The sequence below is a fragment of the Kitasatospora sp. NPDC004723 genome (genome assembly GCF_040609255.1).
GTDB lineage: Bacteria > Actinomycetota > Actinomycetes > Streptomycetales > Streptomycetaceae > Kitasatospora.
Genome location: NZ_JBEXJT010000006.1, coordinates 56,531 through 111,259, shown reverse-complemented (window position 1 = coordinate 111,259; position 54,729 = coordinate 56,531). Strand labels below are relative to the sequence as shown.

Below are 54,729 nucleotides of genomic sequence, written 5' to 3'. Positions count from 1 at the left end.
AGCCGGTCTGGATTCCGGACTTCAAGGGCGGCGGGACCTACGGGTCCGAGGGAACCGTCACTGTCTCGCAGACCGAGAACCTGCAGGACCAGGTGGTCGACGTCTCTTGGACCGGGTTCACTCCGACCGTGAACAGGTACGACCCCAGCACCCCGGCGACCTTCGCGATGCCGGGTGGCGACGAGGCGCTCTTCCCCGTGCGGGTCTACCAGTGTCGGGGTACGGACCCGAAGGTCACGGACTGCTACGGAAGCAGCCTGTTCGAGGCGGATCCGGCCAAGGGTTTCGAGAATCCCCAGCCGGAGCCGGGCACGACCGTGCCGGACTTCCCGTCGAACATGCGGCTCGGCGTGACCGGGGCGAACGGCTCGGGCAGCGTCAGCCTGGAGGTCTGGTCGAGCCGTCTGAGCCCGCACCTGGGCTGCAGCGCGACCAGCCCCTGCTCCATCGTGGTCGAGCCGAACTACGGCGGCGACACGGATGACCCGTTCAACAAGTACGGGGGGAAGCCCGACTGCTCGAGGCACCTGTACGACTCCGACGCCAACCGTCTTCAGTTCGCGGCGACGGACGCGTGGCCGAACAGTCACGTCAACCGGCGGACGCAGGCCCGGTCCGGCGAGATGTGCGCCTGGGAGAACCGGACCGTCGTCCCGATCAGCTTCGCCGCCACGCCCAAGGAGTGCGGGGACGCGACCCCGAATGTGATCACCACGGGCCTGGAGATGCTCAACCGGGCGATGCAGCAGTGGATCATCGGACTCTGCGGGGACAAGGCGCCGCTGACGGTGCAGTACACCTCGGCCGGCGGCGAGCCGGCGGCCCGCAAGTCGTTCCTTGGGGGATCCCGCATCGATCTCGGGCTCACGGCCGTGCCGGACCGGGGGACCCCCACCCGGCCGTACGTGTACGCGCCGCTCACCACGACCGGGATCTCGATCGCCTTCTGGGTGGACGACCCGGTGACCGGTCAGCAGATCCGGAACATGCGGCTGAACCCGCGGCTCGTCGCCAAGATGTTGACCCAGACCTACCAGGCCTGGGGCGCGAGGACGCCGACGGTCGACGGGAACCCCGCCTGCATCTTCGAGGACAGGGAGTTCCTGCAGCTCAACCAGCTGCCGGAGAGCAGCGGGATGACCTGGCCGGGCTGTGACACCGGGCCGGACGGGCCCAGCCCGGTGGTGCTGGGAACCTCGACCGACCTCACCTACCAGCTGACCTCGTGGATCGCCGGCGACCCCGACGCGGCACGCTTCCTGGAGGGCGAGCGCGACCCGTGGGGCACCCGGATCAGCCTCAGCTACCTGCGGCCGGGCCTCTACCCGACCGACCAGCTGATCCGGGAGGACGAGAGCGGCCTGATCCCGGCGGCGGACGACCCGAACCCGCAGTCCGAGGAGGCCAAGCACTGGAAGCGGTTCGAATGGAACCCGCTGCAGACCGGCCTCAACGAGGTGCTCCGGTACATCCAGCAGGGCCAGTCGACCGCGCGGAGCAGGGCCGACGTGAACGGCAACTACCCGAAGATGGAGGCGCGGCCGCCCGGTACCCGTTTCAGCTTCGCGATCCTCGACAGCGGCCAGGCCAAGGCCTACCGGCTGCCCGAGGCCTCGCTGCAGAACGCGGCCGGAGCCTTCGTCCAGCCCTTGCTCAGCTCCTTCCAGGCCGCGGTGGGGGACATGCCGGTCGACCCGGTGACCGGTACCCAGCTGCTGCCCTACGGAGAGCCCAACACCCTCTACTCCCTCGACCAGCGGCCGTACCCGCTCACCGTCGTGCAGTACGCGATGGTGCCGACCGCCAACCTGTCGGAGACGAAGACCGCCGACGTGAGCCGCTTCCTGAGCACGGTCACCGGCCCCGGCCAGTTGTACGGCATCGAGGCCGGTCGGCTCCCCGAGGGCTTCCTCGCGCTCACCAAGGAGCAGAAGGCCCAGGCCCAGGAGGCGCTGACCCACCTGCAGGCGCAGGACGGCAAGCTGCCCGGTAACCAGAAGCCGGCCACCGAGCCCACCGGGCCGGCCGAGCCCGGGACGCCGACCGAGGGCGGGAACGGCTCCGGCACCAGCGGCGGCGGCGTCGACCCGGGTACGACCGGAGGCGGCGCCGGGACGACCGGCGGTACGTCGGGCTCCGGCGGCACCGGCTCCACCGGGGGCGACTCCGGCTCCGGGACCAGCGGCGGCTCCGGTTCGTCCGACGGCTCCGGTTCGTCCGGTGGCTCCGGTTCCTCGGGCGGGCTCGGCTCCTCCGGTGGGCTCGGCTCCTCCGGCCTCGGCTCGGACACCACGGGTGGCGCCGGCGGGACCACCCCGGTGGCCACCGGGGCGACGCAGCCCGGTGCCAAGCCGGCCACGACGCCCGGTCAGGGCTCCGGTCAGGGCTCCGGCCCGCTCGCGGCGGCCCCGGTGGCCGCGGGCTCGCCGCTGCCGGACCGCTCCGGCGGTGCGCGGCTGCTGCTGCCGGTCGCACTGATCGCCGGCCTGGTGCTGCTGGTCGGCGGCCCGGCGGCGCTCGTCCTGGGCGGGACCCCGGCCGGTGCGCGGATGACCGCGGGCGCCCGGTCCCTGTGGGCGCGGATCCGCCGCCGCCCCTGACCCCGCCCGACCGCCCGTGACTCGGCGGGGCCGCCGTTCCGGCCCCGCCGAGTCCCCTTCCCGGGGGCGGGTACCCCTGTTCCGGCGCCTCGCGCCGGGGCGGCGGTGTTCGTCCACCGATCCCTGTACCGAGCACTTTCCACCGAGCGCGCCGGAGAGCAGACCATGACAGCCGCCGCCGAGCCCGCGGCACCCCACGCCGAGGCTCCACGCCAGCCCGATCCCGATGTACCCCGCACCATCACCGCCCCCGCCACCAACGGCGACCGGGTGTTCCGTGGCCTGCTGCGCGCGGCCGGCCTCTCGGTCTTCGCGATCATGGGGCTGATCGCGTTCTTCCTGATCCTGCGCGGCGCCCAGGCGCTGCGCGCGGTCGGCTTCGACTTCTTCACCGAGAAGAAGTGGCAGACCCAGGCGCACAACTTCGGCATCGCCTCCGTGCTGCCGAACGGCATCCTGATCGCGGTGATCGCGCTGATCATCGCCGTCCCGGTGGCGATCGCGGCGGCGATCTTCATCTCCGAGTACGCGCCGGTGAGGCTGCGCGCGACGCTGATCTCCCTCGTCGACCTGATGGCCGCGATCCCCAGCATCGTCTACGGCCTCTGGGGCCTGTTCTTCCTCCAGCCCCGGATCATCGGCACCGTCCGCTGGATGTCGAACCACCTGGGCGACGCGATCCCCTTCCTGAAGGTGCGCACCGGCGACATCGGCACCTCGTACACCTCGTCGACCTTCATCGCCGGCGTGGTCGTCTCGCTGATGATCATCCCGATCATCATCTCGCTGAGCCGCGAGGTCTTCTCCCAGGCCCCGCAGGGCGAGCGCGAGGGCGCGTACGCGCTGGGCTCGACCCGGTGGGGCATGGTGCGCACGGTCGTCCTGCCCTTCGGCAAGGGCGGCGTGATCGGCGCGGTCATGCTCGGCTTCGGTCGCGCGATGGGCGAGACCATCGCGGTCGCGCTGATCATCTCGCCGAGCTTCGACGTGATGAGCCATGTGCTGGAGAACGGCGCCAACTCGATCTCGGCGCTGATCGCGCTGCGGTTCGGCGAGTCGGACGCGCTGTCGCTGTCCGCGCTGATGGCGGCCGGCCTGGTGCTCTTCGGGATCACGCTGCTGGTCAACGTGGCCGCGAGCTTCGTGATCAGCCGTTCCCGTTCCGGCGCGTCGACGGCGGACTGAGCCGTGGCCGCTCCGAGAAACCGCCGCCGGGACGCCCGGGCCACCGCCCGCCCGGTCCGCCGACCGCTTCCGCTCCGCTGTGAAGGGACGCCCCGATGACCACCCTCGACAAGCCGCCGGCCGAGGCGCTCGTGCCGGGGTCGGCCCCGGCGCCCGGGCCGACCCCGGCGTCCGCGACCGCGCCGCCGCCGGAACACCAGCGGCCGGAGCAGAAGTTGAAGCTCGGCGGGGTGACGCGCGAGGACTTCTTCACCATCCTCGGCGCGGGTGCCGGCTCGCTCGGCCTGATCTGGGTCCTGTTCGAGCGCGTGCTGCCGTTCAGCGGCGTGCTGGGCTTCCTGATCTGCTGGTACGTGCTCTTCCTGACCGGCTACTACATGCTCGGCCGGCTCCAGTGGGGCGGGCCGATGGTCCGCGAGCGCCTGGTCTCGGTGGTCGCCTGGACCTCCGGCCTGCTGGTGGTCGGCCTGATCGCCGACCAGATCGGCTACGTCACCTCGCGCGGCTGGGAAGCGGCCCAGCACGTCAACTTCTTCACCGAGTCGATGGAGAAGACCGCCTCGCTGTCGCCGATCACCTCCGGCGGCGCGTTCCACGCCATCGTCGGCTCGCTCGAACAGCTGGGCCTGGCCACGTTGTTCGCCGTTCCGCTGGGCATCGCGGCCGCCGTCTTCATGTCCGAGATCGGCGGCCGGATGGCCCGCCCGGTGCGCACGCTCGTCGAGGCGATGACGGCGCTGCCGTCGATCGTCGCCGGTTTGTTCATCTTCGGCGTCATCATCCTCACCCTCGGCTTCGACCGGAGCGGTTTCGCCGCCTCGCTGGCGCTGACCGTGATGATGATGCCGATCGTCACCCGCGCCGCCGAGGTGGTCATCCGCCTCGTCCCGGGCACCCTGCGGGAGGCCTCGTACGCGCTGGGCGGCAGCCAGTGGCGGACGGTGTGGAACGTCGTCCTGCCGACCGCCCGCCGTGGTCTGATGACGGCGGTCGTGCTCGGCATGGCGCGTGCCGTGGGCGAGACCTCGCCCGTCCTGCTGACCGCCGGCTTCACCTCCCGGTTCAACGCCAACCCCCTTGAGGGCCCGCAGACCTCGCTGCCGCTGTACATCTGGAGCTACGTCAAGCTCCCGTACGACGCGATGATCGCCCGAGGCTTCGCCGCCGCCCTGACCCTGATGGCGGTGGTGCTCATCCTGTTCGTCACCGCCCGCATCCTCGGCGGCCGGGCCGCCGGGGAGATGAGCCGCCGTCAGAAGCGCAAGCTGGCCCGCGCCGCGCGGGCCGCCGCCCGCGCGGCGGCGGCACCCGAGGCACCGACCGGCCACCTGGCCGTCGCCACCGGAGAGCACTGATGTTCCGATCCACCACCCTCCGCACCAGAGGAGTTCCCATGTCGCGGGAGGCCGAACGCCGCCCCCTGGCACGTCCGTTGGGCGTGCTGATGTCCACTCTGCTCGCGGCCGGTTCGCTGCTCCTGGGGCAGGCCGTCCCGGCGCACGCCGCCGTCGCGCTCACCGCGAGCGGCTCCAGCTGGGCCTTCCCGGCGATCGACCAGTGGCGCCAGGACGTCGGTCCGCAGGGCATCCAGATCGACTTCAACGCGGTGGGCTCGGCCCGCGGTCGCACCGAGTGGAACATCGGCCGCAACGACTTCAGCGCCTCCGACGTGCCGTTCCGCACCAAGGAGGACGCCGGTGCCAGCGCCGATGTTCGGCAGAAGGGCGACGGCGGCATCGAGAACGTGGTCTACGGCTACTCCTACGTGCCGATCACCGCCGGCGGCACCGCGCTGATGTACCACCTGACCGTCGGCGGCAAGCAGGTCCGTGACCTGCGGCTGTCGGCCCAGACCATCATGGACATCTTCACCAAGAAGATCACCAACTGGAACGACCCGAAGATCACCGCCGACTACGGCAGGACGCTGCCGAACCTGCCGATCACCCCGGTGGTCCGCTCCGACGGCTCCGGCGCGACCGCCCAGTTCACCCGCTGGATGGGCCGCTCCTTCCCCACCCAGTGGGACGAGTACTGCAAGTCCGTGAACGGCGTCCCCTGCGGCGAGTACACCGAGTTCTACCCGAAGTCCGGTCAGATGACCGCGCAGAGCGGCTCCGACGTCGTCGCCGGCTACATCAAGGCCGCCGCCGGCGAGGGCACCATCGGCTACGACGAGTACGCCTTCGCCAAGCGCAGCGACATCCCGGTCGTGAAGGTCCTCAACCCGGCCGGCTACTACACCCTGCCGACCGCGTCCAACGTGGCCGTCGCGCTCACCGCCGCCCAGATCCGCGGCGTCGACGACGACACCCCGCAGGACGACCCGAACTACCTCCAGCAGAAGCTGGACGGCGTCTACACCAACACGGACCCGCGCTCGTACCCGCTCTCCAGCTACAGCTACCTGATCGTGCCGCGCACCAACTCGCTCAAGGCGCTCCCCCGGTTCAACAACGACAAGGGTGCCGCGCTGAGCAAGTTCCTCTCCTACGTGCTCTGCCAGGGGCAGGGCGAGGCGGACGAGCTGGGCTACTCGCCGATCCCGCGCAACCTCGTCCGCGGCGGGCTGCTCCAGACCCAGCACATCCCCGGCAATGCCAGCCCGGTGGACCCCAACACCCTGTCCAACTGCGGCAACCCGACCTTCAACTCGGCCGGTGAGCTGACCCTTCTCAAGAACGCCCCGCAGCCCAACCCCTGCGACGCCAAGGGTCAGCCGCTGGACTGCAAGCTCGACCCGAACGGCAAGCCCGTGAGCGCCGGCGGCACCTCCGGCGGCTCGGGCGGTACGGGCGGCACCGGTGGTGCGGCTTCCGGCGGCGGTACCGGCGGCACCGGCACTACCGGTGGCGCGGCCTCCGGCGGTGCGGGCAGCACCGGTGGCGCGACCTCCGGCGGCACGGGCAGCACCGGCGCCAAGGCCGGCACCGGCAAGAACGGCCAGACGCCGGGTGCCGGCGGCTCGGGTGGAACGGGCGGCACCGGTGGTGCGGCCTCCGGCGGCGGTACCGGCGGCACGGGTGGAACGGGCGGTGCGGCCGGCACCGGCGGTGCCGCGGCCGGCGACCCGAACGCGCCCGTCGCCGACCCGAACGCGCCCGTCGGCGACGGCACCGGCACGGACGGCGCGGCCGAGGAGGTCGTCGACCCGCAGACCGGCCAGGTGGTCGCCCGGGGCCGCGGCTCCGGCGGCACCACCGAGGTCGCCGCCGACGTGGTGAACGTCGGCGGCCGGCCCGAGGACTGGACGCTGAGCGTCCTCACCGCCGTCGAACTGCTCGCCGTCGTCATCGTCCCGCCGCTGCTCGGCCGCCGTCTGCTGCGCCGCCGCTCGCAGACGGGCGGCCGGTCATGACGGCCCCCGCCCTGGAGAAGCCGGTCGGCGCGGCGCAGCCCGCGCCGGCCCCGGCGGCCCCCGCACCCGCGACCGAGCCCGCCGCGGCCGGGCCCGGCCGGGACGGCTCCGGCCGGACGGCGAAGCGGGTCCGGTTCCTGCAGGCGGCCTGGGCGGTGAGCCTGCTGGCAGCGCTCACCATGGGCTTCGTCGGCTACCTGTTCACGCTCTCGCACGTGCAGGAGAAGCACTTCCAGTCCACCTCCTACAAGTCCTTCCGGGACCAGCTCGGCAAGGCGACCGCCCCGACCGGCAAGGCCGCGGACGGCGCCCCCGTCGCGCTGCTGGACATCCCGGCGATCGGGCTGCACCAGGCGGTCGTGGTGGAGGGCACCACCGGCCGGGACCTCATGCGCGGTCCCGGCCACCGCCGGGACACCGCGCTGCCCGGGCAGACCGGGGTGTCGGTGGTGTTCGGCCGCGGGGCGACCTTCGGGGCGCCGTTCGGCGAGCTGACCAAGCTGCGGGTGGGCGACAAGATCCAGGCCACCACCGGGCAGGGCACCTTCACCTACACCGTCAACGTGTACGGCGACGAGGACCACCCGATCGTGGACCCGGTGCGCAACCGCCTGGTGCTGGTGACCAGCGACTCCAACTGGATCGCGAGCTCGACGGTGCTGATCGGCGCCCGGCTAGACGGCGACCCGGCGGCCAACCCCGGCGGGCGCCCCGCCACCGTGCCGTTCGACAAGGCGCTGGCCGCCGACAAGGGCGCGCTGGCCGCACTGCAGCTGTGGACGCTGGGCCTGCTCGGCGCGGTCGTCGCCGCCGTCGTGCTCGCCCGGTACTGGCACCGCTCGGCCGCCTACCTCAGCCTCGCGCCGGTGATCGGCGCGCTGCTCTGGGCGGTCTACGAGAACGCCGCCGCCCTGCTGCCCAACCTCTACTGAAGCGCGCCCGGAGGACCGTACCGATGACGGATGCACCGATGACCGACCTACCGCACGACCAGGCCCCGGGGCCCGACGAGACCACCATGACGCTGCCGGCCGCTGACTACGCGGACCACGCGGGCTACGACGGGCAGCACCTGCTCTACCCGCAGGACGCGCACTACGAGGGCTACGACCAGGAGCCCGCCCTGGCAGGACTGGAGACCCGGGACGTCTCCGCCTGGTTCGGCTCCCGCAAGGTGCTGGAGCGGGTCTCGCTCGCCATGCCCGCCGGCGAGGTGACCGCGCTGATCGGCCCGTCCGGCTGCGGCAAGTCCACCTACCTGCGGATCCTCAACCGGATGCACGAGATGGTCCGCGGCGCCGCGCTCTCCGGCGAGGTGCTGCTGGACGGCGACGACGTCTACCGGCCCGGCCGGCGGCCCGCCGACGTGCGCCGCCGGATCGGCATGGTGTTCCAGCGGCCCAACCCGTTCCCGGCGATGTCCATCAAGGACAACGTCTCCAGCGGGCTCAAGCTCGCCGGCATCAAGGTCGCCAGGGACGAGCGCGACCACCTGGTGGAGACCAGCCTGCGCCAGGCCGGCCTCTGGGACGAGGTGGCCAGCCGCCTCGACGCCCCCGGCGGCTCGCTCTCCGGCGGCCAGCAGCAGCGCCTGTGCATCGCGCGGTCGCTGGCCGTCTCGCCGGACATCCTGCTGATGGACGAGCCCTGCTCGGCGCTCGACCCGACCTCGACCCGCCGGGTCGAGGAGACCATCGCCGAGCTGCGCGGCCGGCTCACCATCGTGATCGTGACCCACAACATGCAGCAGGCCCAGCGCGTGTCGCAGAGCTGCGCGTTCTTCCTGGCCACCCACGACACCCCCGGCCGGATCGTCGAGGCCGGGCCGACCGAGCAGGTGTTCCACCAGCCGCACGACCAGCGGACCTCGGACTACGTCAACGGCCGCTTCGGCTGACCCGACCCGCTCGTGCCCTCAGTCGCCGCGGTGCCGGAGGATCTCCTCCAGCACCGCGGCGACGCCGTTCTGCTCATTGCTCATCGTGTGCAGCGGCACCGCCGCCAGCACCTGCGGATGGGCGTTCGCGACGGCGTACGCGGTGCCGGCCCAGGCCAGCATCTCCAGGTCGTTCGGCATGTCGCCGAAGGCCACCACCTCGCTCCGGTCGATCCCCCGCCCGGCGCACCAACGGGCCAGCGTGCTGGCCTTGGTGACGCCGGGCGCGCTGATCTCCAGCAGCGGTATCGGCGCCGAGCGGGTGATCTCGGCGAGCTCCCCGGCGGCCTCCCGGGCCTCGCTCAGCAGCTTGTCCGGGTCCAGGTCCGGGTGCTTGGCGAGCAGCTTGTACAGTCCGCGCACCGGGCCGCCCGGGCCGAGCAGCTCCTCGGCCGGGCCGACCGGGTGGTTCTCGTCCTGCCCCCACATCCGCACCTCGTAGCCGGGCTCGCGGGCGAACCCGGCCGGGTACTCGAAGGCGAACGCGGTGCCCGGCAGCTTCGCCCGCAGCCGGGCCACCACCGCGAGCGCGTCCTCCCCGGCCAGCGGGAACGACTCCAGCAGCTCGCCGCGCCGCACGTCCACCACCGCGCCGCCGTTGGAGCAGATCGCCACCCCGTGGCCGCCGATGTGCGCGCTCACCTGCTGCATCCAGCGCGGCGGGCGGCCGGTCACGAACACCACCTGGATCCCGGCCGCCTCGGCGGCGGCCAGGGCGGCGGCGGTTCGCTCGGTGACGGTGCCGCCGGAGCAGAGCAGCGTGCCGTCCAGATCGGTGGCGATCAGCCGGGTCGGGGGAGCGGTGCGCGGTGTGGTCACCGCTCCATCTTCGCCCACCGCCGCCGCTCTCCCCCACTCCCCGTCCGGCGCACGTTTCGGCCCCCGCTGCGCCAGTTCCGGCCGATCCGCCCGCTTCCGGGGTGTCCCACCGCCTCCGACCGGGCAGGACTCTCCTCGGCCACCCCGTCGGCAGGAAGAGCCATGCGAACTCGCCAGGTCCCAGACGAGATCGAGATCGAGCCCGCGCCCCTCCCCGAGGAGGCGGCCACGCCGTCTTCCCGCGAACCCGTGCTGATCGGCGACATCCTCTTCGACACCCTCGCCGACCTCGCCCGCCGAGGCAGCCCCACCCACCCCCTGCGCCTCCCCTCCCAACGCCCCCACCCCTGACCTTCCCGCACCCTTCCCGCACCCGGCTCCCCGCCTCCCGCACCGCCCCCGCGTACAACCGGGGAGATGACGCCGGGGGAGGGAAAGTTGGAGCCCGGACTCCACCGGTGGAGAGAGGGACAGAAGATCTGGCGGCGGGCCGAGGAGTTCGGCTTCCACGCCGCGTACACCTACGACCACCTGAGCCGGCGGTCGTTCCGGGAGGAGCCGTGGTTCGGGGCGGTGCCGACGCTCACCGCGGCGGCGGCGACCGAGCGGCTGAGGATCGGGACGCTCGTGACCTCGGTCAAGCCTCGTTCACCCAACACCCCACCAAACCCCCAGTGACAGTGAGAGCACAGATAGATATATTCATTACGCGCATGATATTGTGCGCTTGATGAAGATTTCTGCACCTTCACTGCTCCCGCTCTTCCGGTCCCAGCTGCAGGGAGACCTGCTGGCACTCGTTCTGCTGCACCCGGATCGGAGCTGGACACTGACTGACCTCGCCAGGGAGCTGGGGGCCTCGCACACAGCCGTCCTTCGGGAGGTGGACCGGCTGGCCGGCGCGGAGATCCTCTCGGAGGAGCGAGTCGGACGAACCCGAGTCATCACAGCCAGGACCGACACCGTCCTGTATAAGCCGCTGTGTGACCTGCTGCTGGTGACGTACGGGCCGATGCCCCGGCTGAGTGCTCTCCTGTCCGACCTGGACGGCATCGATGAGGCGTACATCTACGGTTCCTGGGCAGCCCGTCACAGCGGCGTGCCGGGACCGATCCCAGCGGACATCGACATCCTGGTCATCGGACGACCCGACCCGGATGAACTCTTCGATCTCGCCGAGCGCGCTTCCCGGGAGCTGTACCGGGACGTCAACGTCCACCGTGTCACTCCGGAGGCATGGGCATCGCCGAGTGGCGAACCATTCCTGACCTCGGTCCGTGAGCGACCGCTGGTCCGCCTGCAGCTACGCGAGGAGAACGGCGAATGAGCCGCTGGGAGCAGGGCCGAACCGTGGTTGACGACCTGATCCAACGTCGGGAGGTCGAGAGGGTGCCGGCCTCGACAGAACACGCAGAAGCAGAACTCGCCCAGGCCCGGCAGCACTTGGCCTCTGCAGAACTGCTCCTCGACGTCGACCCGGTCGGCGCATACAGCCTTGCGTACGACGCCGCGCGCAAGGCGCTTGCGGCGGTCCTGATGAACCAGGGACTTCGCGCCACGAGCAGGGGTGGCCATGTCGCGGTCTACGAGACGGTGAAGGCGCAGCTGGACCCACCGCTCGGAAGTGTCCTGCGGCCGTTCAGCCGCATGCGTGTCCGCCGGAACGAGAGCGAATACCGATCTGCCGAAGCTCCGCCGGTCACCCCCGACGAGGTCAGGGGAGATCTGCCGAAAGCACAGGCGATCATCGAACTGGCGGAGAAGACCGTGCCGCACATGGGTCGCTACTGATCACCGGAAGCCGGCGCTCGCAGTTACGGGTGATCGGGTTGACGCGGCACACGCCGTGCCCTGGTGAACTTCTGCCGTCTGGTGCCGGAGGCGACCTCCCTGAGGCGCTCGCCGACCACAGAGACGCCGGGACGGGGCTCCTGCGCGTAGTACCAGGGCTTGCGCCGACGCAGCAGTTCCTCGCCGTGCTCGCCCCAGGTGAATCCTGACTTCCGCAGCAGCTTCCGGAACACCGCGTCGGCCGTCTCCGGGTAGGCGGCGGCCAAGCGGCGGATCGGTAGTGGCGCGATCGACTCATCGCGCAGGTATGCGCGCAGCACGTCCTGGTACTGCCTGCGGCCCGCGAGGGCCGGGTCGGCGAAGAGGTCACGCAGCATTCCGTAGTCTGCGTAGAAGTTGAGTCCGTCGACCTCGTCGTAGATGACGCCGACGGTGTCCGAGTCCGCGAGGGGTTGCGGCAGCTCGAAGGCCGGCAGATCGATTCCCGGCAGCCGCCTGCCCCGCGCCCGGTCGGGCCGCTCGGCGACGGCGGCCTCCTGCCGGTGCCGGTAGTAGGCGTTGAGCCTCTCCTCGGCCTCGGCCGGGGACAGGATCAGTTCGTCGCTGCCGCAGAACTCGATGAACGCGGCCCGGTCCTCCCGCATCGAGAGCCATCCCTGTTCGATCTTCTCGGGGTTGCGGAAGACCAGTTCGGGATGGCTGGTGGCCAGCTGGAGCGCGGCCCGGGCGATCTCGGTGGCGCTGGACTTCGGGTAGTGCGACATCGCCCCGGAGATCAGCCACGCTCCGTCGGCCGAGTGGACGGGCACCAGGCAGGCGAGGAGGAATCCGCCCTTGGACACTCCGCGGAAGGCCGCCCGCCCGACGTTCGAGTACGTGCGGTACTCCAGGTCGTCGACCAGGTTCAGCAGGACAAGGGCATCCCCGTCCTTGCACTGGACCTCGAAGACACCCTCGACCGGGTCACGCCACCCCAGCAGCATCTGTCGATCGGCTTCGGTCAAGTCCCGTCGCCCGGCGACGAACCGGTCCACCACGGTCGAACCGTCCGGCAGGCGGTACTGCAGGATGAAGTGGTCGATGATCCGGATCGCATCACCTTCCTCCAACTGCCGCTGAGGCCCGGCAGCCTCCAGGAGGAGTGGCGTCAACCACCGGTCGAAGCGCGGTCCCTGGGCGAAGGAGACGAGTTCGGCCTTCAGCTCGGAGCTTCGCTCGACCAGGCCTCGCAACGACGCCTCGTCCTCGCCCCGTACAGCAGCACTCATGCGAGACCTCCCGGTCTTGAAAGCTCCGACGCTCACTGCGCCCAGTAATGGCGGTACGCCTCGACCCACTCCGCCCCGTCCGGAGCCGGTTCCGGCAAAGGAAGGTCCAGCAGCCCGATCGTCTGCCGGAACCCTCCGCGGGTGCACCGGGCGACGATCCTTCCGTCCCGCGACAGGTCGACGCCGCGCACGGTCACCTCGACGCCCAGCACCGAGGTGCTGAACGGCACCACCAGGTTCTCCTCGACTGCGGCGAACAGAGCCGACACCTGCTCCTGCTCGTCGTAGGTGTCGACCGTCGCCTCATCGACCAGCGCGGCCAGTTCTCGCCTGCTCAACGTGCCCATGGCGCCACGCTAGCCGACCTGCCCGTGCCGACTTGCGGGCGGTCCGAGGCGCTGCCGATTTCGCGCGTATCGTCACTGCATGCGCTTGAGTACCGTTATCCTCCCCATCCACCGGTGGAGCGAGGGACAGAAGATCTGGCGGCGGGCCGAGGAGCTCGGCTTCCACGCCGCGTACACCTATGACCACCTGAGCTGGCGGTCGTTCCGGGAGGAGCCGTGGTTCGGGGCGGTGCCGACGCTCACCGCGGCGGCGGCGGCGACCGAGCGGCTGAGGATCGGGACGCTGGTGACCTCGCCGAACTTCCGGCACCCGGTGACGCTGGCGAAGGACCTGATCACGCTCGACGACGTGTCCGGCGGGCGGCTGACGGTGGGGATCGGGGCCGGCGGGACCGGGTTCGACGCGACGGCGATGGGCCAGGAGGCGTGGTCGCCGAAGGAGCGGGCGGACCGGTTCGGGGAGTTCCTGCCGCTGCTGGACGAGTTGCTGAGCAACGACGCCACGACCCGCGAGGGCGCGTACTACTCGGCGGTCGAGGCGCGGAACATCCCCGGCTGCGTGCAGACGCCGCGGCTGCCGTTCTACGTGGCCGCGGCCGGGCCGCGCGGGATGCGGCTGGCCGCGGAGTACGGGCAGGGCTGGGTGACGTACGGGGACCCGAAGGCTCCGGCGGACGTGCCGGTGGAGCAGGCGCCCGCGGTGGTCGCGCAGCAGATCGCGAAGCTGACGGCGGCCTGCGAGGAGCGGGGCCGGGACGTCGCGACGCTGGAGAAGGTGCTGCTCCAGGGTTCGACCGCGGAGAAGCCGCTGGAGTCGCTGGACGCCTTCGTGGACTGGGCCGGGACGTACCGGGAGGTCGGCATCACCGAGCTGGTGGTCCACTGGCCGGTGCCGGACTCGATCTTCGCCAACGACCTGGCCGTCTTCGAGCGGATCGCCACCGAGGGCCTGGCCCAGTTGGCCTGACGGCGCGTCGACGCCCCCGGGGTCCGGTTCTCGGGGGCGGGCGCCGTGGTCCCCTAGGGGAACGGCGGGGCGGCGTCATACCCGAGCAGCAGGCGGGCTCGTCATCGCAGCTCATGACCGGGCGCGGGGCCGGACACTACGGTGAGGAACGTGTCCACTGTCATCAAGACGGACGGCCTCACCAAGAGGTTCCCCCGGGTGACCGCCCTCGATCAGCTGACCGTTGAGGTCGAGCCCGGGGTGGTCGGTCTGGTGGGGGCGAACGGGGCGGGCAAGTCCACACTCATCAAGATCCTGCTGGGGCTGGCCCCGGCGACCTCCGGGACCGGGCGGGTGCTCGGGCTCGACGTCGCCACCCAGGGGTCGGAGATCCGCGAGCAGGTCGGCTACATGCCGGAGCACGACTGCCTGCCGCCGGACGTCTCGGCCACCGAGTTCGTGGTGCACATGGCGCGGATGGCCGGGCTGCCGGCCGCCGCCGCGCGCGAACGGACGGCGGACACGCTGCGGCACGTCGGGCTGTACGAGGAGCGCTACCGCCCGATGGGCGGCTACTCGACGGGCATGAAGCAGCGGGTGAAGCTGGCGCAGGCGCTGGTGCACGACCCGAAGCTGGTGCTGCTGGACGAGCCGACCAACGGGCTGGACCCGGTCGGCCGGGACGACATGCTGGCGCTGATCCGCCGGGTGTACACGGACTTCGGCATCTCGGTGCTGGTCACCACCCACCTGCTGGGCGAGCTGGAGCGCACCTGCGACCACCTGGTGGTCATCGACGGCGGCAAGCTGCTGCGCTCCTCGTCCACCGCCTCCTTCACCGGCACGACGGCCACCCTGGCCGTCGAGGTGACGGACCACCCGGAGGACCACGGCCTGGACGCGGGCGCCGCGGTGCGCGAGCGGCTGGCGGCGGCGGGGCTCTCGGTGGAGCCGGAGGGCACACGGATCCTGCTGGTCCGGCTGGCGGGTGACGACACGTACGACACCATCCGGGACGCGGTCGCGGACCTCGGGCTGGGGCTGGTGCGGCTGGAGGAGCGGCGGCACCGGGTCGCCGAACTGTTCACCCGGGACGCGGGGACGACGGAGAACGAGGGGGTTACCGCAGATGTCACTGCCTCCTGAGTTCAGGCCGGCCGACACCGGCGTCATCCACGACATCGGCTACCGCGGTTACACCGGCCCCCGGCTCGGCCGGGCGTACGCCACGCGCTCGCTGTTCACCCAGAGCCTGCGCGCCGCGTACGGCCTCGGGCGGTCCGGCAAGTCCAAGGTGCTGCCGATGATCGTGCTGGGCGCGGCCACCGTGCCGGCCCTGATCATCGTGGCGGTCGCGCTGATGACCGCGTCCGACCGGCTCCCGGTGGACTACGCGCAGTACCTGAGCGCGATCGGGCTGGTGACCTCGATCTTCCTCGCCTCGCAGGCACCGGTGCTGTTCTCCCGGGACCTGCGCCACCACACCGTGCCGCTGTACTTCTCCCGCCCGATCACCCGCGCCGACTACGTGCGGGCCAAGTTCGGGGCGATGGCCTGCGCCCAGCTGCTGCTGATGGTCGCGCCGCTGGTGGTGCTGTACGTCGGTTCGCTGCTGATCAAGCTGGACTTCGGCGACCAGACCGAGCACTTCTGCTACGGCCTGGTGGCCGCGGTGCTGTACGCGCTGGTGCCGACCTCGGTCGCGGTGGTGATCGCCGCCGCCACGCCGCGGCGCGGCTTCGGGGTGGCCGCGATCATGGGCTACCTCGCGGTCAGCACCACGGTGGTCGCGATCGTGGTCGGGGTGAGCATGTCCACCGTCGCCGTCGGCGGGAGCATCCCGGACTCCACCCAGTGGGCGGTGCTGCTGTCGCCGGGCGGGCTGGTGGAGAGCCTCACCAACGAGCTGTTCGACCTCGGTGGTACCGGCCCCGAGCGGATGCACGCGCCGGGCGGGCTCGGCCTGCTGGTGTTCACCGCCGTCGCCGTCGCGATGGTGGCCGGCTCGTACCGGCTGCTGCTGCGCCGCTACCGGAACGTTTGAGAGGGCGTCATGGCCACCATCACCATCGACAAGGTCTCCCGCTGGTTCGGGAACGTGGTCGCCGTCAACGACGTCAGCATGGCGATCGGCCCCGGCATCACCGGCCTGCTGGGGCCGAACGGGGCCGGCAAGTCGACCCTGATCCACATGATGAGCGGCTTCCTGGCGCCGTCCACCGGGGCGGTGACCCTGGACGGCGCGCCGATCTGGCGCAACCAGGAGGTGTACCGGCAGATCGGCCTGGTCCCCGAGCGGGAGTCGATGTACGACTACCTGACCGGATGGGAGTTCGTTCTCGCCAACGCCGAACTGCACGGCCTGCCCCACCCGGGCGCCGCCGCCCGCAAGGCGCTCGCCCTGGTCGAGATGGAGTACGCCCAGGAGCGGCGGACCGGCACCTACTCCAAGGGCATGAAGCAGCGGGTCAAGATGGCCTCGGCGCTGGTCCACGACCCGGCCGTGCTGCTGCTCGACGAGCCGTTCAACGGCATGGACCCCCGCCAGCGGCTCCAGCTGATGGACCTGCTGCGGCGGTTCGGCTCGGACGGCCGGACGGTGCTGTTCTCCTCGCACATCCTGGAGGAGGTCGAGCAGCTGGCCCGGCACATCGAGGTCGTGGTGGCCGGCCGGCACGCCGCCTCCGGTGACTTCCGGAAGATCCGCCGGCTGATGACCGACCGCCCGCACCGCTACCTGGTCCGCTCCAGCGACGACCGGCGGCTCGCGGCGGCGCTGATCGCCGACCCGTCGACCGCCGGCATCGAGCTGGACCTGCAGGAGCGGGCGCTGCGGATCCAGGCGGTGAACTTCCAGGGGTTCACCACCCTGCTGCCGAAGGTCGCCCAGCGGGCCGGCATCCGGCTGTACACCGTGGCACCGGCGGACGAGTCGCTGGAGAGCGTGTTCTCCTACCTCGTCTCCGCGTAGCGGCCCGGACGCCGTCCCGCCGACCGGCACCCACCTCCAGGACCCCAGGAAGGCCGACCCACCATGAACCCGACCGTCGCCAGGCTGACGCTGCGCGGCCTGCTCGGCCGCCGCCGCGGCCTGCTGCTGCTGGTGGTCCCCGCCCTGCTGCTGGCCGTCTCGGCGATCACCGCCGGGTCGAACGGCGACAAGCACGAGCTCGTCGTGAACGTGCTCGGCAAGCTCGGCCTCGGCACCCTGCTGCCGATCCTCGGTCTGGTCGTCGGCACCGGAGCCATCGCCACCGAGATCGACGACGGCTCGATCGTCTACCTGCTGGCCAAGCCGCTGCCGCGGTGGAAGATCATCACCACCAAGCTGACCGTCGCGATCGGCACCACCTGGGCCTTCGCGGCGCTGCCGATGCTGCTCGCGGGCCTGCTGCTGTACGGGACGAAGGAGGGCCTGGCGCTCGCCTACACCGTCGCCGCGCTGGTCGCCGGGGCCGCGTACAGCGCGCTGTTCCTGCTGCTCGGCGTGGTGACCCGGCACGCGGTGGTGGCCGGGCTGGCGTACGCGCTGGTGTGGGAGTCGCTGGTCGGCAACTTCGTCGCGGGCGCCCGCACGCTCAGCATCCAGCAGTGGGGGCTGGCGGTGGCCGAGTCGGTGGCGGCCGAGGGCTCGATCACCTCGGCGGTCTCGCTCGGCGCGGCCGTGCCGCTGCTGCTGGTGGTCGGCGTGGCGGCGACCGCGCTGGCCTCGGTGCGGCTGGCCGGGCTCACCCTCGCCTCGGAGGAGTGAGGAGCGGGGCGCGCCCGGCCCGGGCCGGCGGGGGCGGACGGGGTCAGAGCGTCCGGTCGCGTCCGGCGCCCCAGCCGGCGGCGGCGACCACGGTGGCCAGCACCAGCATCAGCGCCAGCGGGGTGGTCCAGCCGCCGGTCAGCTGGTGCAGGGCGCCGGCACCGACGGGGCCGGCCGCCGCGACCAGATAGCCGACCGCCTGCGACATGCCGCCCAGCTGGGCGGCGCCGGCGACGCTGTCGGTGCGCAGCACGATGAAGGCGAGTCCGAGGCCGAGCGAACCGCCCTGGGCGACACCGAGGATGGTGGCCGACACCCAGGCGCCGGGCACCGGGGCGATCAGCAGGACGGCGATGCCGAGGCCGTTGAGCGCGGCCATCGAGACGGCCAGCGCCCGCTGGCGGGTCATCCGGCCGGCGAACAGCGGTACCAGGAAAGCGCCCGCCACCTGCACCAGGTTGGAGAAGGCGAAGACCAGACCGGCCTCGCCGCGGTCCATCCCGTGGTCGGCCAGGATGGTCGGCATCCAGGCGACCAGGGTGTAGACCAGCAGCGACGAGATGCCCATGAACAGGCTGATCTGCCAGGCCAGCGGCGAGCGCCAGATGCCCTCGACCGGGCGGGAGGCGGCGGCCGACGCGACCGGCGCGGCGGTGCTCGCGGCAGCGGTCCCGGCGGCGGCCCGGGCCCGCAGCACCTGCGGCAGCCAGGCCACCGTGGCGATCAGCGCCAGCACCGACCAGGAACCGAGCGAGGCCTGCCAGCCGCCACCCAGCGCGTGCTCCAGCGGCACCGAGAGGCCGGCCGCCATCGTCGCGCCGACCAGCATGGTGGTCGAGTAGACGCCGGTCATTGCTGCGGCCCGGCCCGGGAACTCACGCTTGACCAGGCCCGGCATCGAGACGTTCAGCACGGCGATCGCGACACCGATCACCACGCACCCGGCGTACAGCGCCGCCACCGAGGGCAGCACCCGCAGCAGCACGCCCGCGCCGAGCACCAGCACCGCGCCCAGCACCACCCGCTCGGTGCCGAACCGCCGGGTCAGCCGCGGGGTGAGCGGGGCACCGACGCCCTGGAAGAGCACCGGCACGGTGGTGATCAGCCCGCTCGCGGTGGCGGAGAGCCCGAAGGTGTGCTGGATCTCGGCCACCATCGGCGACACCGCCGCCAGGCAGGCACGCATGTTCAGGGCGACCAGCACGATGCCGGTCAGCAGCAGCGCGGGGTGCGCCAGCCGGCTGGGGACGGAGAGCGGGACGGTACCCGCGGAGGTGGTGGCAACCGGCTGCTGGGCACGGGTGACGGCCATGGGTGGTGCTGCTTTCGTGGAGTTCAAGGCGTGCGGGGGCACACCGGGTGAGCGGGGGAACGGGGGCCTCGGCCCGTTCACTTCCGGGCGGCGATGGCGGCGAGGAGCTGCTCGACGGCGGCGGTCGGCTCGGCGAGCAGCGCGCGACACGCCCGCTCGGCCAGCTCCGGGTCGCCGCTCTCGATCGCGTCGACGAGGGCCTGATGGGTCGCCACGACCACCTCGGGCATCTCGTGGTCGCCGAACGCCGTCCGCATCGACTCGCGCACCGAGGCGCCGAAGTAGCGGTACACCTCGGTCAGCGCCGGGTTGTGCGCGGCCTCGACGACGGCGGTGTGGAACTCCAGGTCGTGCTCGACGGTCGCCTCGCGGCCGGCCCGCTCGGGGTGCGCCGCGATCACCTCGGCCTCGCGGGCCAGCGCGGCCCGCATCCGCCGGATGTCCTCGGGGGTGTGCCGCAGCGCCGCCAGCCGGGCGGCCTCGGTCTCCAGCGCGGCGCGGACCTCCAGGACGTCCCGCACCCCGGAGCGCTGCACGCCGCGCAGCACGGCGGCCGGGTCGCTGGTGGAGCGCACGAAGGTGCCCTCGCCCTGCCGGGAGACCAGCATGCCCGCGTGCACCAGGACCCGGATCGCCTCGCGGACGGTGTTGCGTCCGATGCCGAGGCGCTCGGCGAGCTCGTGCTCGGTCGGGATCCGCGAGCCGACCGGCCAGACGCCGGCGCTCAGCTGCTCCCGCAGCTGCTCGATCGCGGTGTCGACGAGGGAGCGCCGCCCGGCGGTCTGCAGCGTGTCCTGGCCGCTGTTGGCGCTGCTCATGGCGGGCTCTCCTCCCCGGGCGTGGGCCGGCTACGGCCTGGTCATCGGTCATCCTACAACTGATTGTCCGGTCATCCTACAACCGGCGGTGAACAGCGCGGGAACCGCTCGCGGCGGCCTGGCGTTCCTCCGGACGACCGGTGATCCGGTGACGACGGGCCCGGTCCGCACCCGTTCGGTTCCACACCCCTTTGATACGAGGAGATCGTCCGCATGGTGTTCAAGAAGCTGCTCGGTGCCCTGGGCGTCGGCGGTCCCGGCGTCGACACCGTCCTGAGCACGCCGGTCGTGCAGCCCGGCGGGACGATGGCCGGCACGGTCGAACTGACCGGGGGGACGGTGGAGGCGGACATCCGGGGGATCACGCTGACCCTGGTCGCCCAGGTGGAGATCGAGCACGAGGACGGCGAGAGCACCGGCCTGTACCCGTTCGCCCGCTTCTCGGTGACCGCGCCGCTGAAGCTGGCGCCGGGCGAGAACCGCTCGATCCCGTTCGCCGTCCAGGTGCCGTGGGAGACGCCGGTCACCACCATCGCCGGGCAGCACCTGCACGGCATGCGGCTCGGGGTGCGCACCGAGGTCGACATCGCGGGCGCGCTGGACAAGGGCGACTCCGACCCGCTGGAGGTCGAGCCGCTGCCGGTGCAGCGCCGGATCCTGGACACCCTGCTCCAGCTGGGCTTCCGGTTCCGCTCGGCGGACCTGGAGGCCGGGCACATCCGCGGCACCGGGCAGACGCTGCCGTTCTACCAGGAGATCGAGTACTCCTCGGCGCCGCACTACGCGCACGCCTGCAACTCGCTGGAGGTCAGCTTCGTGACCACCCCGGGCAAGGTGGAGGTGGTGCTGGAGGCGGACCGGCGCGGCGGTCTGTTCGGCGGTGGCGGGGACGTGATCCGCACCCATGTGGTCGACCACGGCCAGGCCGACGAGGACCTCACCGGGCTGGTGGACGGCTGGATCCGCGCGGCGCTCTGAGGCCCCCCGCGCGCCCCCGCCGCCGCCCCCGCTCCCGACGTCAGCCGTAGGAGACGTTGCTGCAGATGTCGTCGTCGGCGGAGCGGGCCTGGCCGACCACCTCGGCGGGCAGCGGGGCCGGGACGCCGGACGGCGCGGCGGCGGCCGGAGCGGGCCCGCCGGACGCCGCGCCGGTGGCGTAGTCCAGACCGAGCCGCAGGCTGATCCCGGCTCCCGGTCCGGGGGCCACCGCGGCGCCCGGGAACAGTGCGGCGACCTTCTGCGCGTTGCTCCGCTGCCCGGCCCCGTACTCGACGGTGGTGGTCGCCGCCCGGGCGGTGCCGCGCGCGGTGGCCGTCCCGGCCACGGTGACCCGGGCCGCCCGGAGCGTGTCGGCGGCCCGGGCGGCTAGGCCGGGGGTGCCGGTGCCGTTCTGGACGGTGACCCGGATCGGCGCACCGTCGGCGCCGAGCGGCGGGGGCGGCGGGGTCCTCGGGGCCGTGGGGGCCGTCGAGGAGGACGGTGGGGACGGTGGCGACGGTGGCGCGGCCGGTGACGGTGCGGGCGGCGTGTCGGCCGCGTCCGGCTGGTGGCCGGTGGCGTCCTGGCCGTCGATGGTCCGGTCGGCCTGCAGGGTCCGCCACAGGGTGTCGACCGCGGGGTGCACCAGGTCGATCCGCGCGCCGTTGTAACGCCAGGGCGTGGTCAGGAACTTGACCTCGTGCAGGTCGATGTCCCTGAGCGTCAGGGCGAAGTCCACCAGCTTGGCGGCCGAGTCGAGGCCCGGGTCGACGGTCATCGAACTGGTCGCGGCGTCGGCCAGCGGCAACAGCGTGCCGGGGTTCAGTCCCCTGCTCTTGATCCGGGCCAGCAGCGAGGCGAGGAAGGCCTGCTGACGCTTCATCCGTCCGACGTCCGAGTCGTCGCCGATGCCGTGCCGGAGCCGGACGTAGTCCAGTGCCCGCTGCCCGGAGACCCGCTGGCGGCCCTTGGTGAGCACCACCTTGCCCTTGCGGCCCAGATTGGGGTTGATGTTCCCCTCGTGCACGGCGTTCGGCAGGCAGACGTCCACGCCGCCGACGGCGCCGGTCATCGCGGCGAAGCCGGCGAAGTTGACCTCGATGGTGTGGTCGATCCGGATGCCGGTGAGCTTCTCCACCGTGTTCTGCGTACAGGCCGGGTTGCCGGACTCGGAATTGCCCACCGAGAAGGCCGAGTTGAACATCTGCCCGGGCTGCTCCCGGGTCCAGGTGCCGTTCGGGAGCTTGCACCGGGGGACGGTCACCAGGGCGTCGCGCGGGATCGAGACGCCGACCGCGTGCCGGTGGTCGGCGTGGACGTGCAGCAGGATCGTGGTGTCGGAGCGGGCGCCGCTCTCATGGCCGCCGCCGAGGTCGCCGTTGCCTCCGGCGCGCGAGTCGGAGCCGATCAGCAGCACGTTGACGGGCCGGTGGCCGTGCGCGTCGGCGCTGGGTTCGGGCGGGCGGTCGGGGGCGATGGCGTCGGGGTCGAAGGACCGGAGGTTGCCGTTCAGCCGGTAGTACACCGCGGCGCCGGCGCCGGCCAGGGCGACCAGCATCCCGGCCAGTGACCAGGCGATCAGCCGCCGGGCGCCGCGCCGGCCGCACCGGGCCGCCTCCCGCCGACCGGCGCGGGTCTGGGCGGTGCGGGTCGGTGCGGCGTGAGTCTGGGAGGTGCGGGTCTGTGCGGCGCGGGTCTGGGCGGTGCGGGTCGGTGCCATCCGGCCCTGCGCGACGCGGGTCTGCGCGGCGAGGGTCTGCCCGGTACGGCCCTGCGCGGCCCGGCGGGCCTCGGCCCGGCCGCCGGTGCGCGGCAGCGGGAACCGGCCGGGGGCCTCTTCGGGGGGTTCGGTCCGGACGCCGCCGCCGTCGGCGCGCCGCCGCCCAGCCGGATCCGGCGGGCCCTGGTCCCACTGGACTGACATGGCGCGCACCTCTCAGCGGCGGAAGCGGGCAACCCTGGGAGCATACAAACCCCTCCGGTGCCCGCCCGGCGGCCCGGGACGGCCGCACCCCCGCCGACCCGCGGCTTCGTCGTGGCGGCTCACCGCAGCATCACTCCAAGGGCTGAACCGGCGGTGGCCGCAGCGAGGTTCACCCGTTCGGGTAAAGCCGTTCCAGTACGGCCGCGACGCCGTCCTCGTCATTGCTCAGGGTGACCTCGTCGGCGACCGCGAGCAGCTCCTGGTGAGCGTTGGCCATCGCCACGCCGTGCCGCGCCCAGCCGAACATCGGCACGTCGTTGGGCATGTCGCCGAAGGCGATGGTGTCGGCGGCCTTCACCCCGAGCCGGTGGGCGGCGACGGCCAGCCCGGTGGCCTTGGAGAGGCCGAGCGGCAGCAGCTCGACGACGCCGGCGCCGGCCATCACCACGCCGACCAGGTCACCGGCCGCGTGGCGGGCGGCCTCGGCCAGGGCGTCGTCGGTCAGCTCGGGGTGCTGGATGTACAGCTTGCTGACCGGGGCACTGAGCAGTTCGTCCTTCGCGGTCCGGACCACCGGCAGCTCGGAGCCGATCTGCAGTTCGTAGCCGGGGCCGGCCAGTACGTCGCCGTCCAGGCCGTCCTGGCTGGCGGCGACCGCCAGCGGACCGGTCTCCTCCTCGATCCGCTGGATCGCGAGGGCGGCCACCCGGCGGTCCAGGGTGAGCGAGGTGAGCAGCCGGTGCTCGCCCGCGTCGTAGACCTGGGCGCCCTGGCCGCACACGGCTATGCCGCGGTAGCCGATCTCGTCGAAGACCGGGCGGGCCCAGGTGGCCGAGCGGCCGGTGACGATGATGTGCAGCGCCCCGGCCGCGGTGGCGTCGGCCAGCGCCGCGCGGTTGCGTGCCGAGACGCCCTCCGTGCTGTTCAGCAGGGTGCCGTCGAGGTCGGTGGCGACCAGCTTGAAGGGCAGGCCGCCACCGTCCAGGGGGGAGACGGGGCTGGGGCTGGTGGTGCTCATGGGCCGTGTCTCCCGGGAGTTGCTTCGTTGCTGCGTCCGCGTCACCGCGGCTGCGGCCGGTGCCGGTTCCGGCACCGGCGGTCCTACTTGGCCGGCTCCAGGACGGCACGGCCACCGAGGTACGGGCGGAGCGCCTCGGGCACGACGACCGAGCCGTCGGCCTGCTGGTGGTTCTCCAGGATCGCCACGATGGTGCGCGGGACGGCGACCAGGGTGCCGTTCAGCGTGGCCAGCGGGCGCACCTTGCCCTCCTCGCGCATCCGGATGGCGAGGCGGCGCGACTGGTACTCGGTGGTGTTCGAGGTCGAAGTGACCTCGCGGTACTTGCCCTGGGTCGGGATCCAGGCCTCGATGTCGAACTTGCGCGCGGCCGAGGCGCCGAGGTCGCCGGAGGCGACGTCGATCACCCGGTAGGGCAGTTCGAGGGCGTTGAGGAAGTCCTTCTCCCACTGGAGCAGGCGGCGGTGCTCGTTCTCGGCGTCCTCGGGCGTGGTGAAGACGAACATCTCCACCTTCTCGAACTGGTGGACGCGGATGATGCCGCGGGTGTCCTTGCCGTAGGTGCCGGCCTCGCGGCGGAAGCAGGACGAGTAGCCGGCGTAGCGCAGCGGCAGCTTCTCGGCGTCGAGGATCTCGTCCATGTGGTAGGCCGCGAGCGGGACCTCGCTGGTGCCGACCAGGTAGCGGTCGTCACCCTCCAGGAAGTACACGTTCTCGGCGGCCTGGCCGAGGAAGCCGGTGCCGTCCATGGCGGCCGGGCGGACCAGGGCCGGGGTGATCATCGGGGTGAAGCCGGCGGCGGTGGCCTGGGCGATCGCCATGTTGACCAGGGCGAGCTCCAGCAGCGCGCCAACACCGGTCAGGTAGTACGACCGGGCACCGGCGACCTTGGCGCCGCGCTCGGTGTCGATCGCGCCGAGCAGCTGGCCCAGCTCGACGTGGTCGCGGGGCTCGAAGCCCTCGGCGGCGAAGTCGCGCGGGGTGCCGATCTCCTCCAGGGTGACGAAGTCCTCCTCGCCGCCGACCGGGGCGGCCGGGTCGATGAGGTTCGCCAGCGAGCGGAGCAGGCGCTCGGCCTCCTCCTTGGCCTCGGTCTGCTCGGCGTCGGCGGCCTTGACCTCGGCGGCCAGCTCCTTGGTGCGCTGGAGCAGGGCGGCCTTCTCCTCGCCCTGGGCCTTGGCGACGAGCTTGCCGAGGCCCTTCTGCTCGTTGCGCAGTTCGTCGAAGCGCGTGCCCGAGGACCGGCGACGCTCGTCGGCGGAGAGGAGGGCGTCGACCAGGTCGACGTCCTCGCCACGGACGCGCTGCGAGGCGCGCACTCGGTCAGGGTCCTCACGGAGCAGGCGAAGGTCAATCACGGGCCCAAGCCTACCGGGCGGGCGCCTGTCCACCGGTACCGGTTTTCCCCTGGGGATAACTCGCTCCAGCCTGTGGATAACCGCTGTGGGAAACCGTCCGGAGGTCGGTTATCCACAGGTTCGGGGTGGAGGCTGTGGATCGTGGGGCGGCGTCGGTGGACGAGGAAGCGACCCATGAAATTCAGGTTTCAAACCTGAATTGACCTTCTCGGGTGAGCGAATTAAAGCGCTCGGACGGGTGATTTGCTGGTACCCGGGTGACTCTGGTCCGATTAGTCATCTCTGCGACGCAAACCGATGATCCGACCGAAACGTGCAGTGGCTATACCGGTTTGTCGACTCATCCCCAGGCCTGTGGATAACTCGGACCTGTGGACAGTGCCCACCCCTGTGGACAAGCCCCGCACCGGGGCGGCCGCCCTGTGGACGGCCGCCCGGCGGGGTGGAAAACGGTTCGAAAAGGACACATGGCCGCCGAATGGCGCCCGGATGTCCGACGGACCCGGCCGGTCGGACTCGGCCGCACTCGGCCCGACTCGACCGGACTCAGATGTCCCCGCGGCCGTCGAGGCAGCGCGAGAGCCAGTCCGAGGCCGCGCTGAAATCCGCGTCCGAGGTACCCGGCCGCTGGTGCTCCGGCGTCTGCTGGTCGGCGCGCGGATAGGAGCCGAGGAAGCGCACCTGCGGGCAGATCCGCTTGAGGCCCATCATCGCCTCGCCCACCCGGCGGTCGCTGAGGTGCCCCTCGCAGTCGATGAGGAAGCAGTAGTTGCCCAGCCCCTCCCCGGTCGGCCGGGACTCGATCCGCATCAGGTTGACCCCGCGCACCGCGAACTCCTGCAGCAGCTCCAGCAGCGCGCCCGGGTGGTCGTCCGGCAGCCAGACCACCATCGAGGTCTTGTCCGCCCCGGTCGGCGAGGAGACCCGCCCGGGCCGCCCCACCAGCACGAACCGGGTGGTCGCGCTCTGGGCGTCCACGATGTCCTTGACCAGCGGGTCGAGACCGTAGATCGGCGCCGCGAACTCGCCCGCGAACGCCCCGTCGTACCGCCCCTCGGCCACCAGCCGGGCGCCGTCCGCGTTGGAGGCGGCGGACTCCCAGTGCGCGTCCGGCAGGTTGGCGGCCAGCCAGCGGCGGACCTGCGCCTGGGCCACCGGGTGGCTGGTGACCGTCTTCACGTCGGACAGCACGGTGCCCGGGCGGACCAGCAGCGCGAAGGTGATCGGCAGCAGCACCTCACGGTAGATCATCAGCGGCGCGCCGGAGGCCAGTTCGTCGTTGGTCGCCGTGACGGCGCCCTCGACCGAGTTCTCGATCGGCACGAACGCGCCGGACGCCTCGCCGCCGCGCACCGCGTCCAGCACCAGCTGCACCGAGGACATCGGCACCAGCTCCCGGGTCGCCGCCTCCGGCAGGGTGCGCAGGGCCGCCTCGGTAAAGGTGCCCGCCGGCCCGAGGTACGTGTAGCGGGTTGCCGACATGACGCCTCCAAGGGGAACGGGACCTGTGGGGAACAACGGCGGACCGCCGAAAGGAGTCACCTTAGCCACTCCGCCGTCCTCCTGTGGTCGCGGTCCGCTCCGTGGGAGGAGGACGGACGATCCGTGGACAGCGGCCGGCCCGGGCACCGGGCACTGTCAGTCGAGCAGGGTCTGTCCGACGTACCCGCCCTGCGGCGCGCCCGGCGGGACGGCGTACACGCCGCTCGCCTCGTGTCGCAGGAAGCGGGAGAGCCCGTCGCCCCGGGCCAGCTTGCGCTGCACGGGGGTGAACCCCTTGCGGGGGTCGGCCTGGAAGGCGAGGAACAGCAGTCCGGCGTCCGGCGAGCCGTCGGCCAGCAGCCCGTCGTGGTACGAGAACCCGCGCCGCAGCATGGCGGCCCCGCCGTTGGCGGCCGGCGCCGCGACCCGGATGTGGGCGTCCGAGGGGACGGCCAGCGACCCGTCCGGGGCCTGGGCGGCGAGGTCCACCGGCGTCCGCTCGCCCGCCCCGGCGGCAGCGCCGAGCGGGGCGCCGTCCGACTTGCGCCGCCCGATCACCCGCTCCTGGCGGTCCATCGGCAGCGCCTCCCAGTTGTCCAGCAGCATCCGGATCCGCCGGAACACCAGGAAGGAACCGCCCGTCAGCCAGGCCGGCTGTTCTCCCCCGGCGGCGACGAACACCTTGGCCGCGAAGCCGTCCTCGGTGGGCTGCGGGTTGTTGGTGCCGTCGATCTGGCCCATCAGGTTGCGCCCGGTCATCGGCGCGGCGGTGGCGCCGGGCGTCCGGGCGAAGCCGGACGCCTGCCAGCGCAGCGCCGCCGTGCCGGCCGCCTGACGCTGCAGCACCCGCAGTGCGTGCACGGCGACCAGCGCGTCGTCGGCGCCGATCTGCACGAACAGGTCGCCGTCGCCGCGCGCCGGGTCCAGCGCGTCGGCCGGGAAGGCCGGCAGCGACTCCAGCCCGGCCGGGCGGTGGTCGGCCAGGCCGGCCTTGTCAAACAGGCCCGCGCCGAAGCCGAAGGTGACGGTGAGCGAGCAGGGGCCGGCGTCCAGGGCGACCTGGTTCTCGAACTCGTCGGCCGGCTCGCCCACGGCCATCCGGGCGGCCGTCCGGGACCAGCGCTGGAGCAGGCCGCGCAGGCCGTCCCGGCCGACCCCGCCGGCCAGGTCGAAGGCGGCCAGCTGGACCCGGGCCTGCTGGGGTTCGAGGATGCCGCCCTGGTGCTCGCCGTGGAACGCCACCCGGGCCGGCCCGAGGCCGCCGCCGGACGCGGTCGCCGGGCGGTGCGGGCCGGGCCGGTCCACGGCCACGGCTGTGCCGGCCCCGGCGCCCGCGCCGATCACCAGGCCCGCCCCGGCGGTGCCCAGCAGGGCCCGCCGGGTGAAGCCGGTGGCGGTGCCGTCGGATGTGCCGTCCTGCCCGGTGGTGCTGTCGGTGCCGGTCTCCGTGGCCATGAGCTGTCCCTATCCGATCTTCAGCTGCTTGATCTCCGTGGTCTGGTCGATGTCGGAGGATCTGATGACCACCGACACCACCCAGTTGCCGGCGAGCGGCAGCTGCGCCGTCCCGGTCCAGCGCCCGGTGCCCTCGGGGGTGAGCGGGACGGTGAGCGGGCCGAGGTCGCGGTCCGGCAGGGTGAAGGCGAGCTGCACCTCCGGCACCTCGACCGGCTGCCCGTCCGCGCCGTCCAGCTTCAGGTGCACCTCGTTCGAGCCGGTGCCCGCCGGGTTGAGGGTGACCGTCGCGGTGCCCTTGGCGTTGGGCGTGCGGCCCTTGGTGTCGTACGGGAGGGCGAGCTCCACCGTCCGGCCCGGCACGGTCTGCGGGGCGGGCGCCCCGCCGGTCGTGCCTCCGGCCGCGGTGCCGGCCGCCGGCGCGGTGCCGTTCGCGGCCCCGGCCGCGACCTCGCCCGCCACCCGCCCGGGCGGGGCGTTGGTGAGCAGGGTGGTGGCCACCAGGACGGCCACCGCGACGGCCGCCTCGACCAGCACCGAGCGGCGCAGTCCGGCCCGGGTCGGGGTGAGCCCGCGGTCCCGGTCGGCGTTCGCCCGGGCGGCCCGCTGCCGGGCCAGCTGGGCCCGCCGGACCGGGTCGTCGGAGTCCTCGTCGCCACCGTCCGGGGCACTGCTGCCGGTACCGCCGCCGACGCCGCCGGCCGCGACGGCGACCTCCGCCGGGGTGACCTCCGCGGCCTCCTCCGGGGCGGCCCGCAGCCGGGCCAGCCAGCTCCGGGACATCCAGGCGGCGCCGAGCATCGCGACCACGCAGCCGGTCTTCACCAGCAGCAGCCGCCCGTAGTCGGTGCCGGTCAGCGCGCTCCAGCTGCCGAGGCCGCGCCAGGACTGGTAGACGCCGGTGCCGGCCAGCACCAGGACGGCGCCGAAGGCGAGCTTCGAGAAGCGGTCGGCGACGTCCGCGCCGATGCCCTCGCGCAGCCCGACCAGCATCGCCGCGAGGCCGCCCAGCCAGAGCGCCATCGCGACCAGGTGCAGCATGCCGAGCGGCAGCGCGAGCCAGACCTGGATGCCCACCGAGGCGTGGTCGGCGCCGACCCAGGTCGCCGAGAGCGCGACGGCCAGCACCAGTCCGGCCACCCCGAGGCCCAGCCGGGCCTCGCGCTGCGGGCGTTCGGCGGCGCGCCGCTCCAGCTCCCGCAGTTCGGCCTCCTCGGCGTCCCCGGCCGCCGACCCGGCCCCGGTGGTCCCGGCGGTGCCGGTGGCCGGGACGGTCCGGCCGGTGGGCTGCCCGAGCTGGCCGACCAGCAGCGACAGGAACACCCCGCTCGCCGCGAGCAGCAGCAGCCGGGCGGCCAGCGCGGTGCCGATCCGCTCGTCCAGCGTGGCGCGGACCAGCGACAGGTCGAACGCCTTGCCGATCCCCGAGCCCCGCTCGTACGGGCCGCGCAGCATCAACACCGTGACCGTGGACACCAGCAGCGCCACCCAGCCGCTCATCAGCAGCCGCTGCACCGGGCGCCGGGCGACCCCGGCCGGCCAGCAGAGCAGCACGAAGCCGGCCGCCCCGACGAGCAGCGCGAACGCCCCGTACGCGACGGCCCGGCCGGTGCCGTAGACCGCGGCGACCAGGCCGTCCGCCTCGGCGCCCTGCAGCGCGGTGGCGGAGACGGTGGTGGCCGACGGCGCGCCGATGGAGAAGGTGAACGCCCCGCCGATCGGGTGCGAGTCGTCCGACACGGCCCGCCAGGCGACGGTGTAGGTGCCGTTGGCGAGCCCGCTGCCGAGTGCGACCCGGGCGGTGTTGTCCTTGCCGTCGGCGTGCGCCGGGTTGCCCGCGTCCACGGCCTTGCCGGCCGGGTCGAGCACCCGCACCGAGTCCGAGGAGAGCGAGACGGCCTCGCTGAAGGTCAGGGTGACGGACTGCGGGGCGGCGGGCAGGACGGCGTTCTGCGCGGGGTCGGTGGACTGCAGGGTGGCGTGCGCGGCGGCGGGTCCGGCGCCGCCGAGCAGCAGCGCGAGGACGGCGGCGAGCACGCCGATCAGCCCGGCGATCCGGCGTCCCGTCAGTCCCGGTGCGATCAGCATCGTGCGGTGTCCCTTACTGCTGGCCGGGGCGGTAGGTGAGCTCCTTGACCGGCACCTTGACCGAGATGGTGCCGGTCCGGGCGAAGGTCAGGTCGAGTTCGAGCTCGTCGCCGAGGGCGGGGGCCTTCTGCCACCCCATGATCATCAGGTGCGTACCGCCGCGGGCGAGCTGCAGCGCGCCGTGCGCGGGGACGTCCAGCTTGTCGACCTGCTCCATGGTGGTGGACGTGGAGCGGTGCATGGTGACCGAGGAGGCGCCGGGGCTGGAGACCTCGACCAGCTCGTCGCCCTGGCCGCCGTCGTTGCGCACGGTCAGGTAGCCGGCCGCCATGCCGCCGGCCGGCGGCAGCGGGATGTAGGGGTCGGCGACGCTCAGCCGGGCCGCCGCGCCACCGGATGCTCCGCCGCCGGCGGCGCCGTTCCCGCCGTCCGCCCCGCAGGCCACCAGGAACGCGCCGGCGCCCAGTGCCGTCGCCAGCGCCGCCCCGGCGAGTGCCGTCCGGCGGAAGCCGAGGGAGCCCTTCACGCGGCGACCCCCTTGGCGAGCAGCGGCAGGTCGTGCTCGTAGGTCTTCACCTCGGTGCCGCTCAGGTAGAGCAGGTGGGCCTTGTCGTCGGAGGGCAGGAAGGCCAGCACCTGGGCGCCGTGGGTGGAGGTGACGGTGCCGTCCGCGTTGATCACCGGGTCCTCGATCAGGATGCCGAGCGCCTTGGCGGCGGTCTTCACCTTCTCCAGGTCCCCGGTGAGGCCTATGAAGTCGCTGCCCATCGAGTCCAGCCAGCTGCGCAGCACCTGCGGGGTGTCGCGCTTCGGGTCGGTGGACACGAACACCACGTCGACCTTCTGCCGCTCCTCCGGGGAGAGCTTCTTCATCGCCACGCCGATGTCGCCCATGGTGGTCGGGCAGACGTCCGGGCAGCTGGTGTAGCCGAAGAACAGCAGGGTGGTCCGGCCCTTGGTCTGCTGGCGCAGGTCGTACGGCTGGCCGGAGGTGTCGGTCAGCTGGAGGTCCGGCTTCTCGAAGTTCTTGCCGAGCACGGTGCCCTCGTAGGGCGAGTCGGACTTCTGCTGGACGACCTTGGCGGGGGAGGCGGAACCGCCGGCGTCGGAGCCGCAGGCGGTCAGGGTGAGCGCGGCGGCCAGGGCGACGGCGGCGGCCCCGGCCAGGCGGGCGGAACGGGCGGAGCGGGCGGAGCGGGGCATGGGAGAGGTCCGATCGTGTGCGGTGGATCACCGGTGGGGCCGCGCCCGGGCCGGGCGCGGCCCCACCGGTGCTGGGGTCAGGAGGCCGAGCCGCCGCTCTTGCGGCGCAGGCCGAGGACGCCGACGGCGGTGCCGAGCACGCCGACCACGATGCCGACGACGCCGAGCACCCGGGCGGTGGAGTCGCTCGCCTTGTCGTCGGAGGCGGCCTTGTCGCCGGTGGCGGCGTCGCCGTGGGCGGTGTGGGTGTCGGCGGCGGCCGACGGGGAGGCGGTGGCGGTCACGCCGTGGCCGTCACCGGCGGCGGCCTTGGTCAGCTTCAGCACCGGGGCGGGCTTGGCCGGCTCCGGCTGGCCGTCCTTGGCCTCGTCGATCCAGCGCACGACGTCGCCGTTGTCGTAGCTCTGCAGCGTCTTGAAGACGAGGGTGTCGGCGTCGGTCGGCAGCGGGCCGAGCGAGACGCGGAACTCCTGGAACTGGCCGGGGGCGATCTTCACCCCGGCGTCGGCGGTCCAGGTGATCTTGGAGACGGCCTCGTTGACGTCGTTGCCGTGCACCTTGAGCGGCTTGTCCAGCTTGGCCTTCTCGACGGTGGCGGTCCAGCCCGGCAGCGGCTGGGTGCGGACGGAGGCCAGCGGGTGGTCCAGCGGGAGGTTGACCTCCAGCTTCACGGTGCCGGCGGCGTCGTTCTCGTTCGGCACCCGGAAGTCGACGGCGGTGTAACCGCCCTGGTCGGCGCTGCCCGGGTTCACGGTGACGTGCGCGGAGGCGGGGCCGGCCAGCGCCACCACGGCGGCGGCAGCGGCGAGGGCGACGGCGGCGGTACGGCGGGGGGAAAGGGAACGCATGGGGTTCGTGGTCTCCGTTCGGAGGCTCGGCGGGCAGGCCCGCTCCCGGGCACGGGAGGACCCGTGCCGCGGCGGGGCCGCGCGGCGTGGGGAAGAGGTGGGGGAGGGCCGCAGGACCGCGCGAGTCGGGCGGGTACGGCTCGGCTGCGCGTACACCCGTCCGCCCTCGGGCCGGAACCGGTGGGGGACCGGGGGCGCCGTGGACGCGGATCAGTACGCGAGGGCCCCGAGCGGCGGCCCGCGCCGCACCACGCTGTGCCGCAGCGCGGCACCGGCCGGCAGCGGGTCGTCCCCGCCCCGGCGGGTGGACCGCCGGACCGGGCCGGCGGGCAGGCCGAACAGGCCGCGCAGCAGCACCGCGGCCAGGGCGCACGCGGTGTGCAGCGGCGCCGCCGTGCGGGCGTGCGCGGCCGACGCGGCGATCCGCACCAGCCGCCAGAGCGCCGCCTCGCCGCGCCGCAGCCACCAGCCGGCCACCAGGGCCGCGGCCAGGTGGGCCGCCAGCATCGTCGGCGTCATCCCGAGCACCCCGCCCTGCCACCACGGCACGGTCGCGTACGCGTGCGGGTCCAGGCCCGCCCCGGCGACCAGCTGCTCGGCGGTGGGGCTGCCGGGCAGGCCGGCCAGGGTGCCGGGCCGGCCCTCGTTGCAGACCAGCCGGCCGGCCACCTGCGGCAGGGTCAGCGGGCCGGAGCCCGGCGGACCGCCGTGGTGCGAACCGGCCGCGCCGGAGGCCGCGTGGCCGGCGAAGGAGTGGAAGAGGCAGTGCAGCCCGAACTGGCCCGCCGCCAGCGCCCCGGCGATCGCGCCGAGCGAGCGCTCCCGCCCGCCGAAGGCGGCGGCGAGCACCAGGGTGGCGGCGAAACCGGTCGCGAGTGCGGGAAGGGCGACGTCCCCGCCGCCCGCCAGCGCGTGCCCGGCGGCCGCTATCAGCGTGCACACCAGGGCGAACGGGACGGCCCTGGCAAGCCGCAGGTCCCAGGCGGCGGCCCCCACCGGCGCGTCCGGTGCGGGGGCGCCCGGGTGCGGGGCGGCGGCTGGGGCAGTCATGGCCGGGCCATCATCTCATCGCCTACCCCCGTCGGATCGGCAGGGTGGGAAATCCCTACGAATGCCCCGATCGGCTCCGCACGCCACCCCGCGCGCCACCCCGCGCACCCCTCGGGCACGCGCCGCCCGGCACATGCCCGTCCCCCCGTCCATCCGCCGAACGGGCGGTAGCGGACCCCGGGCACGGTTCACCTGCGCACCGTCCGGAGATACCTCGTTATATGTGGAGCCGCAGCCAGGAGGGACCTCCCGTGGACATCTGGTGGACTCTGCACCTCAAGCGCGACCCGGCCAGCGTGCCGTTGGCCCGCCGCATACTGCTGGGCGCGATGGCGACCGCTGGCGTCGATCCGCAGATCGCCCACGACCTCGGCGTCGCCCTCAGCGAGGCCTGCGCCAACGCCGTCGAGCACGGCGCGGGCGGGCGGCCCGACGACGGCTACCAGGTCACCGCGTCGATCAGCGGCGACCTGCTGCGGATCGAGGTGACCGACTCGGGACCAGGCCTGCCCGGCCCCGCGGCCCCGGCGGCGCGCCGTCCGGCCCCCGCCCCGGCGCCGCCGACGGCCCGCCCGGCCGGGCGCCCGCAGCCGCGCCCGCGCTCCCGGCACGGCCGCGCCACCGTCCCCGGCCCGCTGCTCACCACCCACCGCCCGCGCCGCGACGGCCGCCCGTACGACACCCACGTCCTGCCGCCGGCCGCCGACCCGGCGCCACTGCCCCTGCTGCGGCCCCTGGACCTCGACGGCCTCCCGGACCTCACCGCCGAGTCCGGCCGCGGCCTCTTCCTCATCCACGCCCTCACCGACCACGTCCAGCTCCGCAACCACCCGCTGCGCGGCGCGATCGTCAGCTTCGACAAGATCCTCAAGTGGCAGGACGACGCCCTGCTCCCCCGGGCCTCGTAGCCCTGGTACCCCTTCGACCTGCACGAATTCGAGCCGCTGTGACCGTCGCCGACCTGGCGGGGACGGTGACGAGTAGGTCAGGCCAAGGCGGAGAACGACCTGCCCGCCCACCACCGCGCCCGACCCGAGAACCAGATCCGCCGCCAGTGCGTCCAGCGCCGAGGCTGCCCCGAGGACGTCGCCGCTGCCGTCGCCTTCCTCGCCGGCCCCAGCGCGTCCTTCATCACCGGACAGTCCATGCACGTCGACGGCGGCTGGATCCTCCACGTCATCGAGACCGACGACGAGCGCCAGGACTTCTACCTCGCCACCATCGAGAAGTGAGCTTCGAGGATCGCACCGGCCCCGAGTTCAGCCAGGAAGGCCGGGGCGAGTACCTCCTCGAAGAGATCCCCCTGACCGCCGACGCCCTCGACGAGGTCAACCTCCTGCCCCAGGACTTCGCGGCCGGCCTGCGCGACGCCGTCGAGCGCGGGGAACTCCTCGCCGCCCGTTGACCGCAAGGGAGACCGGGGAGGCTTGAGCACCCGGTCATCCACGCGCAACCCGCGACGGCCACCGCACACAGCTCAGCCAAGTAACGACAGCCCTCGAATATGATCAAGACCGCTGCGGCAAAAGGACCTTGGTGTGGCGGGTGACGGGGTACGTTCCGTGGTCCGACCGAAAATAGGCGACCCCGGCGGTGCTACCAACAGTGAGATCGATTCGGGGCGCCCTGCAGACGTTGCCGTCGGTGGGTTTCCCCGAACCGTCTCTGAGGAACAGGCCGCCGACAGCCCGCAGTTCATCCCCGTGCTGAAGAAGGTACGGGTCCGGGTGCCGGTCGGCCGTCCGCGCACCCGGCCCGACGCGGTCGCCGGGGACAAGGCTTACTCGTCCCGCGGCAACCGCGCCCACCTGCGCAAACGCCGCATCAAGGCAGTCATCCCGGAGAAGAAGGACCAGGCCGCCAACCGGAAGAAGAAGGGCAGCAAGGGAGGCAGGCCCGTCAGCCACGACGCCGAGCTCTACAAGGACCGGAACACCGTCGAGTGCCTGATCAACAAGCTGAAGGCCTGGCGAGGCATCGCCACCCGGTTCGACAAGACCCCCGAGAGCTGCGTGATGGGCGGACTGCATCGTCCAGGCCGTGCAGTTCGGCGATCCGGCCGATGCCCCTTGGTGCCGGTACAGCACGCCGGGTCGGCGCGGTGCTCAGCCCTGGTGCGCCACAGGCTGACCGGTGACAGCATCGACGAATTCCACGGTGCCGGAGGTCTGCGTCTCGCCCTGTTTGACGAGATTGACTGCCCAGCACGGCCGCCACTGTCCGTCGATCTGCTTCGCGAGGAGGAACATGGTGTCCGCGCGGGAACCTGGTACAGCGGCGACGGCCCGCTGCTTGGCCGTGTCAGCGTTGACGGTGGGGTGCGGCAGTTGGGGGTCGGTGTCCCGGCGTGCGGACGACGCCATGACCCGGCCGGAGGTGGAGACAGTGATGTCGAGACGCATGGGCATCAGGACGTTGTCGCTGTTGTACCGCCGGTAGGTGACCATGTAGGCGCCTTCGGCACCGGCGGAGGTGAGGGCGGGACTGGCGGCCGATGTCAGGTCCGCGAACCAGGTGGCTGCGAAGTCGGTACCGGCTTTGAGGACCTGATCCCGGGTGAGGGGGCCTGCGTCGACCTGGTTGTTGGCCGAGGCGCTGACGAGAAGGCGTCCGCTCGGCCACTCGGCCTGGAACCTGCCGCGATCCGTGACGGCGTCGAGGACCGGCTGGGGCGATACTTCAGGATCGGAGTGGACGCCGAACGACGTGACCCAGGTCCCGGGCCCGAACAACTGCGTGGCGATCCGCTCAGCCGTCTCGCCTTGATCATGCGAGGGGTTCGCAACGGAGCCGACGGCATCATTGTGAAGCGGCACAAACAGCTGAAGGACGGCCGTGACGGCCGCAAGGCCCGTGCCGGCCATAGTGAGGGAGTGAAAGACATCCCGCCGCCCCGACAACGGCTTGTGACGACGGAGCCACAACCAGACGACCGCGGCGACCGTGCCGACGAGCGCGCCGAGGGCGTTGTCGACAAGGTCCGCAGCGTCGCAGGCGCGTCCGGTTCCCAGCAGGGTCTGGCTGATCTCGGTCACGCCGGAGAGCACCACCCCCCCGGCGAAGACAGTCAGAGGCCGCCGCAGGGCCAGAACGCCGAAGAAAGCGACCGGCACGTACATGGCGAGGTTCATCAGCCCCTGTTCCGCGACGGCGGTGCCCCACACCCCGGCGCCGATCGAACACGTCGGCTCGCCCGACGACCCGCTGGTGGTCGGCGTGAGCGTCGCCGCAACCTCCCCGGCCAGCGACAGGCCGAAAAGCACGGCCACAGCCGGCTTCCGCTGCCTGCGTCGGGCCAGCCGTAACGCCACGAACCCGAAGGCCAGACCCAGTACGGCGAAGACGGGAAACAGGGCAGGGGCGGCGGAGAGGGAGGCTTCGACCATCGGTCTTCCGGGATGCGATCGGGCAACGGCATGGGGTGGGCTCGGGCTGAGCCCGAGCCCACCCCGAGTGATCACTGTGTCAGACTCAGCAGGGGTGGTCCGGCGGAGTCAGGAAGTCGCCCTGGCCGCTGACCCACATCTTGCCGACCGCACTGCAGTTCGCCGGTAGCGGCATGAAACCCCAGGTGTAGCTCTTGGTCTCGCCGGCGTTCTGGTAGAACGCACCCTGGTCCGGGTGGCTGTTACCACCCTCGTTGTAGTAGAACCGAGCAAGGACCTGGCCTCCGGAGTTAATCCCAGGTCACGGGCTTGCGGGGGTCAAAAGATCCTCAAGTGGCAGGACGACGCCCTGCTCCCCCGGGCGTCCTGACGGGCCCGCCCCGGCCCGCGTGTGCCGGGGCGGCTCTCGTCGGCCACCTGTGACGCGGCTGGCCCGACGGGGTAGCTTCCTGGTGGCACCGTCGGTCTACCGGGCGGACGGTCGCGAGCCGGGGAGGGCCGCCGTGCTGGAAGAGCGAGAGTCGATCGGCAAGCGGGTGCGACGGGCACGGCTCCGGCTGGGCATGACTCAAGCCGATCTGGCCGCCACGCTCGGCAGGACCCAGGGCTGGGTGTCGAAGGTCGAGAAGGGCGTCATCGAACTCGACCGGGCCGGCATCATCAACCAGCTCGCAGCAGCCCTCCACTGTCACCCCAACGACCTCATCGAACGGCCCTTCGTCGACGGCAAGGTGTCGGAGAACCAGTGGCAGGTGTCGGCAGCCTCCATCCTGCGGGAGCTGCGCCGGTACGACCTCACGCCGGTGTTCGACGGTCGGCCTCGTCCGGCGGTGGAGCTGTGGCGCGAGACGGAGCGCCTGCACCGCCTGCGGGACTCCGCCGCCAACGTCGCCGTCATGAAGGTGCTTCCTGACATGCTCCGCGAGGCGCGGGCCCTGGCTGAGGTTTCCACCGGCCACGAACGCGAAGAGGCGTTCGCGATCTACGCGATCGAGTGCAAGTTCGCGCACACGGCTGCCCATGTGCTCGGGCACCCCGAACTGGTTGCCATGGCCTGTGAGCGGGCTGCCTGGTCGGCCCGTCTGTCCGGTGACCCGGTGATGGGGGCGGTCGCGGACTGGATGCGGGTGTGGGACATGTGGGCCACTGCGGACTGGGATGACGCGTTGGCGCTGTCGGACAAGGCGCTTCGCCTCGTCGAGGACCAGTGCCGTGCCAACAATCCGCTGGCAGTGCGGGCCTGGGGGACGCTGCAGTTGCGGGCGGCCGTGTCGGCCGCCCGTGCCGGCCGGCGGCTGGAGGCCGAGGGGCGGATCCAGCAGGCGCACACGGCGGCCGAGTTGATGGACGGAAGCCGAACCGAGCCTCCCTTCGACCGGCACTCACTGACCTTCTCCGGCGGAAACGTCCAGATCCACGCCGTGTCGGTCCAGTTGGAGATGGGCGACCACGTCCGGGCGCTGATCCTCAACGAGCGCGCCGACCCCGCGAAGGTCGCCGCCCTCCCGGGATCCCGACGCGGTCACCATCACATGGACCTGGCCCGCGCCTGGTTGTGGGACGGCAACCGGGACAAGGCACTTCAGGCCTTGGAATCGGCCGAGAAGGTCGCTCCTCAACTCGTGCGCAACCATCCGATCGCGCGAGCCACCCTGCGGAAGATCGTCTATGCGGAGCGGTCGGCCACCCGGGAGAAGCTCCGGCGCATGTCGGACCGCTTCCATCTGGACGGATAGGGCAGTATTCCGCCGATTCATATTCAGCAGTAGTCGCGCACTTACTGTCTGTGGGCATGAGTGGACGACGCACAGCCCACGAGGACGCGCACGACCCCGTGTCGCCCTGGACGCCTCGCCTCGGCGATCTCGCCCACGACACCGCCACCGGCGCGGTGGGCGTCGTCGTGGACGTACCCGGTGAGGGCGTCTACAGCTATCACCTGCGTCCTGAGGACGCCGGGTGCGAGAAGGAATGGACCGCCCCGAAGGACGGATCCACCCTCCGCCCCGCCGCCGCCCGGCGGCAGGCGGACGAACGGTGACCACCGACATCGCCCCCTTGCGTCGCCGCCTCCCGCGCAATTCCCGATCACGGACCGGCCGACTGGTACGGCCCCCTGTGAAGAGCAGGAGAGACGATGACCACAGCACCCCTGACCGAACGGTCGCCGGCCCGCGCGGCCTGGGACAAGACCGGCACCGTCGTCGTGCCGGGAGCCCTGGAGAGGACCCGCTTCGAAGCGATCCGGGCCGAGACGCTGAGCCGACTCGAGCGGACCGTCCCGTACGTGCGCGAGGAGGCGACCGCGCACCGGGACGGTTCCTTCGCCTCCCCTGTGCACTGCGGTTTCCTCCCGGCCGGTCCCGAGCTGGAACGGCTCGCCTACGACAAGGAGTTGTTGGCAGCCCTGCGCGCGGCGACCGGACTGAGCCGCCTGGTGCCGCGTGGCGGTGCCGCCGTGGTCTACCGCGAGGGTGACTTCCAGGGCCTGCACACGGACACGGTGAAGGCCACCATCACGGTCGGCATCGCGCTCACCAGCGGCCTGCCCTCGATGGGTTGGGCGCCCGGCCTGCGCGACGCCCACCCGGACCGGCTCGCCGAGGTCATCGCCGAGCACGGCCTCTTCCCCGAGGGCGAGGGCTTCACCGAGCTGGGCCACCCGTACGCGGACGGTTCGGTCAGGGCGTTCGCCGGCTACAACGTGCCTCACTGGCGGCGAAAGCACCAGGGCCGAGTCGGCGCCCTCGCGACGCTCGGCACAACCAGCGGCCGGGTCTGCTGGTGATGCGGGACGGCTCGATCACCTCGCCGCAGCGATGCAAGGTCCACCCCGGAGGCAAGGCCCTCACCGCCCTGGCGATGTCCAAGGCGCTCTCCGAGATCGCCGGCGAGGCCACCGGCCGGGCCCGGTTGACGCCGATCCGCTACGGCCTGAAGTTCTACAGCACCGGCGACTACATGCACGTCCACCGCGACGACGGCAAGTGCGGGATCACCTTCAGCTGCGGCCTCACCCCGGGGCTCGGCGCGATGGGCTGGCTGCCCAACCTGCGCTGGCTGAGTACCCGACAGGTCGCCGACCGGCTCGCCGACACCCCTTACCCGGCCGGTGGCGAGGAGTTCCCGATCCGCCACCGCGCCCTCACCGGATTCGACGGAAGCCGAATCCCCCACTGGCGTACCCCGCTCGACTCCCGGTCGCGCGAGGTACTGATCACCATCTGCTTCACCGACCTCTCGGTGCGGCAGTAACCCGCCATCCCGATGGAGGAACCATGCCCAACATCGAGCACGTCACCCCGCAGATCGACCCGGCCGACTTCGTCGCCGAGCTGCACGCCGACGGCGACCTGCCGCAGAACGTCGGCGGCGACCCGTCCGTCCCGGACTCCGCCTTCCCTGACACCCACGTCTACCGGCAGCCCAGTCTGTGACCTTCCGCTGACTGACTGACAGTCGGGTCAACCTTGGTGCCCGGCTGCCGACGCTCCCATGACCTGGGCATCGGCGGCCGGGCACTGCCGTCTCGAATCAGGAGAGCCATGCGCAAGACCTACTTCGCGGGCACCCACCGCACCCGGCACCCGGCGGACACCTGGCAGGCCATCAAGCCCCTGCTCGACAGCTACGGGATCACCCGCGTCGCCGACGTCACCGGGCTCGACACCCTGGGTATCCCCGTCACCATGGCCGTACGGCCCCTCGCCCGCACGCTGTCGGTCGCCCAGGGCAAGGGGGTGACACTCGATGGCGCGCGCGTGTCCGGCGCGATGGAGGCCATCGAGGCGTGGCACGGCGAGCACGCCCTGCCCGCCCCGGCCGTGCGCCGGGCGCCGGCCCGAGGGCTGGTCCTGCCCTACCCCGTGGCCGCGCTCGAACAGCACCCGGGAAGCCTGCTGACCGACCGTACGGTGCTCGACTGGATCCCCGCCCGATCCGCACTCGACGGCACGCCGGCCCTGGTGCCGGCCACCTGTGTCCAGCTCGGCCGCGAGGCCCACACCGACTGGCGGATGCATCTGCCCAGCGCCTCCACCAACGGCCTGGCCTCCGGCAACACCCGCGCCGAAGCCGTCACGCACGCCCTGTACGAAGTGATCGAGCGCGACGTCGTCAGTGACCTCACCGACCGCTCCAACACGCGGCAGGCCAGCCGGATCGACCCGGCGAGCATCACCGAACCGCACTGCCGCCGCCTGCTCGACCTTCTCGACGCCGCCTGTGCCTGGGTCGAGCTCTGGCACCTGCCCAACCGCTACGGGCTCCCCGTCATGGCCTGCTACCTGTGGCGCGAGGACCAGCCCGTCACCCTGGTCAGTGGCACCGGTGCCCACCTCGACCCCGCTGTCGCGCTGTCCCGGGCGATCACCGAGGCGGCGCAGTCCCGCCTGACCCAGATCACCGGCAGCCGCGAGGACATCCCCGCCGCCGTCCACCGCCCGGGCCGCACCCACCGAGGCCCCACCACACCGGACAGAGCGGGTGAGCCATGGGACGAAACCGTGTGCGAGTACCGGTCGGCGGCACCGGAGCACGATCACGAGGAGGCCCAACTCCTGGCCGGCATCGTCGTCGGCGTCGCCCGGGCCGAGCCGATGGTCGTCGACCTGACCTGGGGTCCGTACGCCCGCAGCGAGTTCTCCGTGGTCAAGGTCGTCGCACCGGGCCTGAGCTACAGCTCCCGGCACACCGTTCCCCGCCCGCAGGAGGCCGCCGCGTGACCACCCACGTCCTCGTCGGCCCCACCGTCTCCGCCTCCCGCGTGCGCGAGATCCTCCCCGGCGCCATCTGCCACCCGCCGGTCAAGCACGGCGACCTCCTGGCGCTCGCCGCGTCCCCGGCCGACACGGTCGTGATCATCGACGGGGTGTGGCACCAGAGCGCTCCCGTGCGACACAAGGAGATCCTCGCCCTGCTGGCCACGGGGACCACCGTCGTCGGTGCCGCCAGCATGGGAGCCCTGCGCGCCGCCGAACTCGCGCCCTACGGCATGCACGGCGTCGGGCAGGTCTACCAGGACTACGCCGCAGGCCTCCTGGACGCCGACGACGAGGTCGCCGTCCTGCACAGCCCCACCGGCCGGCGCCTCTCCGAGGCCCTGGTGAACATCCGCGCCGCCCTCACCCGGTGCACGGCAGCCGGCGTGATCACGGCCGACGAGGCCGTCGCCCTCCTCGCCATCGCCCGCCGGCTCCCTTACGACCGGCGCTCCTGGGCGGCCATCGGCCACGGCGCCCGCACCGCGCACCTCACCGGCCCGTACGACCGGGTGAACCTGTGGCGCACGACCAACCCCCACGACCTCAAGCGCGAGGACGCCGAGACCGCCCTGCACCGAATCGCCGAAGGCTCCGTTCCCGTTGCGGATACCGACTGGTGGCGGGGCGAGTCCTGGCGGACCAGCTTCGTGCGCTACTGGACGGCCGGCCACCCGGCAGGACCCGACGGGGTGCCGCTCCTCGCGGTCCTCCAGCACCAGCAGCTCTACGACCCCCGTTTCCCCGCCCGCTGGCGCGAGCGCGTCCTGACCGCCGTCGGCGGAGGCCCCGCCGACGGTGCCGCCCTGCTGGAGGTGGCCGCGATCAAGGCCGCCGCCGAGCAGGGCCTCGGCCTCGCCCACCTCACAGCGGCGCAGGCGGCCTACTGGCTCACCCCGGACGAACTCCTCCTCGACCCGAACGAGGCCCTGTTGCGGATCATCGTCCGTTCCGCCCGCCTCGACGGCGCGTGGACGGTGTGGCCCGCCACCTGGGACGAGGCCGAAGGGCTGCTCCAGGACACCAGGACAACCGCCGCGAGCGTGGCCACGGCATTCCGCCTCAACACCGCCGTCGAGGCAGCCGATCCCCGACGGACCACCGCGCACCTCGACCCGGAGCGCATCGGCCGGCACCTGCGCGACGCATGGGGGCTGCCCGGCTGCGCGACCGGCGTCGTCCTCGACGCGGCTGCCCGGGACCGGGCGTTCCGCGACTTCACCGGGGCCGTCGAGGTCGCCCGCGCCTTCTACCTGCACAGCAGAGCGGCGACGGCGTGAAGCGCCACCGCCCAGAGGCGTCAGACCCCGACCACCGCGGCCAGCTCCGCCTCGATCGCCGGCAGCTCGGCCAGCATCCGGCGGGCTGCCACCGTTCGCAGGTGCCAGAACCTCGCATAGATCCCCCGGCCCGGCAGCCGGCTCTCCCCGTACAGCGCGTCCGCCCCGAACCAGGAGGTCAGGTTGTGCAACAGCGCCATCCGCGCCGCGTACACCAGCTCCGGCCGGACCTCGGCCGGGACATGCTCCGCGTACGCCGCCACAGCCGCAGCAGCACTCGCCCGCCAGTCCGCGGACTCGGCCACTGTGAACGGCTCGAAGGCGACCCGGCCCAGCTCCCAGGTCGGGAACGCGATGCGGGCCTGGATGTCGATCACACCGACCAGCTCGTCCTTGCTGTTCCACAGCAGGTTCGCGCCGGTCGCGTCGAAGTGCACGATCTGCTCGCGCGGGGACTTCGGGAGCCCGGCCTGCAACTCGCCCAGGGCATCCAGTTGGGAGATCCGCTCCTCGACCTCCGCCCGACGTGCCGGATCGTCCTCGTCGGGGTCGGCCACGGCGTCGATCCGGGCCAGGAGGTCACGACCCCGTTCCTGCAGCACATCGGCGCGGTGGGACCACCAGTGGTTGGTGTTCGCCTTGAAGCCCGCTTGCGGGTGGCCGGCCAGCGTGTTGTGCAGCCGCCCGAGCGCGTCCCCGATCTGCCCACCATGGGCAGGCGTGTACGGCAGCTCCAGCGAGGCGCCGTCCACCCAGTCCCACAGCGAGATCGCCACTTCGCCGTGCCGGGCGACGCTGCGGCCCCACAGATCGGCGTGCACCGCCGGGAACGGGCTGCCGGCCGCCCGGCCCAGCTCCGACACCGTGACCCGCCCGGCCATGACGTCCAGGTTCGCCCGGCGTGGGTACGCCTTGACGAACAGCCGTCCCCGCTCGGTGTCGGCTGCGAAGTTGTCCGTCTCCGTCCCCAGCGGAATCACGGTCACCGAAGCATCCCGCAGGCCGTACGCCTCGGCGAGCACCTCGGTGATCTGCTCGGCGGACACCTCACCGGGCGATGGCGAAGACGAAGAAGAAGGAACAAATACTCCCACAGCAGGGCATTTCAGACGGCCGGCGCCAGCCTATCCACCCAGCGCCCACCACTTCCGTACTTTCCCGAAACACAGACACGCCCTCCGCTCATCGAGGAGTCACCCGTGTACGTGCGACCCGCAACACCTGACGACGCTGCCGAACTCACCCGCATGCGAGCCGCTTTGCTCCGAAAGCCCGGCGCCGGGACCGCGTGGCACGATCGCCTGCGGGACCACCTGCGTCACGGCATCGCCGACGGCACCCACATGGCCGCCTTCGTCATCGACAACCCCGCCGGCGGCCTTGCCTCTGCCGCCCTCGGCACCATCCACCAGGCCCTACCCGGCCCCCGTCACGGCGGCCTCACCGGCCACATCCACCTCGTCGCCACCGAACCCGCCTTCCGGCGCAACGGCTGGGGCCGCCTCGTTACCGCTGCCCTTACGCAGTGGCTTCGTCGCCAGGATTGCTCGGTGATCAACCTCAACACCACTGAGGAAGCAGAGCGGCTCTACCGGAGCCTCGGATTCCTCCCCAACGTCCGGGCGATGTTCTCTGCCGACTGCTGAGTCAGCATCCGGGGAGCACCTTGGACCGGCATGTGATCAAGCCTGCTGCAGCAAAAGGGCCTTGGCGCGGCGGGTGACGTGGTACGTTCCGTGGTCCAACCGAAAATAGGCGACCCCGGCGGTGCTGGTAACACCCCGGGGTCCGGCAACAGGAGTGAGCCCTCCCGATGCGTATCCATCGTAGCGCCCACATGCGCAACTTCACCGTGCTGCCCAACGGCCTCCTGCAGGACCGGCGGCTGTCCTACACCGCCCGCGGCCTGCTCGCGGACCTCCTCTCCCGCCCGGACGGCTGGCGCGAGGACGGCCGGCACATGGCCGACACCAGCCCGCAGGGCCGAGGTGCGATCCGAAAAGCCCTGAAGGAGCTGACCGAGGCCGGGTACTACCGGGTCGAGAAGATCCGCATGCCTGATGGCACCATCCGCACCGAGACCCATGTCTACGACACCCCGCAGCTCGCACTGCCGAGTGCCACCCGTCCGGTCTCCGGTGAGGTGAGCACCGGCCGTGCTGGCGCCCCTGTTGTAAAGAATCGGTACCAAGAACCCTCCCACCCTGCCGAGCCGTGGTCGGCCACCGGCGGTGAGGCCACCGACCGGCCCGAAGGGCGGGATGAGGGCCACACCATCGACCAGGAGCCTCCGGCCATGCCGGACGACCAGATCCGCGAGGCGGTGGCGACCTTGTTCCGGGCGATCCGCCCGGAACCGCGCCTGCGGCTGGGCGAAGCCGAGGCCACCGAGCTGGCTCCACTCGTCGCCCAGTGGCTGGATCGTGGCAGCACCACCCAGGAGCTGGCCCAAGCCCTGCTGCCCGGCCTGCCCGTGCCCCTGCACTCCCCGGTCGGCGTGCTCCGCAGCCGCTTGCAACGCAAGATGCCGCCCGTCCAGACCCCGCAGCAGCCCTCCAAGCCCGGGTACGCCGAGTGCGCCAAGTGCCACGACCCGGTGCCACAGCCGGGCATCTGTGCCGCATGTGCGGGCCTTGGTGGGCAAACAGTTCAGGTCGGCGGTGGGGCGGCCGTAGCCGCTGCCGGAGCCGCGCGTGTCCGGGCGGCCGTACTCGCCGCCAGGTCGGCGCTGCCCGTGGGGGAGCTTGCCGGAGCAGCCGCGAGGTAGGCCGGTCGGTGCCTCGGATACGGCCGCCGAGCCGCCCCTGTGCTGCCTAGGATCGACCGGGTACACAGGATCGCCGGCGAGAGGAGCCCGATGGGTGGGGCCAGCAGCATCGACAGAGCACGGGCCACGATGACCGAAGAGACAGTCGAGGAGATGCTGCGGTCGCGGGCAGGCATGGACCCCGCTGACCTGACCGTGCTGCTGGATGTCCTCGCGATCGGCATCACCAACAGCGCGTGGCGCAACAGCTGCGTCGAGGACTGGCATGGAGAGGGTCGCCTGTCTGACGGCGACATGATGCGGGTCAACAGCCATACCACGTACGGTGTGCGCCAGCGGCTGCGGGGATGGGCGAGGGAACACGGCATCAGTACCGGCACGCGTGAGGGGCTGGCGGGGCTCACGGTCGAGGATGCCGACGCTCTCGGCTACCGGCTCTTCCGCTGGCTGACGAACCCCGAGCGCAAGCTCCCGACTGGTGCGACGCTCCGCGATCTTGCGCGGACCGAGGCCGACCTCGACGAGTACGTGGAAGAGGCGGACCAGAGCCTGCGGGGCTTCGTCGCACGGATGGAGGACAAGGGCGTCCGCTTCGGTCTGCTGTTCTCGGCTGCCCATGGTGCACTGGCCTGCACCGAATGGTGGGGGCACCCCTCCTGGCCTACGCGAGTCGACCAGTTCGTGGCCGTGCTCGACAATTCGGCAGACCATCCCTATGGGCCCGAGGAGTACGAGCGACTGCGACCCGAGCCAGCTGGCATGCAGGATCGGAGCGCACTACGTGCGACGCTCCTGCGGGCACCGTGGGAACTGGACAGCGCTATCACCGAGTGGCTCATCGATGCAGGCATCGGCTGCTTGAAGATCGCCCCGGACGTGCCCGGCGGGCACTGACCGGCGATGCTGCCCAAGTGTCCTGCAGGGCACATCCGGGGCACAAGAGGGCCCAAAGTGCCGCTGACCAGTGCGAACTACTGAAGGTAGTTTCGCCTGGTCAGCGGCACTTCTGTGGTCGAACCAGCAGGTCACGGGCTTGCGGGGATCAAAAGATCCTCAAGTGGCAGGACGACGCCCTGCTCCCCCGGGCGTCCTGACGGGTCCGCCCCGGCCCGCGGGGGCGGGGCGGGGCGGGTGGGCCGGGGGTGGTGGGGGTCAGTCGCGGGTGGGCTTGCGGCGGCGGGCGACCAGCAGGGCGGCGGTGCCGAGGAGGACGGCGGCGCCGCCGGTGATGGCGATCGGCGTGGTGGCGCTGCTCGCGCCGGTGTCGGCGAGGCGGGTGCCGGTCGAGCCGCCGGTGGTGCCGGCCGGGCGGACGGTGGCGCTCGGCGAGGGCGAGCTGCTCGCGGTCGGGGTGGCGGTGGCGGTCGGAGTGGCGGACGCGGTCGAGGTCGGCGTGGTGGTGGCCGAGGGGGACGACGTGGCCGGGGCCTTGTCGACGGCCTTGATGGTGGAGGAGTACGCGCCGATCAGCCGGTTGCAGGTGTACTTGACGTTCTGCGGGCCCACTCCGTACGGGAGAACCTCGGAGGCGCCGTCGAGGGAGAGGTAGAACTCCTGCCACGGCGAGTCGGTGACGGAGAGCCGGATCGTCGCCGTGATCATCTCGTTCGGCTTGACCTGGAAGGAGCCGAGGGACACCGAGCCGTGGTCGGTCGTCGCGTCGGCCGGCTTCCAGGCGCCGTTCTGGACCTTGACCTCCGACTTGGGCTTCCAGAGCCCCTTGTTGGAGTCGATCTTGTAGGTGAGCTCGAAGTCCGTCAGCGTGGTCGAGCTGGTGTTCTGGAAGGAGATGGCGATCTCCTGCGCCGTGCCGTCCTTCACGAGCGTGAACTCGGCGGGACTGACGTGGACCGGCATCTTGACGTCGCGCTGGTACATGCAGCCGGACGGCAGCGTCGGCGTGGCGGACGGGGTCGCGGTCGGCGTGGCCGTGCCGGTGGCCGTCGGGGTGGCCGTCGCCGACGGGGTGTCGGTCGGTTCGGCGGTCACTTCGGCGGTCGGCGCGCCGGTCGGCTCGGTGGTCGCGGTGGCCGAGGGCTCGGAGGTCGGGTCCGCGGCGAAGGCGCCGGAGGTGCCGGCCACGGTCATCCCGGTGGTCAGGACGAGCAGGGCGGCTACGGCGGTCAGACGGGAGGTGCGCACGATCACGGCTCCGGCGGTCGTTGGCGGTGGCGGGTGGTGAAGGCTCTGTCAGGTGGACGTCCGAGGGATACGAACGGTTGTGCGTACCCCTCGGACCTCTTCGGTCGGTGATCAGCCGTGCGCGCCGGCCTTGCGGCGGCGCAGCGCGAGCAGCGTCCCGGCGCCGGCCGCGAGCACGACGGCGCCGCCGACGGCGATCGGCAGGGTGTTGGAGCTGGAGCCGGTTTCGGCCAGGTGCGGCCCGCTCACCGCGGACGGCGAGGCGGAGGCGGAGGCGGAGGGCTTGGCGGAGGCGGACGCGGTACCGGCGGGCCCGGCCAGGGTCAGCTTGAACTCGCCCTCGTAGTAGTTGATGTACTGCGTGCAGCCGTTCTTGTCGGGCTTGGCCGGGTGGGGCAGCACGGTGTTGTCCATGGCCGTGTCGCCACCGCCGAAGTTGCCCGAGTACTTGGCCAGCGGCGCCTTGGCGGTGGGCGTGATGCGGAACTGGAGGGTGAGCTTCTCGCCCTTGCCGAGCCGGAAGGTGCCAGTATCGGCGGAGGAGTTGTTCATCTGCGCGGGCTTCCAGTCCTGGCCGGGCGCGCGGAACTGGACGGTGAAGTAGTCCTTGTCCCACGCGTGGCTGTCGACGCCGTCCTCCCGGTCGAACACGGACAGGTAGAGGTAGGTGTGGAACTTCGGCAGCTCGACCTCGCTGAGGTTCTCCCAGGTGACGGAGGTCTCCTGGGTCGTACCAGGGGCGATGGTGGTGCCCCACAGCCCGGTGCCGCTGACCTTCAGCCAGTCGTAGCCCTGGTACACGCCGCCCGAGCAGCCGGAGCCCGGTGCGGTGGTCGGCAGCAAGGTCGGCGGGACAGAGGGCCGGTTCGTCGGGGTGGCCGTGGTGGTGGCGCTCGGGGAGGTGCTCGCCGAGGGGGTGGCGGTGGCGGTGGCGCTCGGGGTGACGGTGGCGGTGGCCGTCGCGGACGCCGTGGCCGTGGCCGTGGGCGTGTCGGTGGCCGACGGCGTGGGCGGGACGGCGACGGCGCCGGCGGTGGCCGCGCCGGCCGTCGCACCGAGGGAGAGCACGAGCAGGGTGGACGCGGCCAGGAGGCGGGAAGAACGCAAGGTCTTGGCTCCAGCGTTTCTTGGTGAACTATGTCCGAATATGCGCGACTTGGCGACCGGATCCGAGAGCCCGATGGCGTCGCAGGAGCGGCACCCTACGGGACGTGGGCGAAGGGCTCTCACCCGGGGTGGCCGAAATGCGACCCCGGCCGGACGCCTTGCCCGGTTCCCGGCGATGGACCCGACCGGCCGCCGGGGCGAGGCTGGAAGCATGACCGCCGAAGCGAACGCCAGCCCGAGTCCCGACCGTTCGTCCGACCGGTTGCCCGACGCGGACGCCCCGCCGTACGGGGGCGGCGACCCGTACGCCGACTACCGGGCCGCCGAGTTCCCCTTCACCGCCCTGGTCGACCTCGCCGACCGCCGGCTCGGCGGCGCCGTCGTCGCCGCCAACGACGAGCTGTTCGCCGAGCGGGAGAACCTGCTGCTGCCCCGGCCGGCCGAGTTCCGCCCGCACACCTTCGGCAACAAGGGCCAGCTCATGGACGGTTGGGAGACCCGCCGCCGTCGCGGCGCCGGCGCCGACCGCCCGCACCCGGCCGAGGACGACCACGACTGGGCGCTGGTCCGCCTGGGCGTGCCGGGCGTCGTGCACGGCGTCGTCGTCGACACCGCGCACTTCCGGGGCAACCACCCGCGGCAGATCGCCGTCGAGGGCGCCGAACTCCCCGGCACCCCGGGCCCGGAGGAACTGCTGGCCGCGGCGACCGGCTGGCACCCGCTGGTCCCCCGCTCCCCGGTGCGCGGCCACGCCGCCAACGGCTTCGCCGTCGCCGACCGCCGCCGCTTCACCCACCTGCGGCTCAGCCAGTACCCCGACGGCGGCATCGCCCGCTTCCGGGTGCACGGCGAGGCCCGCCCCGACCCCGGCTGGCTGGCCGCGCTCGGCACCTTCGACCTGGCCGCGGTGGAGAACGGCGGCGCCGTCGAGGACGCCTCGGACCGCTTCTACTCCGCCCCGGTCAGCCTCCTCCTGCCCGGGAAGTCCCGGGCGATGGGCGACGGTTGGGAGAACCGCCGGCGCCGCGACGCGGGCCACGACTGGGTCCGGCTGCGACTGGCCGGGCGGGGCGCGGTCCGGGCGGTGGAGATCGACACCGGCTACTACGTCGGCAACGCGGCCGGCTGGGCGGCGCTGTCCGGCCGGGACGAGCGGGGCACGGACCCCGAGGAGTGGTTCGAGCTGGTGCCGCGCACCCGGCTGCAGCCCGACGCCGTGCACCGCCTGGTGATCGACGCCCCGCGTCCGGCCACCCACGTCCGGCTGGACGTCTTCCCGGACGGCGGGATCGCCCGGCTGCGGCTGTGGGGCGGGCTGGTCTGATCCCGGCACCGGCGGGCCGCCCCGGCCCCCGGCCCCCGGTGGTGCCCCGCTCCGCTTGCCGGGCCCGCCGGGCCGCCGGACGATGGGGGAATGATGCACCGGATGCGTGCCGAGTACGCCCCCGGCGGTGCCTCCGCCGGGGTGCGGATGTGGCACATGGTCCGCGGCGGCGGGAGCGTGGCGATGTGCGGCCGGGAGCTGGACGAGCGGGCACCCGCCCGGGAGGCGGCGGACTGGGGGCGCACCCGCGAACTCTGCTGCCACACCTGCGGGGCCTACCTGCTGCGCGAGGCGCCCTGGCTGGGCGACGAGCACCGGCCGGGCCGGCCCGGTGACCAGCGGGAATCGGCCTGGCCGACGGAGTGAGCGCCGCACCGGTGGTGCGGTGAACGGTCCCCCCGGGGCCGGGGCTACCGTGGTCGGCATGGAGCAATCCCTGGTCCGGCCACGGTCGTTGATCCGTGAGGCCGCCGCGCTGCGCGCGGGCGTACCCGCCCTGGCCGTCCACGTCGACCGGCTCTGCGCCCGGATCGACCAGGTGGACCCGCTGATCCACGCCTTCGTGCCGGAGCCCGGCCGTGTCGACCGGCTGCACGCCGAGGCCAGGGCGCTCGCCGCCCGCCACCTTGATCCGGCGCAGGCGCCGCCGCTGTACGGGGTGGCCGTCGGGATCAAGGACATCGTGCACGTGGACGGCCTGCCCACGCACGCCGGCTCCGCGCTGCCGCCGGGCGTCCTGGCCGGACCGCAGGCCACCGTGGTGGACCGGCTGCGGGCGGCCGGGGCGCTGATCGCGGGCAAGACGGTGACCGCCGAGTTCGCGGGCGGAGCCCCCGGACCGACCCGCAATCCGCACCACCCGGGCCACACCCCGGGCGGCTCCAGCAGCGGTTCGGCGGCGGCGGTGGCGGCGGGGCTGGTGCCGCTGGCGATCGGCACCCAGACGGTCGGCTCGGTGGTCCGCCCGGCCGCCTACTGCGGTGTGGTGGGCTTCCGGCCGACGCACGGGCGGATCCCGGCGGCGGGCGTGATCCCCAACGCGCCGGGCCTCGACACGGTGGGCCTGTTCACCGCCGACCTGGCCGGAGTCGCGCTGGCCGCCCCGCTGCTCTGCGACGACTGGGACGACCGGCCGCAGCCGGGGCACGACGACGTCCCCGTGCTCGGCGTCCCGGTCGGTCCGTACCTGGAGCGGGCCCGACCGGAGGCGGTGGAGGCCTTCCGGCGGCAACTGGAGCTGCTGTCCGCCCGGGGGCTGATGGTCCGCCAGGTCGATGCGCTGCCGGACTTCGCCGAGCTGGAGCGGCAGCTCCGGACGATCAACCGGTTCGAGATGGCGGCCTCGCACGCCGAGTGGTTCGACCGCTTCGGCGCCCTCTACCGGCCGGAGACGGTGGCGGGCATCCGGCACGGCCGGGGTGTGGACCGGGCCGCGTACGAGGCGGCGCTGCGCGCCCGCGAGGCCTTCCGGACGCGGCTCGCCGCCCAGCGCCGGCGGGCCGGGGTGGACCTGCTGCTGGCCCCCTCGGCGACCGGCCCGGCGCCGCTCGGGCTGGACAGCACCGGCAGCGCCGTGATGTCGCTGCCGTGGAGCTTCGCCGGGCTGCCCGCGCTGAGCCTGCCCGCCGGGGTGACGGTCCGGGGTCTGCCGCTGGGCCTCCAGGTGGTCGGCGAGGCCGGGGCGGACGAGCGGCTGCTCGCGCAGGCGGCGGTCCTGGAACGGGTGCTGGACGCCTGAGCGCCGCGTCCGGGCCTACCGGTCGGCCCGCAGCGCGGGGGTGTCCGGGTCGGTGGCGTCCGCGCGCAGCCGGCGCAGCGCCGCGCGGTGGGCGCGTTCGTACGGGGTGTCCTCGTCGAGCAGCAGGGCCTGCGGGTTGGCGTTCTCCAGCAGGGCGATCAGGGTGAACGTGATGTCCTCCAGATCGGCGTCGGCGCGCAGTTCGCCGGCGTCGCGGGCGCCGGTCGCCAGGCCGAGGACGGTGGCGTGCCACTCCCGCCAGTTGGCGGCGAGGGCGTCGCGCAGCGGGCCGGGGCGGGCGTCGTACTCGGCGTTGACCTCGTAGAAGAAGCAGCCGCCGGGGAAGACCCGGGCGCGCGAGTAGGCCAGCCAGGACTCGCAGAGCAGCCGCAGTTTGCGCAGCCCGGGGGGCTCGGCGGCGATCGGGTCGAGCACCGCGTCGGAGAAGATCCGCCGGGCCGCCCGGACGGTGGCGAGCTGGAGCTCCTCCTTGGAGCCGAAGCCGGCGAAGACCCCGCTCTTGCTGAGCCCGAGGTCGGTGGCGAGCCGGCCGATCGACAGGGCGTCCAGGCCCTCGACGGAGGCGATCTCCACGGCGCGGCGCAGGACCGTCCGGCGGGTCTCCTCGCCGCGTTGCACCCGTCCGTCCGTGCGGGACGTGCTCGCTCCGGCCACCACCGCTCTCACCTCAGTTCTCCGGTCGTCCGTCCGTGCCGCCAGGGTAGCCGGGCGGATGGCCGACCAAAAAAATGCACGAACGGTCGTGCTAATATCTCGCCCAGTTCGGCTCTTGCCCTCGGCGTTCACAGCTCGGCATCCACAGCTCGGCTTCTACAACTCGGCATCCGCAGCTCGGCATTCACAGGGAGTTCCGCATGGACCCGGCCGTCGCACTGATCCGCACCACCCTGAACACCGTCTCGCTGGCCTCCCCCGGCCTCGCCGGCCGGGCCGCGTTCGAGCTCTACCGCCACCCGCTGCGGCGCGGCCGGGTCCGCACCCGCGAGCGCGAGGTGCACGACCGGGCCGTCACCGGGACGCTGCGGCACCGCGGCGAGCGGGTGGTCGTCCACCGCTGGGGCGACGGCGGGCGGCCGGTCCTGCTGATGCACGGCTGGCAGTCCCGGGCCTCCCGGTTCGCGGACTACGTGCCCCGGCTGGGCGCGCTCGGCCTCACCGCCGTCGGCTACGACGCCCCCGGGCACGGCGACTCCGGTGGCCGGACCGCCACCGTGCTGGACCACCGCACCATCGCGCTTCGGCTGCAGGAGGAGTACGGCGCCTTCGAGGCGGTGATCGCCCACTCGCTGGGCGTCAACGCGGCCTTCCTGGCGCTGCGCGAGGGGCTGCGGGCCGGCCGGCTGGCCGCCGTGGCCGGGGTCGCCGAGGTCTCCTGGCTGCCCGCCGGATTCTGCGCCAGGCTCGGCCTGAACGCCACCGTGCGTCGGGAGTTGACGCGCCGGGCGGAGAGCGGTGCGATGTTCCCCGGGGTCGCCGACGTGCGGAGCCACTTCGACGCCGCCCGCAACCCCGAGGAGATCACCCCGCCGATCCTGGTGGCGCACGACGAGGAGGACGACGTCGTCCCGTTCGCCCAGGCCCGCCGGCTGCGGGCGGCGTACGGCGACCGGCTGGAGCTGCTGGCCACCCGGGGGCTGGGCCACCGGCGGATCCTCACCGAGCCGACCGTGATCGACCAGGTGATCGGCTTCCTGTCCGCCGGGACGGAGCCGGGGACGGAGCCGGGGACGGAGCCGGCCGTGGCGGCCGAGGCGACCGCGGCGGATACGGTATGAGCCCGCTCGAACTGCACAGCCGCTCCCTGGAGTTGGCCGCCGCCGTGGTGGACACCGTGCAACCGGAGCAGCTGGTGCTGGCGACGCCCTGCGCCGGCTGGTCGCTGCGGCGGCTGCTGGAGCACGTGGTCGGGCAGCACCGGGGGTTCGCGGCGGCCGCCGACGGCGCCGGGGCGGACCTCGAGCACTGGCGCGACGTCCCGGTGCACGGTGATCCGGCCGGCGCGTTCCGGCACTCGGCGGCCCGGCTGACCGCGGCCTTCGCCCTCGCCGCCGCGACGCCGCGGCCCGCCCCGCTCCTGCTGCCGGAGATCCGCGCCGGCGAGCCGTTCCCGTTCGAACAGGCGGTGGGCTTCCACCTGCTGGACACCCTGGTGCACGCCTGGGACGTGGCGGTCGCGCTGGGCTCGCCGGCCCGGCTGGTGGCCGCCGTGGAGGACGAGCCGCCGCTCGCCGGGGCACTGCTCGCGGTGGCCGGGGCGGTGCCGGCGGCCGCGGCGGACCGGGCGCCGGGGCGGGCCTTCGCCGCCGTCCGGGCGGCCGACGGCTCGGCCGGCCCGTTCGAGCGCGCGCTGGCCCTGCTGGGCCGCGACCCGGCCTGGGCGGTCCCGGTGCGCTGACGCCCGCCGACCGCCACCGGCCGTCGTACTACCGATCGTCCTGCTACCGGTCGTCGTGCTGCCGGCGGTCGTCGCGCTGCTCGTCGGGGAAGCGGGGCCCGCCGATGAAGAAGAGCAGCGTGGCGGTCGGGAAGCCGAGCGCGGCGGCCGTCACCACGATGAACTGCCAGAACATCCGTCGCTCCTCACCCTCGGCCGAAACGTGCGTCCGTGGTCCGACGGTAGGGCCGGATCCCCCGCCCTGCCACCGGGGCGGGCGGGGCGGGGCGCGCAC

General features: G+C 72.8%; 54 protein-coding genes and 2 pseudogenes (1 of these 56 running past the window's edge). 35 read left to right on the top strand and 21 right to left on the bottom strand.

The features are described 5' to 3' along the window. The 6 genes from ABZW10_RS10000 to ABZW10_RS09975 form a co-directional block, all read left to right on the top strand. Nucleotides 1-2,600, top strand: partial view of a hypothetical protein gene (locus ABZW10_RS10000; RefSeq protein ID WP_355362313.1) — the 3' portion only. It extends 163 nt beyond the left edge of the window; only the last 2,600 of its 2,763 coding nucleotides appear in the window; its start codon lies off the left edge, out of view; it ends in the stop codon at nucleotides 2,598-2,600. 165 nt (nucleotides 2,601-2,765) lie between these two features. After that, on the top strand, nucleotides 2,766-3,785 hold the full coding sequence (gene pstC / locus ABZW10_RS09995) for a phosphate ABC transporter permease subunit PstC (RefSeq protein ID WP_355362311.1): 1,020 nt from the start codon (nucleotides 2,766-2,768) through the stop codon (nucleotides 3,783-3,785). A 95-nt stretch (nucleotides 3,786-3,880) separates the two neighbouring features. Beyond that, nucleotides 3,881-5,140, top strand: coding sequence for a phosphate ABC transporter permease PstA (gene pstA, locus ABZW10_RS09990; protein ID WP_355362309.1), 1,260 nt, complete (start codon nucleotides 3,881-3,883; stop codon nucleotides 5,138-5,140). A gap of 38 nt (nucleotides 5,141-5,178) precedes the next feature. After that, nucleotides 5,179-7,143 carry a phosphate ABC transporter substrate-binding protein PstS gene (locus tag ABZW10_RS09985; RefSeq protein ID WP_355362307.1) on the top strand — a complete coding sequence of 655 codons (1,965 nt, stop codon included), beginning with the start codon at nucleotides 5,179-5,181 and terminating at the stop codon, nucleotides 7,141-7,143. After that, entirely contained in the window at nucleotides 7,140-8,075 is a 936-nt protein-coding gene (locus ABZW10_RS09980) for a class E sortase (protein WP_355362305.1), read from the top strand. The genes ABZW10_RS09985 and ABZW10_RS09980 overlap by 4 nt, the downstream gene beginning before the upstream one ends. Nucleotides 8,076-8,113: 38 nt before the next feature. Beyond that, on the top strand, nucleotides 8,114-9,040 hold the full coding sequence (locus tag ABZW10_RS09975; protein WP_355362303.1) for a phosphate ABC transporter ATP-binding protein: 927 nt from the start codon (nucleotides 8,114-8,116) through the stop codon (nucleotides 9,038-9,040). An 18-nt stretch (nucleotides 9,041-9,058) separates the two neighbouring features. On the opposite strand, the gene ABZW10_RS09970 is transcribed toward ABZW10_RS09975, so the two are convergent. Next, complete coding sequence (locus tag ABZW10_RS09970; protein ID WP_355362301.1) at nucleotides 9,059-9,898, bottom strand: HAD-IIB family hydrolase; 840 nt, start codon at nucleotides 9,896-9,898, stop codon at nucleotides 9,059-9,061. 162 nt (nucleotides 9,899-10,060) lie between these two features. On the opposite strand from ABZW10_RS09970, the gene ABZW10_RS09965 reads away from it, so the two are divergent. The 4 genes from ABZW10_RS09965 to ABZW10_RS09950 all read left to right on the top strand — a co-directional run bounded on the left by ABZW10_RS09965 (nucleotide 10,061) and on the right by ABZW10_RS09950 (nucleotide 11,689). Next, nucleotides 10,061-10,249 (top strand): hypothetical protein, encoded by a 189-nt coding sequence (locus ABZW10_RS09965; protein ID WP_355362299.1) that lies wholly within the window; start codon nucleotides 10,061-10,063, stop codon nucleotides 10,247-10,249. 66 nt (nucleotides 10,250-10,315) lie between these two features. Next, a complete protein-coding gene (locus ABZW10_RS09960; RefSeq protein WP_355362298.1) occupies nucleotides 10,316-10,576 on the top strand; it encodes an LLM class flavin-dependent oxidoreductase in 261 nt (86 codons plus the stop codon). Nucleotides 10,577-10,628: 52 nt separating this feature from the next. Next, nucleotides 10,629-11,225, top strand: coding sequence for a nucleotidyltransferase domain-containing protein (locus ABZW10_RS09955; protein WP_355362296.1), 597 nt, complete (start codon nucleotides 10,629-10,631; stop codon nucleotides 11,223-11,225). Continuing rightward, nucleotides 11,222-11,689: a HEPN domain-containing protein gene (locus ABZW10_RS09950; protein WP_355362294.1), complete on the top strand. Its 468-nt coding sequence runs from the start codon at nucleotides 11,222-11,224 to the stop codon at nucleotides 11,687-11,689. The genes ABZW10_RS09955 and ABZW10_RS09950 overlap by 4 nt, the downstream gene beginning before the upstream one ends. Nucleotides 11,690-11,712: 23 nt before the next feature. Here the strand turns inward: ABZW10_RS09950 and ABZW10_RS09945 are convergent, their stop codons facing one another. Then, the gene (locus ABZW10_RS09945) at nucleotides 11,713-12,957 is read right to left on the bottom strand and encodes a hypothetical protein (RefSeq protein ID WP_355362292.1); all 1,245 of its coding nucleotides are present in this window, start codon (nucleotides 12,955-12,957) and stop codon (nucleotides 11,713-11,715) included. Between the two features lie 32 nt (nucleotides 12,958-12,989). Continuing rightward, nucleotides 12,990-13,304, bottom strand: a complete 315-nt coding sequence (locus ABZW10_RS09940; protein WP_355362290.1) for a hypothetical protein — start codon at nucleotides 13,302-13,304, stop codon at nucleotides 12,990-12,992. Between the two features lie 79 nt (nucleotides 13,305-13,383). Between ABZW10_RS09940 and ABZW10_RS09935 the strand changes: the two genes are divergently transcribed. The 5 genes from ABZW10_RS09935 (at nucleotide 13,384) to ABZW10_RS09915 (ending at nucleotide 18,001) form a co-directional block, all read left to right on the top strand. Further along, complete coding sequence (locus tag ABZW10_RS09935) at nucleotides 13,384-14,271, top strand: LLM class flavin-dependent oxidoreductase (protein WP_355362288.1); 888 nt, start codon at nucleotides 13,384-13,386, stop codon at nucleotides 14,269-14,271. Nucleotides 14,272-14,421: 150 nt separating this feature from the next. Further along, entirely contained in the window at nucleotides 14,422-15,396 is a 975-nt protein-coding gene (locus tag ABZW10_RS09930; protein WP_355362286.1) for an ABC transporter ATP-binding protein, read from the top strand. Further along, complete coding sequence (locus tag ABZW10_RS09925; protein ID WP_355362284.1) at nucleotides 15,380-16,294, top strand: ABC transporter permease; 915 nt, start codon at nucleotides 15,380-15,382, stop codon at nucleotides 16,292-16,294. The genes ABZW10_RS09930 and ABZW10_RS09925 overlap by 17 nt, the downstream gene beginning before the upstream one ends. Nucleotides 16,295-16,303: 9 nt before the next feature. Then, a complete protein-coding gene (locus ABZW10_RS09920) occupies nucleotides 16,304-17,221 on the top strand; it encodes an ABC transporter ATP-binding protein (RefSeq protein ID WP_355362282.1) in 918 nt (305 codons plus the stop codon). Between the two features lie 63 nt (nucleotides 17,222-17,284). Then, the gene (locus ABZW10_RS09915) at nucleotides 17,285-18,001 is read left to right on the top strand and encodes an ABC transporter permease subunit (RefSeq protein WP_355362280.1); all 717 of its coding nucleotides are present in this window, start codon (nucleotides 17,285-17,287) and stop codon (nucleotides 17,999-18,001) included. Between the two features lie 43 nt (nucleotides 18,002-18,044). Here ABZW10_RS09915 and ABZW10_RS09910 read toward each other — a convergent pair whose 3' ends face one another. Continuing rightward, on the bottom strand, nucleotides 18,045-19,313 hold the full coding sequence (locus ABZW10_RS09910) for an MFS transporter (RefSeq protein WP_355362278.1): 1,269 nt from the start codon (nucleotides 19,311-19,313) through the stop codon (nucleotides 18,045-18,047). 77 nt (nucleotides 19,314-19,390) lie between these two features. After that, nucleotides 19,391-20,131, bottom strand: coding sequence for a FadR/GntR family transcriptional regulator (locus ABZW10_RS09905; protein ID WP_355362276.1), 741 nt, complete (start codon nucleotides 20,129-20,131; stop codon nucleotides 19,391-19,393). 213 nt (nucleotides 20,132-20,344) lie between these two features. On the opposite strand from ABZW10_RS09905, the gene ABZW10_RS09900 reads away from it, so the two are divergent. After that, nucleotides 20,345-21,109 (top strand): sporulation protein, encoded by a 765-nt coding sequence (locus ABZW10_RS09900; RefSeq protein ID WP_355362274.1) that lies wholly within the window; start codon nucleotides 20,345-20,347, stop codon nucleotides 21,107-21,109. Between the two features lie 40 nt (nucleotides 21,110-21,149). On the opposite strand, the gene ABZW10_RS09895 is transcribed toward ABZW10_RS09900, so the two are convergent. From ABZW10_RS09895 to ABZW10_RS09850, 10 genes are all read right to left on the bottom strand, one after another. Next, a complete protein-coding gene (locus tag ABZW10_RS09895) occupies nucleotides 21,150-23,033 on the bottom strand; it encodes an LCP family protein (protein WP_355362272.1) in 1,884 nt (627 codons plus the stop codon). 169 nt (nucleotides 23,034-23,202) lie between these two features. Further along, nucleotides 23,203-24,051, bottom strand: coding sequence for an HAD family hydrolase (locus tag ABZW10_RS09890; protein ID WP_355362270.1), 849 nt, complete (start codon nucleotides 24,049-24,051; stop codon nucleotides 23,203-23,205). Nucleotides 24,052-24,134: 83 nt separating this feature from the next. Continuing rightward, nucleotides 24,135-25,409 carry a serine--tRNA ligase gene (serS, locus tag ABZW10_RS09885; protein ID WP_355362268.1) on the bottom strand — a complete coding sequence of 425 codons (1,275 nt, stop codon included), beginning with the start codon at nucleotides 25,407-25,409 and terminating at the stop codon, nucleotides 24,135-24,137. Between the two features lie 546 nt (nucleotides 25,410-25,955). Next, the gene (gene pheA, locus ABZW10_RS09880; protein ID WP_355362266.1) at nucleotides 25,956-26,891 is read right to left on the bottom strand and encodes a prephenate dehydratase; all 936 of its coding nucleotides are present in this window, start codon (nucleotides 26,889-26,891) and stop codon (nucleotides 25,956-25,958) included. A 156-nt stretch (nucleotides 26,892-27,047) separates the two neighbouring features. Beyond that, entirely contained in the window at nucleotides 27,048-28,346 is a 1,299-nt protein-coding gene (gene efeB, locus ABZW10_RS09875; RefSeq protein WP_355362264.1) for an iron uptake transporter deferrochelatase/peroxidase subunit, read from the bottom strand. Between the two features lie 9 nt (nucleotides 28,347-28,355). Next, on the bottom strand, nucleotides 28,356-30,434 hold the full coding sequence (locus ABZW10_RS09870) for a FixH family protein (protein ID WP_355362262.1): 2,079 nt from the start codon (nucleotides 30,432-30,434) through the stop codon (nucleotides 28,356-28,358). A 13-nt stretch (nucleotides 30,435-30,447) separates the two neighbouring features. Beyond that, nucleotides 30,448-30,960, bottom strand: a complete 513-nt coding sequence (locus ABZW10_RS09865; protein WP_355362260.1) for a copper chaperone PCu(A)C — start codon at nucleotides 30,958-30,960, stop codon at nucleotides 30,448-30,450. Further along, complete coding sequence (locus ABZW10_RS09860) at nucleotides 30,957-31,637, bottom strand: SCO family protein (RefSeq protein WP_355362258.1); 681 nt, start codon at nucleotides 31,635-31,637, stop codon at nucleotides 30,957-30,959. The genes ABZW10_RS09865 and ABZW10_RS09860 overlap by 4 nt, the downstream gene beginning before the upstream one ends. Before the next feature lie 77 nt (nucleotides 31,638-31,714). Next, on the bottom strand, nucleotides 31,715-32,485 hold the full coding sequence (locus tag ABZW10_RS09855) for a YcnI family protein (protein WP_355362256.1): 771 nt from the start codon (nucleotides 32,483-32,485) through the stop codon (nucleotides 31,715-31,717). A 210-nt stretch (nucleotides 32,486-32,695) separates the two neighbouring features. Beyond that, on the bottom strand, nucleotides 32,696-33,535 hold the full coding sequence (locus tag ABZW10_RS09850) for a hypothetical protein (protein ID WP_355362254.1): 840 nt from the start codon (nucleotides 33,533-33,535) through the stop codon (nucleotides 32,696-32,698). 251 nt (nucleotides 33,536-33,786) lie between these two features. Between ABZW10_RS09850 and ABZW10_RS09845 the strand changes: the two genes are divergently transcribed. The 4 genes and pseudogenes from ABZW10_RS09845 to ABZW10_RS09830 form a co-directional block, all read left to right on the top strand. After that, nucleotides 33,787-34,443, top strand: coding sequence for an ATP-binding protein (locus ABZW10_RS09845; protein WP_355362252.1), 657 nt, complete (start codon nucleotides 33,787-33,789; stop codon nucleotides 34,441-34,443). A gap of 132 nt (nucleotides 34,444-34,575) precedes the next feature. Next, nucleotides 34,576-34,767 (top strand): annotated as a pseudogene (locus ABZW10_RS09840) (SDR family oxidoreductase); the annotation flags it as partial. Then, nucleotides 34,764-34,940 carry a hypothetical protein gene (locus ABZW10_RS09835; RefSeq protein WP_355362250.1) on the top strand — a complete coding sequence of 59 codons (177 nt, stop codon included), beginning with the start codon at nucleotides 34,764-34,766 and terminating at the stop codon, nucleotides 34,938-34,940. The pseudogene ABZW10_RS09840 and the gene ABZW10_RS09835, both read left to right, overlap by 4 nt. Before the next feature lie 256 nt (nucleotides 34,941-35,196). Further along, a pseudogene (locus ABZW10_RS09830) lies at nucleotides 35,197-35,544 on the top strand (transposase); the annotation flags it as partial. Between the two features lie 96 nt (nucleotides 35,545-35,640). Here ABZW10_RS09830 and ABZW10_RS09825 read toward each other — a convergent pair. Continuing rightward, nucleotides 35,641-36,921 (bottom strand): VanZ family protein, encoded by a 1,281-nt coding sequence (locus tag ABZW10_RS09825; protein WP_355362248.1) that lies wholly within the window; start codon nucleotides 36,919-36,921, stop codon nucleotides 35,641-35,643. 503 nt (nucleotides 36,922-37,424) lie between these two features. Here ABZW10_RS09825 and ABZW10_RS09820 point away from each other — a divergent pair. The 7 genes from ABZW10_RS09820 (at nucleotide 37,425) to ABZW10_RS09790 (ending at nucleotide 42,961) form a co-directional block, all read left to right on the top strand. Beyond that, nucleotides 37,425-38,657 carry a helix-turn-helix transcriptional regulator gene (locus tag ABZW10_RS09820; protein ID WP_355362246.1) on the top strand — a complete coding sequence of 411 codons (1,233 nt, stop codon included), beginning with the start codon at nucleotides 37,425-37,427 and terminating at the stop codon, nucleotides 38,655-38,657. A 56-nt stretch (nucleotides 38,658-38,713) separates the two neighbouring features. Continuing rightward, nucleotides 38,714-38,962, top strand: a complete 249-nt coding sequence (locus tag ABZW10_RS09815) for a hypothetical protein (RefSeq protein WP_355362244.1) — start codon at nucleotides 38,714-38,716, stop codon at nucleotides 38,960-38,962. A 96-nt stretch (nucleotides 38,963-39,058) separates the two neighbouring features. Continuing rightward, nucleotides 39,059-39,709, top strand: coding sequence for a hypothetical protein (locus ABZW10_RS09810; RefSeq protein ID WP_355362242.1), 651 nt, complete (start codon nucleotides 39,059-39,061; stop codon nucleotides 39,707-39,709). Beyond that, the gene (locus ABZW10_RS09805; protein ID WP_355362240.1) at nucleotides 39,709-40,176 is read left to right on the top strand and encodes a hypothetical protein; all 468 of its coding nucleotides are present in this window, start codon (nucleotides 39,709-39,711) and stop codon (nucleotides 40,174-40,176) included. Before ABZW10_RS09810 ends, ABZW10_RS09805 begins: the two co-directional genes overlap by 1 nt. A gap of 23 nt (nucleotides 40,177-40,199) precedes the next feature. Continuing rightward, nucleotides 40,200-40,358 carry a hypothetical protein gene (locus tag ABZW10_RS09800; RefSeq protein ID WP_355362238.1) on the top strand — a complete coding sequence of 53 codons (159 nt, stop codon included), beginning with the start codon at nucleotides 40,200-40,202 and terminating at the stop codon, nucleotides 40,356-40,358. Nucleotides 40,359-40,466: 108 nt separating this feature from the next. Next, complete coding sequence (locus ABZW10_RS09795; protein WP_355362236.1) at nucleotides 40,467-41,645, top strand: YcaO-like family protein; 1,179 nt, start codon at nucleotides 40,467-40,469, stop codon at nucleotides 41,643-41,645. Continuing rightward, a complete protein-coding gene (locus tag ABZW10_RS09790; protein ID WP_355362234.1) occupies nucleotides 41,642-42,961 on the top strand; it encodes a TfuA-like protein in 1,320 nt (439 codons plus the stop codon). The genes ABZW10_RS09795 and ABZW10_RS09790 overlap by 4 nt, the downstream gene beginning before the upstream one ends. A 20-nt stretch (nucleotides 42,962-42,981) precedes the next feature. On the opposite strand, the gene ABZW10_RS09785 is transcribed toward ABZW10_RS09790, so the two are convergent. Continuing rightward, nucleotides 42,982-44,007, bottom strand: coding sequence for a phosphotransferase (locus tag ABZW10_RS09785; protein WP_355362232.1), 1,026 nt, complete (start codon nucleotides 44,005-44,007; stop codon nucleotides 42,982-42,984). A gap of 153 nt (nucleotides 44,008-44,160) precedes the next feature. On the opposite strand from ABZW10_RS09785, the gene ABZW10_RS09780 reads away from it, so the two are divergent. The 3 genes from ABZW10_RS09780 to ABZW10_RS09770 all read left to right on the top strand — a co-directional run bounded on the left by ABZW10_RS09780 (nucleotide 44,161) and on the right by ABZW10_RS09770 (nucleotide 46,622). After that, nucleotides 44,161-44,607, top strand: a complete 447-nt coding sequence (locus tag ABZW10_RS09780) for a GNAT family N-acetyltransferase (protein WP_355362230.1) — start codon at nucleotides 44,161-44,163, stop codon at nucleotides 44,605-44,607. Between the two features lie 167 nt (nucleotides 44,608-44,774). Next, the gene (locus ABZW10_RS09775) at nucleotides 44,775-45,728 is read left to right on the top strand and encodes a hypothetical protein (protein ID WP_355362228.1); all 954 of its coding nucleotides are present in this window, start codon (nucleotides 44,775-44,777) and stop codon (nucleotides 45,726-45,728) included. 129 nt (nucleotides 45,729-45,857) lie between these two features. Continuing rightward, the gene (locus tag ABZW10_RS09770; protein ID WP_355362226.1) at nucleotides 45,858-46,622 is read left to right on the top strand and encodes a hypothetical protein; all 765 of its coding nucleotides are present in this window, start codon (nucleotides 45,858-45,860) and stop codon (nucleotides 46,620-46,622) included. Between the two features lie 258 nt (nucleotides 46,623-46,880). Here the strand turns inward: ABZW10_RS09770 and ABZW10_RS09765 are convergent, their stop codons facing one another. Both ABZW10_RS09765 and ABZW10_RS09760 read right to left on the bottom strand, forming a co-directional pair. Next, nucleotides 46,881-47,870, bottom strand: a complete 990-nt coding sequence (locus tag ABZW10_RS09765) for an LPXTG cell wall anchor domain-containing protein (RefSeq protein ID WP_355362224.1) — start codon at nucleotides 47,868-47,870, stop codon at nucleotides 46,881-46,883. A gap of 111 nt (nucleotides 47,871-47,981) precedes the next feature. Beyond that, entirely contained in the window at nucleotides 47,982-48,977 is a 996-nt protein-coding gene (locus ABZW10_RS09760) for an LAETG motif-containing sortase-dependent surface protein (protein WP_355362222.1), read from the bottom strand. Between the two features lie 211 nt (nucleotides 48,978-49,188). On the opposite strand from ABZW10_RS09760, the gene alc reads away from it, so the two are divergent. The 3 genes from alc to ABZW10_RS09745 all read left to right on the top strand — a co-directional run bounded on the left by alc (nucleotide 49,189) and on the right by ABZW10_RS09745 (nucleotide 52,039). After that, entirely contained in the window at nucleotides 49,189-50,301 is a 1,113-nt protein-coding gene (gene alc / locus ABZW10_RS09755; protein ID WP_355362220.1) for an allantoicase, read from the top strand. 102 nt (nucleotides 50,302-50,403) lie between these two features. Further along, nucleotides 50,404-50,667 (top strand): hypothetical protein, encoded by a 264-nt coding sequence (locus ABZW10_RS09750; protein ID WP_355362218.1) that lies wholly within the window; start codon nucleotides 50,404-50,406, stop codon nucleotides 50,665-50,667. Nucleotides 50,668-50,725: 58 nt separating this feature from the next. Then, complete coding sequence (locus ABZW10_RS09745; protein WP_355362216.1) at nucleotides 50,726-52,039, top strand: amidase; 1,314 nt, start codon at nucleotides 50,726-50,728, stop codon at nucleotides 52,037-52,039. A 15-nt stretch (nucleotides 52,040-52,054) separates the two neighbouring features. On the opposite strand, the gene ABZW10_RS09740 is transcribed toward ABZW10_RS09745, so the two are convergent. After that, a complete protein-coding gene (locus ABZW10_RS09740) occupies nucleotides 52,055-52,714 on the bottom strand; it encodes a TetR family transcriptional regulator (protein ID WP_355362214.1) in 660 nt (219 codons plus the stop codon). A 200-nt stretch (nucleotides 52,715-52,914) separates the two neighbouring features. On the opposite strand from ABZW10_RS09740, the gene ABZW10_RS09735 reads away from it, so the two are divergent. Next, complete coding sequence (locus tag ABZW10_RS09735; RefSeq protein ID WP_355362212.1) at nucleotides 52,915-53,835, top strand: alpha/beta hydrolase; 921 nt, start codon at nucleotides 52,915-52,917, stop codon at nucleotides 53,833-53,835. Further along, nucleotides 53,832-54,455, top strand: coding sequence for a TIGR03086 family metal-binding protein (locus tag ABZW10_RS09730; protein ID WP_355362210.1), 624 nt, complete (start codon nucleotides 53,832-53,834; stop codon nucleotides 54,453-54,455). The genes ABZW10_RS09735 and ABZW10_RS09730 overlap by 4 nt, the downstream gene beginning before the upstream one ends. A gap of 43 nt (nucleotides 54,456-54,498) precedes the next feature. On the opposite strand, the gene ABZW10_RS09725 is transcribed toward ABZW10_RS09730, so the two are convergent. Then, nucleotides 54,499-54,630 carry a hypothetical protein gene (locus tag ABZW10_RS09725; RefSeq protein ID WP_355362208.1) on the bottom strand — a complete coding sequence of 44 codons (132 nt, stop codon included), beginning with the start codon at nucleotides 54,628-54,630 and terminating at the stop codon, nucleotides 54,499-54,501. Nucleotides 54,631-54,729: the final 99 nt, after the last annotated feature.

What these genes read in the sequence shown, in the direction of transcription:
- pstC (WP_355362311.1), top strand. Translation starts at nt 2,766, where the DNA reads ATGACAGCCGCCGCCGAGCCCGCGGCACCCCACGCCGAGGCTCCACGC.
- pstA (WP_355362309.1), top strand. Translation starts at nt 3,881, where the DNA reads ATGACCACCCTCGACAAGCCGCCGGCCGAGGCGCTCGTGCCGGGGTCG.
- ABZW10_RS09985 (WP_355362307.1), top strand. Translation starts at nt 5,179, where the DNA reads ATGTCGCGGGAGGCCGAACGCCGCCCCCTGGCACGTCCGTTGGGCGTG.
- ABZW10_RS09980 (WP_355362305.1), top strand. Translation starts at nt 7,140, where the DNA reads ATGACGGCCCCCGCCCTGGAGAAGCCGGTCGGCGCGGCGCAGCCCGCG.
- ABZW10_RS09975 (WP_355362303.1), top strand. Translation starts at nt 8,114, where the DNA reads ATGACCGACCTACCGCACGACCAGGCCCCGGGGCCCGACGAGACCACC.
- ABZW10_RS09965 (WP_355362299.1), top strand. Translation starts at nt 10,061, where the DNA reads ATGCGAACTCGCCAGGTCCCAGACGAGATCGAGATCGAGCCCGCGCCC.
- ABZW10_RS09960 (WP_355362298.1), top strand. Translation starts at nt 10,316, where the DNA reads ATGACGCCGGGGGAGGGAAAGTTGGAGCCCGGACTCCACCGGTGGAGA.
- ABZW10_RS09955 (WP_355362296.1), top strand. Translation starts at nt 10,629, where the DNA reads ATGAAGATTTCTGCACCTTCACTGCTCCCGCTCTTCCGGTCCCAGCTG.
- ABZW10_RS09950 (WP_355362294.1), top strand. Translation starts at nt 11,222, where the DNA reads ATGAGCCGCTGGGAGCAGGGCCGAACCGTGGTTGACGACCTGATCCAA.
- ABZW10_RS09945 (WP_355362292.1), bottom strand. Translation starts at nt 12,957, where the DNA reads ATGAGTGCTGCTGTACGGGGCGAGGACGAGGCGTCGTTGCGAGGCCTG.
- ABZW10_RS09940 (WP_355362290.1), bottom strand. Translation starts at nt 13,304, where the DNA reads ATGGGCACGTTGAGCAGGCGAGAACTGGCCGCGCTGGTCGATGAGGCG.
- ABZW10_RS09935 (WP_355362288.1), top strand. Translation starts at nt 13,384, where the DNA reads ATGCGCTTGAGTACCGTTATCCTCCCCATCCACCGGTGGAGCGAGGGA.
- ABZW10_RS09925 (WP_355362284.1), top strand. Translation starts at nt 15,380, where the DNA reads ATGTCACTGCCTCCTGAGTTCAGGCCGGCCGACACCGGCGTCATCCAC.
- ABZW10_RS09920 (WP_355362282.1), top strand. Translation starts at nt 16,304, where the DNA reads ATGGCCACCATCACCATCGACAAGGTCTCCCGCTGGTTCGGGAACGTG.
- ABZW10_RS09915 (WP_355362280.1), top strand. Translation starts at nt 17,285, where the DNA reads ATGAACCCGACCGTCGCCAGGCTGACGCTGCGCGGCCTGCTCGGCCGC.
- ABZW10_RS09910 (WP_355362278.1), bottom strand. Translation starts at nt 19,313, where the DNA reads ATGGCCGTCACCCGTGCCCAGCAGCCGGTTGCCACCACCTCCGCGGGT.
- ABZW10_RS09905 (WP_355362276.1), bottom strand. Translation starts at nt 20,131, where the DNA reads ATGAGCAGCGCCAACAGCGGCCAGGACACGCTGCAGACCGCCGGGCGG.
- ABZW10_RS09900 (WP_355362274.1), top strand. Translation starts at nt 20,345, where the DNA reads ATGGTGTTCAAGAAGCTGCTCGGTGCCCTGGGCGTCGGCGGTCCCGGC.
- ABZW10_RS09895 (WP_355362272.1), bottom strand. Translation starts at nt 23,033, where the DNA reads ATGTCAGTCCAGTGGGACCAGGGCCCGCCGGATCCGGCTGGGCGGCGG.
- ABZW10_RS09890 (WP_355362270.1), bottom strand. Translation starts at nt 24,051, where the DNA reads ATGAGCACCACCAGCCCCAGCCCCGTCTCCCCCCTGGACGGTGGCGGC.
- pheA (WP_355362266.1), bottom strand. Translation starts at nt 26,891, where the DNA reads ATGTCGGCAACCCGCTACACGTACCTCGGGCCGGCGGGCACCTTTACC.
- efeB (WP_355362264.1), bottom strand. Translation starts at nt 28,346, where the DNA reads ATGGCCACGGAGACCGGCACCGACAGCACCACCGGGCAGGACGGCACA.
- ABZW10_RS09870 (WP_355362262.1), bottom strand. Translation starts at nt 30,434, where the DNA reads ATGCTGATCGCACCGGGACTGACGGGACGCCGGATCGCCGGGCTGATC.
- ABZW10_RS09860 (WP_355362258.1), bottom strand. Translation starts at nt 31,637, where the DNA reads ATGCCCCGCTCCGCCCGCTCCGCCCGTTCCGCCCGCCTGGCCGGGGCC.
- ABZW10_RS09855 (WP_355362256.1), bottom strand. Translation starts at nt 32,485, where the DNA reads ATGCGTTCCCTTTCCCCCCGCCGTACCGCCGCCGTCGCCCTCGCCGCT.
- ABZW10_RS09850 (WP_355362254.1), bottom strand. Translation starts at nt 33,535, where the DNA reads ATGACTGCCCCAGCCGCCGCCCCGCACCCGGGCGCCCCCGCACCGGAC.
- ABZW10_RS09825 (WP_355362248.1), bottom strand. Translation starts at nt 36,921, where the DNA reads ATGGTCGAAGCCTCCCTCTCCGCCGCCCCTGCCCTGTTTCCCGTCTTC.
- ABZW10_RS09815 (WP_355362244.1), top strand. Translation starts at nt 38,714, where the DNA reads ATGAGTGGACGACGCACAGCCCACGAGGACGCGCACGACCCCGTGTCG.
- ABZW10_RS09810 (WP_355362242.1), top strand. Translation starts at nt 39,059, where the DNA reads ATGACCACAGCACCCCTGACCGAACGGTCGCCGGCCCGCGCGGCCTGG.
- ABZW10_RS09805 (WP_355362240.1), top strand. Translation starts at nt 39,709, where the DNA reads ATGCGGGACGGCTCGATCACCTCGCCGCAGCGATGCAAGGTCCACCCC.
- ABZW10_RS09800 (WP_355362238.1), top strand. Translation starts at nt 40,200, where the DNA reads ATGCCCAACATCGAGCACGTCACCCCGCAGATCGACCCGGCCGACTTC.
- ABZW10_RS09795 (WP_355362236.1), top strand. Translation starts at nt 40,467, where the DNA reads ATGCGCAAGACCTACTTCGCGGGCACCCACCGCACCCGGCACCCGGCG.
- ABZW10_RS09775 (WP_355362228.1), top strand. Translation starts at nt 44,775, where the DNA reads ATGCGTATCCATCGTAGCGCCCACATGCGCAACTTCACCGTGCTGCCC.
- ABZW10_RS09770 (WP_355362226.1), top strand. Translation starts at nt 45,858, where the DNA reads ATGACCGAAGAGACAGTCGAGGAGATGCTGCGGTCGCGGGCAGGCATG.
- alc (WP_355362220.1), top strand. Translation starts at nt 49,189, where the DNA reads ATGACCGCCGAAGCGAACGCCAGCCCGAGTCCCGACCGTTCGTCCGAC.
- ABZW10_RS09750 (WP_355362218.1), top strand. Translation starts at nt 50,404, where the DNA reads ATGCGTGCCGAGTACGCCCCCGGCGGTGCCTCCGCCGGGGTGCGGATG.
- ABZW10_RS09745 (WP_355362216.1), top strand. Translation starts at nt 50,726, where the DNA reads ATGGAGCAATCCCTGGTCCGGCCACGGTCGTTGATCCGTGAGGCCGCC.
- ABZW10_RS09735 (WP_355362212.1), top strand. Translation starts at nt 52,915, where the DNA reads ATGGACCCGGCCGTCGCACTGATCCGCACCACCCTGAACACCGTCTCG.
- ABZW10_RS09730 (WP_355362210.1), top strand. Translation starts at nt 53,832, where the DNA reads ATGAGCCCGCTCGAACTGCACAGCCGCTCCCTGGAGTTGGCCGCCGCC.
- ABZW10_RS09725 (WP_355362208.1), bottom strand. Translation starts at nt 54,630, where the DNA reads ATGTTCTGGCAGTTCATCGTGGTGACGGCCGCCGCGCTCGGCTTCCCG.